Source organism: Nostoc parmelioides FACHB-3921, from assembly GCF_014696625.1.
Taxonomy (GTDB): domain Bacteria; phylum Cyanobacteriota; class Cyanobacteriia; order Cyanobacteriales; family Nostocaceae; genus Trichormus; species Trichormus parmelioides.
Genome location: NZ_JACJQL010000025.1, coordinates 57672 through 99198 on the forward strand (window position 1 = coordinate 57672; position 41527 = coordinate 99198).

Here is a 41527-nt window from a genome sequence, read left to right on the forward strand (position 1 = left end):
GGTTTCTACATCCATATCTGCTTTGTCTGACTCGACAACCACCACTGTTTCGCCTTTTTCCACTTTATCGCCTGGCGATTTCACCCAGGAGACAATTTTGCCTTCGGTCATGGTGGAACTCAGCGCCGGCATGAAGATTTCGTGAATGCTCATAGGGTGGTTTCAGAATCAATGGGTTTAAGGAATTTAACAGCTTTTGCCAGATCGAATTGTATCTTGGTACGAGGGTTTTTGAGTAATTGGGAATTGGTAATTGGTAATTGGAATAATTATCTGGTAGTCTCTATTACCCATTACCCATTACCTATTACCTGGAACTTCAAAACCAACTTCAGGTCTATCCAAGATATGTATATTTGTGTTGCTGATAACTCATCAGCATGATACAGATGCTATCTCAAGGTAGATGATAGGGTGTGGAAGTTTAACTTCAATTTAGAACCCTAAATTCAGAATTACTGTTGTTGAAATACTTGTTTAATTCTATGTCGGGAAAATTGAAATTGTTTTTGATTTTGCTGCTTAGTATTTTTGCTACTGCTGGTGCTGGTGTTTATCTTCATCAGTACCAAGATCATACATTGATTGTAGATAATAGCAGTAGCACACCACAGCAATTATCAGTTGTGAAAAATTCTCAGGAAGTTTTACATGATCCAGAACGTATTCAATATAAAAATATACCATTATCGGGGATCAATTCTCCACTACAAGGTAGTGACCCTAAAACTTTAGCTCTCAATTTTTTAGATGACTTGACCGTAGCCAGTGGTAAGCGAAAGGTAGAGGTAGCTTATCCTCAACATAATCAAGCTTTAGTCACGGTTACACAAGTCTCAAAAAGCAAAGATACATCTGGAGAAATCAAATATCGGTTAGAGATGAACACTTTCGGGCGATCGCTATTTGCCAGTTCACCTCCGGTATGGCAAATAGTTTGGGTTGGTTCCCAAATATCATGTGGAAATGGTAACCAACCCTTAGGTAACTTAACTCAACGTTGTGATTGAACGAGTTAATAGTGTGGTGTGAGGAATTTCTAGTTAAAACTCAGAATCCGCAACGTTTAAATGTCGCCACGAATATCTTCTACAACACCATCGCGGATGACTATTTCTACCTGCATTTTGCTAATCAAGTTGTCTCCCCGTTCCACACGGAAGAAACCTTCCATTTGGAATTGATTGACTTCTTGGTCTAACTCAAGCAATTGTACTTGCTGGAGGTTTTGCAGCATTTGATTTTTTTGTTCTAGAAGTTCGCTTTTCTTTTGATTGACTTGGAGTTGAATATTGTCAATTTGTTGCAGGGTTTGGGGCCCTGGTGGCTGGAGACTTTGCTTTTGAATAGCAGCGATCGCTCTTTGTCCTTCTAAATCCAATTGTTGTAGTTGCTGGTCAATTTGGTTAATTTGTGCTTGCAATTGCTGTTGCACTTCCTCTTTCCAGAGGGGGGTGACAATAACTTTTACATTAACAACGCGCTTCAAAAGCAATTGAGGATTGGAGACATCTGTCATAAAATTTCCCGTTCACTCTAAGTAGTTTGTAGTGTGGAATTATCAGGCAAACATGGCGTTGATAATATCGCGGTAGCGTTCTGTGACAACGTGTCGCCGGATTTTCAGCGTTTGTGTCATCAAGCCGTTTTCGATGGAAAATGGCTCCAGAATCAGTTTAAACGGCCCCACACGGTCATCTGGGCGATAACCAGGACGGTTCTGCACTTCCCGATTCAATTCTTGCCGGAATAAACCCTGGATTATTTTACTCTCCAGGTTAATTTTTTGACTGGATGAGGAGGTTAAATTATCATCCTCTACACTCAAAACAAGACTCTGGCTTTCTGCCCACTTTGCCAAAGCTTCCACGTTGGGGACAATTAAAGCACCGATGCTACGCTGGTCTTGTCCAACAAGCATAATTTGGTCGATATAGGGCGATCGCAAACACGCATCCTCGATGGGTTGCGGTTCGATATTTTCCCCATTGGACAAAACAATCGTATCTTTTGCCCTGCCAGTTAACACAAGTTCGTTATCTGGCGTTACCCAACCCAAGTCACCGCTATCAAACCAACCTTGAGGATCAATGGCTTTTGCTGTCGCTTCTGGGTTTTGGTAATAGCCTTGCATGACTTGTGGCCCTTTCAATAACACCAAGCCTCGTTTTCCAACAGGTAAAGGCTGGCGAGTCTCAGGGTCTACGATTTTAACTTCTGTGCCGGGAATTGGTTGTCCGGATGTCCCGATAAAATTACGCCAGGGACGGCGCACATTAGTAACTGGGGATGTTTCGGTTAAACCATAACCTTGCAAAATCTGCACGCCGATAATTTCAAAAAAGGTATCGATGTGTTTTGGTAAAGCACCGCCACCGCTAATTACTTGTTTAAATCTTCCTCCTGTTGCTTCCTTGACTTTGCCATACACTAACTTTTGTCCTAAAACATGGAAGGGTAGAAAAGCAAGTTCTAGTACCCTAGCGATTAATCGTTCCAACGATGAAGCATGGAGATGATCTAAACTTGTACCTTGAGCAATTCTTTGGGCTTTGATATATTTTTCACTCATGCCCAATAAAAACTTAATCAGCCGTTGTTTGTTTGCTGGTTGTTCGCGGAACTGTTTCTGCACTCCTTCATAAATCGATTCCCACAGGCGCGGGACAGCAACCATGTAGTTGGGTTTATATTGCTTCAAGTCGGTTTTGACTGAGCGTAAATTGGTATAGATTTGTGTGCAACCTTGAGATAATAAATAATATTCCACAGTCCGTTCATAGCTGTGCCAACTGGGTAAAATGCTGAGAGCAGTATCACTTACTTTGGGTTGCACTACAACTCGGAACGTTGTGACTTGATGTAAAAGATTGCTATAACTGAGCATTACGCCCTTGGGTTTTCCCGTGGTTCCAGAAGTATAAATTAATGTCGCCAGTTCGTCGCGTTTCCGTTTGACTGGAACAAAAGCATGGTTTGTGCCAACTTCGATTAACTGAGGAAAATTCAATACCTTAAGGCGTTGTTCTGTCGGTGGTGTTTCGTCGGTAAGTATGACTACCACTTGAATTGGTAAGTCGTGGAGTCTATCTTGCAGTTTATTGAAGGTCTTTAAATCTTCGACTACTAAAGCTGTGCTGCCACTATGAGCGACAATATAAAGTAATTCTTCCTTTTCGGCTTGGGAACTACGCACCGCATCCACTGCACCGGCTGTCATAATTCCTTGATCGGCAATGAACCACCGAGGACTATTATCGGCTATCAAGGAGATGCGATCGCCTGCTTGAACTCCCAATGCTTGTAATCCCGACGCAAATAGCTGGATTTTTTCTGCTAGTTGTTGATAAGTAATCTTTACTTCCGGTTTCGCATGGGGATTGTAAAGAGCTAAAGTCTCACCAAATTTCTTCGCAGCTATCGGCCAAATTTCCGGTAACGAATCTACATTTGTATAATCTACTAAGCGTTGTATTTCTTTGCTTTGTTCCTTTGTAATATCGGATAGTAATGAATATCCTGGTTGACTGTTCGTCATAAAGCACACCTCAAATGGAATAAATTGTTTTTTCTTAATTAATTCTGTTACTACGTTAGAATATCTCTTTTCCATATCTACACCACCTTGGGTGTATGCAGTTTCGTGACCTTCACGGTTGTATTGATAAAAGTTTATGTTAAAGTTATTTTATATAACTTAGAACTGATGGTTCTGAGAGTACGAGCTGGTGCATGAAATTGACAGCCAATAACAGAAGCCACCTGATTATCCAATGGGGGTGATTACCTATAGAGTTACTAGATGCTTTCTTACTAACGCTGATCAATATCTTCGCTTGTTTGGGATTACCTAAACTTCTTTCCTTGATTCTCTCTGCTCCTAAAAACAAACACACTCAACGATTATCCAAGGGTGCAAGATTACTTCCCACCAGTATGGGAATCACAAGTTTTCCTTACTGTACGGCTTATGCCAAAACAGGGAGCCAATTCTGTAAGTTTAGCCCTCATTTCTGTGCCAAATGTTCTCCGAATTAACTAATTTTCTCAGCTTGTAATCTCTGCACAAGTCAAGCTAAATTATTTTCCACCTCGGTTATGAATTTAATGTGAGTCTCCAACAGAGACGCACGTTAAATTCATAACTGGTAATTGGTAAGAATTTCTGCTCAATTACCCATTACCAAATAACTAGCAAATTGCGTTACCTAGTTTTGAATCTGTGGTGAAGGTAACTCATTTAACACCCGCCAAAGTATAGTATAACTACCATCAGAACGCTTACGGACTGGTCGAAAAGCAAGAATCATATCGCTGCTGCGAATTTGTTTTAATTGGTCTACGTATCTGCTCTTGTCTAAATTTGCCAATTGACCATTGAGAATAATCTCTGGCAGTTGGAATTGTAGCGATCGCACTAAATAAGTATGATTCAATTTAGCGGTGGCATGGGTGAGAATTACCTGATTTTGCTGCCAATTTTGGTCTTTACCAGTCACAAACCTTCTTCTATCTACTTGTAAAGCTTCTAACTGTTTGGGGGGTTGGTAGTTTAAGAAAAAATCTTTTTTTGATGAGGGTAAGACTTTCAGGCTATTGTCCAATTTCTCTAATGGCACATCACCCACATCTACCATAAAACTATAGTCTATGCCCTGATGCTGAAATTGAAATTTCTCTTCTACAACCTGGAGTGTTAAACTAGGATTAAGACCTCCCTGAGTATTACCCAAACTTGGAAAAAAATAGCGCTCACTCACCTTGGGCTGTAATCTATTCCACAAAGTATTTAGTGGACGCTGGTAAGCTGAAGCAGGTAAAACCCGAAAAATCCCACTACGCGGCAATCTTAAAAACTTAGCGTACGTTTCCGGTTCTTGGGGGTCAAGTCCGTAAGCAAAACGGTCAAGTACCCTCGCTGTTTCCTGAGCATCTCTAAACTTTGTTTCTGGGGGAAATTCTATCTGTGCTGCTGTCAACCACTGCTTGGCATTTGCCAGTATATGCAGTGCCATATCAGGTGGTGCGATCGCAGGTTGTATCGGCGGTGCATAATTAGCTATGGCTGTTTTCGCAACTCTACCAATAATCGGTAGTGCAGATGGCAAAGTTACGTTGGTAGTCTGTTGATTAGTCGGTGCTAGATTTGGTTCTCTGGTTGATAAAGGCGCTGCTGGCTTTCCCAGGTCTGGCTGTTGTATTGGTGCAATAGTCAGTACCGGATCGAACTTACGTTCACCACTCACCAAGGGTAAGCGTCTAACTAAACCTAATTCACCTCGGCGAGATAAGAGATTATCCATCACAGGTGCAAGCTTTAATAATTCCTGGCTAGAAGCAGACAGCGCGCAATCAATTTTTGATTGTGATTCGCTTAACTCGTCGGGGGAATCGTTGGCAAGATTACAAAAATTATCGCCCTTGTGACGCTGGAGAAAACTTTCTACCGTTTTAACTTGAAAAATTAACTGTCCCCGTACAGCACGCATCCGATTAGCATCTGGAGAAACTAAAGCTTGTTCAATGCGTACAATCAAATCCAATTGCTGCTGAAGCAGGTAACTAGCCTTAGTATAAAAATTTCCATCAGTTGACTCAACCGCCAGAGTATGATTATGAGACGGAGACTGATATTCTAGGGCAAGAGCATTTCTCTCCCAGCTAGCAACATAAAAAGGTAATAAAAGGCCAAGAAATATGTATCTCATCTCAAAAACCCTGTGTGGATAGGTGTAGTAAAAACCTAAAATAGATATTAAATTGAAAAAAGAACGACCATCGACACCTGTCAGTCTATTCTAATTTCCGCAAAGCGTCGCCGGGTTGTTACCAGTGCTGAAACACGATTCCATGCAAGTTTCCCAGGATCAGCCTATTTATTCTGAGGCTCCACTCCAGCTGTTATTGTTCGTCGATGGACGACCCAAGTCCAAACAGCAGGTGCAGCGTATCCGTGCTTACTTAAAAGACTTGCAGGCCGAGTATAACTTTGAACTTCAAATCATTGATGTCGGGCAACAACCATACTTGGCAGAACATTTTAAGTTAGTAGCAACACCAGCTCTAATTAAAATTCATCCAGAACCCAGACAGATTTTAGCCGGTAGTAACATCATCACCCAACTGAAAAATTTGTGGCCGCGTTGGCAAGCAGCCGCAGATACCTATGCAAAGTTGCAAGAGGACTTGCAAGAACGTGTAGATGATAATGGCCGGGTAGCACAACCTCAATCAACTATCAATTCTGTCGCTGTTTCGGCAGAACTGTTAAGGCTTTCAGACGAAATATTCAATCTCAAACAAGAGAAAGAAAAACTAATAGAGCAGTTACAGTTTAAAGACCGGGTAATTGCTATGTTAGTTCATGACCTCCGTAATCCCCTCACAGCAGCAGCGATCGCTATTGAAACCCTACAATCTAACTACAACCCAGATATCGGCCAATTTCAACGCTTAAAACCAGCGTTAGTAGTCAACCTATTAAAACAAGCCCGCACTCAAGCTAAAACAATTGATAAAATGATTGCGGATCTTTTGCAGGTGGGTCGCGGTACTGATACCGAACTAATCATTGTACCACAAAAAACAGAAATAGGTCTACTCTGTTTAGAAGTACTAGAAGAATTGCGCGATCGTTACACCACCAAAGTGCAGAAAGTAGAAACAGATATTCCCCAAGATTTGCCCTCTGTCTACGCCGACCCCGAACGCATCCGCCAAGTACTGATAAATCTGCTCGATAATGCAATCAAATATACTCCAGAAGGCGGCACAATTAGCATTGCCGGATTACACCGTACTACCCAAAAAGTTCAATTTAGTATTGGTGATACTGGCCCCGGTATTCCCAATGACAATCGAGAGCGTATATTTGAAAACCACTATCGCTTAGAGCGAGATGAAGCCAAAGAAGGATACGGCATTGGTCTTTCCCTCTGCCAACGTATAATACGCGCCCACTACGGTCAAATTTGGGTGGACTCCAATCCCCACGGTGGAGCGTGGTTCCACTTCACCCTACCCGTTTATCCATCTTAAAGATTGGGGATTGGGGACTGGGGTATTGCCAGGAAGCAAGGGGAAAAGAAAACTATTGATAACTGACAACGGCTCGACTTAGCTTCCCTCCGGGACGCGATGCGTAGCTTGCTTCTTTGGAGGAGTACGCCGAACGTCTGACAACTGACCATTACAGTTTCGGCAGTTGCTTTAAGTCAGGGAACCCGCCCAACGCCCTGCCTCACAACTGACAACTGACTATTGACTATTGACTATCTTTCCATTGACAAATACGGTTTCGTCCTGATTCCTTAGCTTTATAAAGTGCCTTATCTGCCGCCGCAATCAAATCAGAAGGTGAAGATTCCCAGGTAGGGGTTATGGTGGCAACACCCATACTGAGAGTAATATGTTGACTCACATCAGATTTATCGTGGGTAATTTGCAAATCTCTGACACTGGTTTGTATGGCATGGGCAACATAAATCGCTCCTTTTGCATGAGTATATGGCATAATCACGGCAAACTCTTCGCCACCATAACGGGCAACTAAATCCTGATGTTTCTGAGCTTTGTAGCTTAAAACCGCACCTACTCTTTGTAAACAAATATCCCCAGCCGGATGTCCGTACTGGTCATTATAAAATTTAAAATAATCAATATCACACAAAATCAAAGACAAGGGAGCGTCTTTCTGCACCAAATTAATCCACTGCGTATTTAAATAATTATCAAAGCGACGGCGATTAGCTAATCCAGTCAAACCATCCACGTTGGCTAAGTGCTGTAAGGCCATATTCGCAGCTTCTAACTGTTTATACACTTGTGCTTGCTGTAGTAATCTTCGTAAGCGTTGACGCAACACAGCCCAGTGAATTGGCTTAGTAATATAGTCAGTTGCGCCGGCTTCAAAAGCACGATCTACAGATTCTGCATCATTTAAACTAGTGATCATAAGGATGGGCGTACGTTCCCACAATCTGGAGATCACGGTACTTCCTAAGCCAGAATCAGTATCTAAATTTGCCAACGCAGTAATTAGATTATTTCTAGCAATTTGCAGTAACTGTTTACAGCACGTGAAACCGTCCATTACAGGCATCATAGCATCTAGCAAGACTATATCGGGTTTAACAGCCTCATAAGCGTCTAGACACTGTTTACCATCTGTGACCTCTACTACTCGATAGCCTTCTTTTTCCATAGCTTCACGCAACAGCATTCGGATGGTCTTGTCATCATCAGCCACCAAAATTACGGGAGGTTTTTTAGAAAGAGAATATGGGCTTATGCCTGACATGAGATGCGTTCCGTAGAAAATCAGAGTTCTGAGGACTGAAAAACAGAGAAAAGCTTCACCTCCATAGTTAAACTACCTGTAGTCATAATTTCAGCAAAATCTTCGTGAGTGTATAGAAAACAGTTGGTAGCTATATACTTCTCGATAATTTGTAACCCAGAATCTGGAGTAATACTAGGTTGGGTATACATTTAATAGGCAGAACCAAGGTAGTTGTTTATTACATTGATTATTTACAGGCATGATAAGAAATATTACTGTTATAGTTCCCGTCTGATAAAGCGTAATTGCTCTATTCAGCAAAACTTTAAATGTGAACCTTAATTTTTCACTTCAGGAGTTCTTTTGTATATAAACTTAAAAAAATAAAACAATATATAAATCGCCAAATTACAAGGCAAAGATTTACCAAACCCAGGCCTGCTCTCAATTCAGTTGCAGCGATTGAAAACATCCTGTAAGCTTGACAATAATGGATATTCAAGAAAATTACTGAGATTGTATAAGTTTATTATCAAGCTATTAACATAATATTTTCTACTGTTATTAATTTGCTACTTAATTAAGTAAGATTCCCGTTGACAAGCTAATGTGAAAATATATTTTTAAATTTAAAGCGTCAGTAAATATGAAGTTAAAGTCAGGAAACTGACATTCATATTCGCTCAAGATATGTGGATTTGAAAGACCCATTACATATTACAAAAGTTATTTTTTCCTAAAAATGCAAATTTTTTTTACATATGCTTAGATGAATTACAGCATTGTAATAGATTTTTATAAAAATCTCATTTATCTTAGTAGAATCCATCAGCCTAACTTAGAACAGTCTGACAATGCCAGATCCATTAATGTATCAACAGGATAACTTTGTTGTCCTAGAAACCAACCAACCGGAACAGTTTCTCACCACAATAGAATTATTAGAAAAACTCAAGGGAGAATTACAAAAAATCAATTTTTTGGATTTACCCCTTGAGTTACAGAAATTAGATTCTTTGACAGCCCAAGCCCAACACTTGATCGATACCAGTTGTGAGTTAGATGTAGGCGCGGGAAAATATTTACAATGGTACGCAGTGCGGCTAGAAAAGTAAGTTTTTAATTATTGAGTTATTAGCGATTGCTTTGGGCTATTGCCTCTTGACTAAGAGTAATCAATGCTAATTCGATGTTATCTTCACCCACTTGAGTAATTTTTATCTCAACTCCTGGCCCAAAGTACTTGGTCATTTTTTCTTGCTTTTGTTGCCAATCACTGAATGGTATTTCAGGCGAATCAAATTCTAAAATTAGAGTATAAGCACCATTAGTATCTGTTTCCCGTAGACCTGTAACTATGGGTCTTTCTTCATCTGAAGGACTTAAACCCAAGTAAGACAGCGCTCCGTCTAAGTGAGCATTCTGACCGTAACAGTACCGAGTGATATCTTTACGGATTTTATTTTGGGTCACAGTCGCTTGCTGTTCGCGCAAAAGTAACACTGACGCTGTTGTCGTCTGGCTAAAAGATATAGGCTTGAGTTCGTTAGCCTTGAGTGCTAGTCCTCCTAGAAGTAAAGGAAACCCATAAAAGAATCCAACCAGGTTTAGTGTGGCATTATTTGCAGCATAGGCAACAAACCCGACGATAGTTAATATGCTGCCGATACTTAGACCAATTGTTCCCAAAGAGATTTGGCGTAACATGAGATAGTATAAATTCTTAACACTTTAGTTTTATTATCATCTGTTATGAGTGACAACATAGGGAAGAGTCCTAGCTCAAACCCAGAATTTTCTCTCTCATGCCAGCTACATGATGAGCCTTTTTTGGGTTAACTTTAGATTTGAAGCCGCTTTTAGGATACAAAAATAATGGATTTGCCAACTCTCAAAGAAAGAATTACAGCAGTTCAAAGTAAACGTGAGTATTTACTCAGCCTTCTAGAGCAACCGAATCTAGGCATTTTAAGAGTTGATGTTAATCAAGCGTTGGAAGAACTGGACGAATTGATAGAAGAATATAGACGCACTATTCCCGAAACGGGTAACAATTAAATTAAAGAAGCGTCGGTCTTAACGTCAAATAACGATTTTACCGACGCTTCTGAATGATAATATTTCCTCAAGTCCCCATTTTCGACTGTACCGATTTAGTTAAGCGGCGTAGCGAAAGTATTGATTACACTGTGTGTAGGTTGCTAGTTGTGAGTATTTTTGGATCTTGTTTCATACCCTATCTTAAGAGTGGCTTTTTTATGTGTCTTCTTGAAAAGTTGCTCCTCTTGGGTAGAACCCAAGACCGCACTTTTCGCTTTGCCACTGACTATTGACTACTGACCACTGACAAAAGTCCACCCATAAAGGGGTGGACTTTTTATTTGGAAATAGAACTATTCCCTCCACGTCTTCCCAGTTGTCTTACCAAAGCAATAAGTTCCTTGGTAGGCACATCTTTTTTACAAACATCATCAAAGTTAGAAGTTATCTTTGTGTCAGGAAGATTTGTATCCTCTACTGACGAATAAGCTAGTATTTGCGTGTCAGGGGAAATAGCTTTAATATGACCAGAAGCGCTCCAACCATCCATGACTGGCATTTGTAAATCTAGAACAATAACATCAGGATGACTGTCTCTTACCATTTCTATAGCTTCTTGACCATTACTGGCTAGACCGACAACTTGGATATTTTCCTGACTAGAAAAGGCTAATTGTAAGGTTAAACGAGTCAGTTCATGATCGTCAACCACTAAAACCTTTAAGGTAGAGGACTCACAAGAGAACATTAACATTCCCAAGAATAACTAAATACGATATTTTTCATAGTTTATGGGAACAAGTACCAATGATTACTCTATCCTATGGTTGAATAATTTGTGTGTAACCATAAAGATTAATTAGAGTAATTGTAAAAAATTAATGTTTACAGGGAAATTTGGTTGATTTAATTGTCTTTATATGCAGAACTTTTTGGTGAATCGATCAGATTTGTAGCAATTCCCGTTGAACGTAACGCCATACTCATGAGAGTCTTCTGTGAGTTAGTTTCTGGACAATCTTCTCCCGGAAGGCGCTGAATATAACTACCATCAGCTTGTAAATCCCAAGCTTGACGATTATCGGCTAGCAGAATCCCTAAGATTTCTTGCAAATCTTTAGCAATATCTGGGTCTTTTATAGGGGTAATTACTTCTACTCGCCGATCTAAGTTACGGCTCATCCAATCTGCACTACCAATAAAAATTTCTTCTTGCCCATTATTATGGAAGTAATAGATGCGGGAGTGTTCTAAAAAGCGACCGATAATGCTGATAATGCGAATATTTTCACTGATATCTTTAATCCCTGGACGCAAACAGCAAATCCCCCGAATAATTAAATCAATTTGTACGCCAGCACGGGAAGCTTCATACAAAGCTGCAATAATTTGTGGATCGACAAGAGAGTTCATTTTGGCAACAATACGACCGGAAAATCCATGCTGTACGTTGGTGATTTCCCGACGGATTAACTCCAGAAAGCGATCGCGCATATTGACAGGTGCAACTAGCAATTCACGATAAGACTTTTGCCGTGAATAACCAGTCAAGAAATTAAACAAATCTGTAATATCCGCGCCCAATTCTTCCCGACAACTAAACAATCCTAAATCTGTATATAGTCTTGCTGTTTTTGGGTTGTAATTGCCAGTTCCAATATGTACATAACGGCGCATCCGGTCTTTTTCTCGTCGCACTACCATAACAGTTTTGCAATGAGTTTTCAGGCCTACTAAGCCATAAACAACGTGAACACCAACTCTTTCTAATCGTCTTGCCCAATAAATATTATTTTCCTCATCAAATCGGGCTTTAAGTTCTACTAAAACTGATACCTGTTTACCATTTTCTGCCGCCGCGATTAAAGCATTAACGATGGGTGAATCGCCGGAAGTACGATACAAGGTCATTTTGATTGCTAAAACATTCGGGTCGTGGGCTGCATGGGTAATAAAGCGCACGACTGTAGCAGAAAAAGATTGATAGGGATGGTGTACAAACAAATCTTTTTCTCGAATGACTGAGAAAAAGTCCTTACCTTCCTCTAACTCCAAAACATCAGGGTTTAAGTTTGGTTCTCGCAACCGTTGTAGACGCATCGGTACTACAGATTGGCGTGGTGGATCTTTGAGTTCTGGCAGTGGTAAAGCCATAAAGGACATCAAATCACGCAGACCTAACAGACCATCTACTTCGTAAACATCCTGTTCTGTCAGGTCTAGGTCTTGCAGTAACCTGGTGCGGATGAGTTCTGGCGTTTGGGATTGAATTTCGATTCTGACGGGAGAACCACCCATGCGGCGTTTTCGCAGTTCTTGTTCTATTGCTAATAACAAGTCATCAGCTTCATCTTCTTCCAGAGTTAGGTCAGCATCGCGGGTAATGCGGAAGGGGTGATATTCTTGGATATTCATCCCTGGAAAGAGGGAATCCAGATTATGAGCGATCGCCTGTTCTAATGGTACACCTATCCAGTTAGCTGCTTGTCCGTCCTCTTGAAAAGCTAGCTCTGGCGGTAGGGGCAAAAATCGAGGGAGGACGCTGGGAACTTTGACTCTGGCAAAAAATTCTTCTTCTGTCTCTGGGTTCTTGACCACTACAGCCAAATTCAAGCTGAGATTAGAAATGTAGGGAAAGGGATGGCTGGGGTCAACGGCTAGAGGTGTCAGAACCGGGAAAATTTGATCTTCAAAATAGTTATCTAGATAACTGCGTTGTTTTTGAGTCAAGTTAATGTAATCCAAAATATGGATACCATGACTAGCTAACAACGGGCGAATTATTTGTTCAAAATGTTGATGCTGTTTTGTAACTTGGGGTATCAGGTTGAGCCGAATATCATTTAGCTGTTGTTGAGGTGTCCGTCCATCAGGAGTTAACTGGCTGACCTTTGCTTCTACCTGTTGTTTGAGAGCTGCCACCCGCACCATGAAAAACTCATCTAAGTTAGAACTAAAAATTGCCAAAAATTTGAGTCTTTCTAATAGTTTTGTGCGTGAGTCGCACGCTTCATGTAAAACTCGGTTATTGAATTCTAACCAGCTTAACTCTCGGTTAAGATAGTATTGAGGATCGTTTAAATTAATAGAATTAGAGCTTTTTTTTGATTTAGGCATGGCGATCGCAGATTAACCTAATGCAGCCCATTGAAGGGGAGAACAATTCATATCGTAGATGAAATGGGGCATCAAGGTGAAGTATCTGGCTAATAAATATAATTGCCACACTTAAATATTTAAAATTGGGCGTTGTTGCCGAAATAAAATTAAATTTTCCCAAAAAGTAAAGATTTTTATCTTTGCTTTTCTTTATTCATACATCAATTCAACAACACGCAAATTTAAGGATTAGGTAACTTTGGTGCTTCCTGTGCATCTTTAGTGGCTGCGGAAATGGGTAATTGCAGATTTTGGTCGTAGGCAAAATCGTTCTCAATAGTTATAGCTCGTTTGGGCAGGCTATTGCTACGATCGATGTTGCTTTGATTGGGAACCTGCAATGTGTATTGACCAGCAGGAAGACCATCTACACGATACAGACCAAATTCGTCGGTTGCGCCTGTTCCAACTTTTTTACCTTCAGCATTAACAAGTTCTACCGCTAAACCAGGTACGGGCAAACCTGCACTATCTGTAATGCGTCCAGCAATACCATATTCAACCCTCATGGGGAAACTCAACTTAGTTACCGCCGCACCCGCAACCTCTGCAATTGTGGTAGTTTTGAGGGGGGTAAGTTCTATAGGTAAGTCTTTGGGAATGACCTCAACTATGTAGACACCTTCCGGCAAATTACCGACAAAGAAGCTACCTTGAGCATCTGTTTTTGCACCACCGATAATCTTACCGTATTTGTCTGTAACTCGGACACTAGACTCCCCTAAATCAAAGCTTTCTTTACTTCCTTCGACAAAAATGCGTCCAGAAATAGCTCCCTTATCTTTACCAAAAGAGTTAAAGTTACCTGGGGAGATTCTACCATCAGAGAATGATAAATCGGATACTAAGGAAATTGTGAGGCGATCATCTCCCCATCCACCAAAATTACTTCTAGCCCTGGAAGGTATAGCTTGATATTCAACTCTAGCAAATAGACCCGGTATCAATTGGGTGCTAGCACCAACAATTGGCCCCACATCACCATCCCGATAAGCAAGCCCTAACCTCCAACTAAATCCTCTAATATTTCTGGGATAATAATTTACTGTAGCAAGGTAGCGAGCTGGTAGATTACCACCGAAATCATTACCTAAAGATAATTGGTAATTATTACTTAATTTATAACTAAAATCTGTAGCATAGTTATCACCAAAGCTACTAAATGATAACCGAGTTAAAACACTAGGTTGATAAGCCGAATAAAAGAGATATTGCCCTTCAGTATCAGGCCTGCCACTGAAATATAAACTATTGGAAGGACGGAAATAGAAAGTAGGTGCAATATACTCAGTTGAATTTGAATCAGCTTTGCGACTACGTGCTAAAACGCCCAACTTCAAATTACTATTAAAGCGATAACCGACTTCTAAGCTATGGTTATATCTTTCTGTTGAGCCATTATCACTTCTATAACCTTCGGGGAATAGTTGGGAGTTAGCATTGATATCTAACCCACCTAATTGAATATCTAAATCTGCATTATAGGCAAGCTTACTAAAAGACGTACCCACGCTACCCGATAAAATCACAGGATTGGCTATACGCCAAATTGCACCTACTTGAGTTTGGAAAGTATTCGGAATTGCTTGTAGTCCGGCTTCAACAGTAAAGTTATCTGACAGACCTTGCCTAAATTGATAAAAGCCTACAAAACTACCAGAATCAGAAGTATTATAATCGTCAAAAAAAGCATTTTGAGCTAAGTTACCACTAAAACCCAAACCTAATAACTGTACGTTACCACCTGGAGGTAATAGCAAATCTGAGGTGTTGAGTCTCACAGAGCGAATTTCAATAGGTACACTGAAATTGTTGCGATCGTAAACCAAAACTTCAATTAAATTATTTTGACCCGCAGGCAAATTCACATCAAAAAATTCGTATCTTCCATCAAATCCTACCTGCTGTTGGGCAATTATTCTACTACCAACTCGCAGTTGCACAAAACTGGCTGGAGGAACTTCACCACGAAATGTTTGTACAGAACGAGAACTTCTTGGTATTAAATGATTAGCACTATAACTTTGTCTATAGCGATCTGCTGGCAAATTAGTGTAACCAAATTGTGCGCCCGTTAAAATTTGCCCATTTAATAGGGGATGTACACTTATTTGTTGACGACCTAATTGATAAAGAAATCTCCCATTACGTTTATAGAAAAAATATTCAGATAAGTTAGGAGAGTTTTCAAAATTATTATTTAAACGTATACGCCAAGTCCCACCAGCGAGTCTCCCACCCAACAAACTATAACTCTGGAACCGAGTACCACCAGAATCATTAACAACATTAAGTTCCTGTCTAAAACTAGACAATCCACTTAGCGGTGCTTTAACTTCTGGTTCTAGATCAATTGCTGCGTTTCGCGCTTCTCTACTACCTGATAACCAAGGTAACCCAACAATCAAAGCTGCTTCTAAAGACCTCAATTCGATTGTGGTATTGAGTTTTTCTTGTAATAAAGAATCGCTAATATGGGTAATTCCCTGAATTATCTCTAGTTCACTAGACGCTAGTTTCACAGCACCTAGAGGTGTTTTGATTTCTGTAGTGTCATCAGTTGTTGTAACGGTTAAGCCTGTAAGTTGAGCAAAGTTTTCTAAAGGTACTAGTAAGGTATTTCCTCGACGTATAACATCTAAACTACCAACTTCTCTACGGTTAATAATTACCCCTAGTAATAAAGTTTCTATACCAGAACTAGAAGTTTCAGTAAAAGTAATTGTATCTGTTGTATTTGCTGGTGCTATGACACCATTATCTTTTTCCGGTTTACCCAAATTTTGTGGAGAAGATTCAGTTTTAGGAGCTTGTTTAATATTGTCAACGGTAGATATTCCTGGGATATTGGTGACATTATTGTTACTCGTATTACCAACGGATAGTTCGCTAACTATATGTTGAGTAATGAGTTTCTCACTAAAATGTTCTGTTGTAAAAAGCTGCGGTGAAACACCTGTAGAGAACTCATTGGGAAATGTTTCTAGTTCACTAGGAGTAGCGATCGCATACTTAAATGTATCAGCCGTTTGGCTATAATCATTATCTTGGGACGTAGGGAGAGAACTTATTAACGAATGTGGCGTGATTGGTGGGGGGGAAATTGGGGGGCGATCGTAAAACATAGTTAATTAAACACAAATGTTCCTATAAGCAGTCGAGAAATTTCTTGACTGCAAAGTAGTTGGGGAAGAAAGTCGTTAAATCAATTAAAAAATCGCAGTTGATGTACCAACAAATGCTATCTTGTGCGTCTGGGAATGATGTTACGACGAGACGAATCAGCAGGACTGGTTAATAGCTTTTGAGGAGTACTCGCTAAAACTGACACACTGAAAGGGATACCTTGATCAATTTTGATGCCATTCAATTCACCGTTAATGTCTAAAACATATTGACCAGGTGTTAGTTTTTGTGGTATTCGGAGAGGGATTTGACGACGAGTATCTGGTAATATGGGACTTCTAGGTAAGAAACCAGCACTCAAGACATTTTCTGGTAGTTTTGTAGTTTTCTTTTCTAAATTGGCAATTTGTTTAGTAGCATTAGCACCTGGATATTTAGCAGCCGGCCAAATCGCATATTGACCAGCCATCCGCACATAGCCATTACCTTGACTAGAAATATCAAAATTTGCTTGTACCGGGCCAGTTTTAGTATCTACAGTAATTTTATTGAGTGAAGCAACTCTCTTGATTTCACCAACATAACCATAGACAGCAACCCCAAAACGTCCAACAACTCTCACATCAGCTACACTTTTAGGACTTGCGTCCCTATCTTCAGAAGGAACTTCTTCTATAAATATAAAAGCTCGATGTTCTCCGGATTTAGGCTGTACACGGGGACGCACGGAAAATCTGACACTTTGAGCTTTTCCTGGGGGAATAGTAAACCTAACTGGGTTAACTACAATTGATGAAGACAGCGACTGTTCAGAAGTTGGTACGGCTTTAATATTATTTTTTTCGTCGAGTGTCCAATCTTGAGTATAAATTCTAAAAGTCGATGGTTTCTTCCCGTTATTTACTACTTGAAAAGATTGAGTACTAGACCTTCTTTGGTCAAGTTTTAACTCAAAGCGTGGAGGGCTAACACCAATAGAAATGGCTGAAGTAGAATTACAAGCTAAAGCAACTGCGCTCGCTGTTGCTAAGATACTCAGCCCAACATTTCTTAGTGTTTTAGTTAGCTTTATCTGCTTGTTCATCATTAATAATAAATAGATTAATTGTTTAAAATTCTGTAATTGTTAACTGCAAACTACCAGAATGAATACCGGATCTTGTTACTTGTGATAAGTCTAAAGTAAAAGTTGCTCCTCCTTGGACTATCACCCTATCCGGTGTTGCACCTTGTCCGATAACAATGGGTGCTAGAGGGTCAATATCTACTATAATTATGGAGCTTCCTTGTGTAAGTGAAAAATTACCAGAAGGGGTGTATTGTACCTGTAAACTATTAAGGTTATTACTATCTATTTGGAACTGCCAGAGATTATTAATTGTCTTGCTAATTTGTGTATTAACTAAGAACGGGTTAGATGTATTTAAGGAAGTTTCACCTATCACTCCATGACCACTTAAATTCACAGTGCGACCATCTGGCAAGATATCTTCTTGGCTAATTTCTAGTACTTCATTTTCAATGACAATACATCCGTCATTAGTACTTGTACAAGTTGGATTAGCAGATGCTATACCCGCAGTACAGATTTGATAGAGAGCCAGAACAATCGTTGTGATGCTGAGAAAATATTGGCGCTGCATCAAGTTCTTCATTCAGCAATTATTTAAATCAGAGAACTAAAAAATATGGCAATTGATTACGGACAGAGCAGAAGTAATCAAACTTTATAACTCATGGCTTAGATTCAGAGTCACTAAGTCTGAGTACGTGAATCGACAAGTGTCTTAGATGGACTGCGCTTGTTTATTTGTGCGGACTGTCAGCTCTATGGGTTAGGGCGTAGATACACATGAAGACTATTTACCTAACACAAAAATTTTGCTCTGAGCCGATATCAATTACCATTACCGACTCTATTCTGGGAAATTAAATGCAGATATCTTAGTTAGCTGTAGCTGTGACAGTAATAGTCCCGCCTGTGTGCAAACCAGATTCGGTGGTGGCAGAAAAGTCGAACACAAAGTTTACGTCTCCTTGGAGAGCGTTACCATAATCTAAACCAGGGGCAAGATCAGTAGAGGGAGCTAAAGTAGGTGTAAAGGAAACTGTACTGTTGCCGCTAGTTGAATCCAAGGGAACAGCAGTGCCACTATTGGCAATCCCATGTACGATATTACCAGTGCTAGTAATACCCCAAGTCTTGTACAGGGTAATAGGGTCAGTAATTGTTACAATGCCGCCAGCAACGGTGGCACTTGCACCACCGTTGAGGGGATTGTTAACTGTGCCTGCGGCATCAAAAGTGCCATTTACAGTCTGGATAACTCCATTAGTATAGCCAGGTGCTAAATCTGTAGGTTGTACATCATAGGTGAGAGTATCATAGGTTTCCAAAAAGATAATTTCTGGAACGTTGGCTTGGATGTCTACATCGGCGGTGGCTGCCTTAACAGGTGCGGAAAATAAATTGCTAACTAAAGCTACTGTACCCAATGTTAAAGATGCTAAAGAATATATCTTTTTCATGGTCGTGTAGGTATAACTTGTGTGGTTTTTTGCTACGCCTGAACAAGCGCAAAAACAATTTAGCCCGTTGTATATTTAAGCAACATCAGAAATTTTACTGAAAGTATTTAAATTTACTATATTTATCGTAAGTAGCATTACGCTTTCTTTTTATAATACCCAGTCTATTTACGGTTAAAACATCACGGGTTGAGATAGGAAATTTTTCGTCGTTAAATGTAGGACAGATACAAGTAATACCAATTCAAAATTCAAAATTCAAAATTAAGAATCAAGAGAGGACAAGCGTTTGGGGTTCTACATCTGTCACATTCTTTTTTCAAATTGGTATAAGTCGGTGAGAGAAATTCAATGAATAATCTAAAAAAAAGGGCTTTAGCCCTTACTACGAATTAGGTTACAAAAGTTCTATGTTGAGAAGCAAAATCTCCGACTTTGAGAAGTTGAGGTTATTAATCTTTCAATTCCCATAAATTTAGGTAAAGGCAGTAATATCACTGCTAGTAATATTACTGCTGACAACTCCATTCAAGATACCTATTAATTCACTTGTACTAGTGATTGTAATTAGAGTGTCGTTAATATTTGCACCCGTACCTTGAGTGATGGTTAATTGTCCAAAGGTCAAACTACCTGCTAAACCAATCAAGTCTTGACCGTCTACAAAGTCTTTGATTATATCTGTTCCACCCTTTGCTTGTAGAACAAATAGGTCATTACCACTACCACCAACTAAAATATCATTACCCAATCCACCGACAAGGATATCGTTACCATCTCCACCCCGGAGGATGTCATTACCACTTAAACCATAAATTGTGTCGTTACCACCTTGACCATTAATAACATCGTTAGAACCATTGAGACCGACGTAGTAGTTATCAAGGTCATTCAGGAAAGTGACAGCATTATTTTTAAAGTTAGTTCTGTCGGTTTGGGTAGCAGTGTAAACATCATAGACATCTTGAATAATGTTACCGTCTCCCTCAAATAGAATGTTGCCTATTTTCGGCTGACTGAGGAGCGGTTCCCGAAAGTTATTTAGGTTTTGCATCTGAAAATTCTGCAAAATGACTTTGGTATTAGCCATACCCTCGAAGGTAATTTCTAAGTCAGCACCATTTTGAGTGAGGAGCATATTTTGAGCAGTCATACCAGCGCCTTGAAATTTCAAGAGATCCATTTCTGCTCGGATACTGGAAGATGGATTAAATCTGGTACCTGCACCACCAAAATCAGTGATGGTATCTGTTCCATCTCCTGCATTGAGGATGAACTGATCATTACCACCGCCACCGATGAGAATGTCATCTCCCTTTAATCCTGTGATGATGTCGTTACCGGCTAAACCATCTATATAGTCTTCAAAGTCATCGCCTTGTAGAGTATCGTTGCCGTTTGTACCAAAAGTACCAAATGATAGAGAAAAGTCATCAATAGCTAGACCGTGATCGTTACCTGTATGGTTGATGTCGCTCCAACGTAGCCAGATTTCTTGCCCTGGTGCTAGATTCAGACCACTGATTTTACCGGATATGGAAGTACGGTTAGCGGCTGCATTACCATCTAGAGCCGTTGCAGCACCACCAGTTACAGGACTGGTAAAGTCAAGGTTATTAGCATCTATCCAAGTACCGCCATTGATACTAGTAGCACCGACTTGATACTGAAAATCTACTGTTTGAGCGCCTGCACCGCTATTACGCCATTGTTCACCTACATAGTTGACGTTCAGAAAGTCGAGGGTGATGTTTGTATTATTAACTAAGCGGATACCCCAGAAAACAGTTCCTGTACCGGCTGAACCAATGGAACCTAAAGCGCGATCGCTATTACTTGTAGCACCAAAACTGTATAAGTTGCCAGTACTAGTGCTGCCATTAGTTATAGAAATTTGGGTTCCAGAACCAGTACGAGCTGTGTACCATCCATTAATAGTGCTGTCATTAACCCAAGTGGCATTACCTGAAGTACGTAAGGTATTAAAGTTCTCAGTATAAACATTATTATTGAGGATGCTAGAAAGTTGAATTGCTGGCATAATAAAACCTGGGATATGGTTGTTTTCGGTTGGTCAATTTATTTACAGAAACTCTCGTTGATTGTGTATTTAAATTCATAGATAGATTAATTTACTGTAAGTATGCCTTCAATAAATTTTGAGTTATCAAAACTTCTTGAGGAAAATTCACAGCTATTATCTAAATATTGGAGCTAACAAGATTAACTTACCCATTAATAAGGGCTAAACTCATCCTTTAAATAATTAGTTGATAAAATTTGAATGAATAAACAGTAAAATGATAGAAAATAAAGTTAGATATAAATTTTAATTGGCAGTTCCGATGGTGAAGTATTACAAGTTATTGAATAATAAAAAATAGCCTAATTTGATATTTAGCTCATTTACTATATTCTTACCTACTAGTCTCTGTCTTCAGCGTATTTACTTAAGTGATAGTGAGGAAAAACCTAGTTTAAATATTATTTGCATCAGTTAATATTCGTTACTGCATTGCTTTAACAAGCATTTAGCACTTAACAAAGATTTAGTTTTTTTACATTAGGCAAATGTTTCAAGCTACTCGTCGCCGTCTGGCTATTTGGTACACTGCGGTAACTGCGGTATTATTGCTGTTGTTTGCTAGTGGTGTGTATTTATATGTCCGCAGTACATTGGTGGAGCGCATTGACGATACTCTTAGTCATGTGGTGGAGATTGTGGAGCGATCGCTCGTCATTGAGCCAGTAAACGGTGAGCCTGAGAAGCTACGCATTAACGTAGAAGCAAGTTTTCGCAACAATGCCAATACTGTAGAAGACGACCACATTGATCTAGAGTGGTTTAGCCCTACTGGTGACTTAATCTGGTCAACTTTTTCTGAACCACTCAATATTCCTATTCACAGTAACCGCACGGGTGAGACTGTTCATGTTTTTAAACAAGACAGATGGATAAATCCAGAAACGCAAAAGTCTCTACTCCCCAATCAAGATTCAGGATTATTGTTACGCCAAGTTACACAACGAGTAGAAGTTGGACGGCAAGTTTTGGGATATCTGCGTGTGAGTCATCCTTGGTTTGAAGTGACTAAACCGAGTCGCCAGTTAATTTTTGATTTGGCGCTGGGTACTGGGTTAATGGTGATTTCTGTCGCCGCCAGTGGATGGTTTCTTTCAGGTAAAGCAATGGAACCAGTTGGTGAATCTTACCAACGTCTCAAGCAATTTACGGCGGATGCTTCTCATGAACTCAGAAGTCCTATCACTTTGATTCAAACTAATGTTCAAGTTGCTTTAGCTGATTTAGAGTTGACTGAGACTGAAGCCGCTACATCTTCCAACTATCGTCAACAATTAAAGGTAGTAGAACGACTGACGCAACGCTTGGGTAAGTTAGTTAATGACTTACTATTTCTAGCACGTCAGGACGGTGGTGTGAGCAGAGATGGTTTTTCATCTTGTCCCCTTGATGCTGTGCTTATGGATGTGGTAGAAGAACAACAACTTGTAGCTACAGAAAAAGCAATTACTCTGAATCTGCACTTAATTGATCCTGCGGATTCTGAAACTAATCCTGAATTATTAGAACATTGGTTCACACTGGTGGGAAATTGGGATCAACTGGTGCGATTATTCACTAATTTAATCGGTAATGCTTTGCACTATACACCCCCAGGTGGTGCGGTAAATGTGGAACTGATGCGTATAGATAGAGTTCGCTATAATACATCGCAGTTACAAGTTAAGGTGAGTGATACGGGAATTGGTATTCCGACTGAAGCATTACCGCGATTATTTGATCGTTTTTATCGAGTTGATCCTGCACGTACTCATAAGAGTGGGAATGTAGGTAAAGATAATGCTACAGGTTCAGGATTGGGACTGGCGATCGCTCAAGCTATTGTAGAACATCATCAAGGTAACATTCAAGTCGAAAGCACTGTAGGTAACGGTACTACTTTTATTGTTACTTTACCCATAACTCTAGAGTCTTAATTTGATAATAGATATTTGTTTCCTGTGGCAGATGAATTTTACTAAATTTACATACTAATTTATTTACTAAAGCCTGCATTTTTTAGCCATAAATATTGAAGCAAGCAGTTGAATGAACAACAATTTGTCATTTAGTCTGCTAGTTTTTTGCTGGCGAAAATGCAGGTATAAGAAAACTTTTGGAGGGCTTGATGACAACTTCCATCCCAGAAAAAAATCTACCTTTTTTAGAAAAAGTAAAAACAGAAAGTGGCTTAGGCGATATTTATGATGCCAGAGACATAACCGAAGTGGTTTTTCGGGTCATGCGTGATTTGATGACTACAGAAGCTGCGGACAGAGTAGAAGCAGAATTACATGAACCTGCGGAAGACAGTGATGATAAATCTCTGCAAATGGAAATTGCCGATTTGTGGCATGATACTAACCCTCTTGTCGGCTTCTTGAGTCGGGTACGTCCACCTTGGCAAGGCCCTGGCATCTTTAAAATCGATAGCGATCGCTTTTTATTCCGGGTAGCTAATGAGGGCGGAATGCAGCCAAATGTAGATAGAGAACAAGTAGTTAAAGCTGTGTTTTCTGCTACAAAAGATGAATTATCACCAGAGCGAATTGAAGAAATTGCTAGTTGGTTGCCTGGTAAAGTTCGTCAAATTTGGGAAGAAGCTTAACTGAATTCTATCCTCTTCTTAATAACTATGTGGTGGGCAATGCCCACCCTACGGCTACTTGAATTTTCGATAAAATTAATCTGATTTATCTATAAATGTTTTTATTATTTGTGATGTAATTGATGATTATTCATCATCCTAAAGATATAGATTAATATATATAATTTTTGTCTATATTTTCAATCCCAAAGTTAGAGCAAGACGAAAAGAATAGCTGGTAGATTGAGAATGCTGCTTTTGTAGTAGAGATTTATTTAATTGATTTAAATAAAAAATCGTCCTATTTGCTAAAACTCAAATTTTTAGGAGTAAATCATGAGCATAAACTTTTCCGACCTTCGTAAGTCTGCTGATTTATTGAGTGCAATTTGTGTAGGGTTGCTGATGGGTATATCAGCAACTCCTCAGCCAGGAATAGCACAACAGCCAGTGACTCAGCAATCTCCTATTCAGCCCAATTCTAAAGTTAATCCTTGTCCAAGAATTTTTTACGAGCAACCACATAATGAACGAGTTGCAGTCCCTCAGGGTTGCCCTCCCAATGCTTTCACTCAAAGACTCATAGATCAGGGATTGCTTCCACAAAGCAGCGTTCCAGCTACGCCAAACGCTGACCAAATAAGAATGGGGGTTGGTGGTGACACAAGTTCAGTACTGAATCCTAACCCCAGGATTTTTAGTGAAGCTCCCTATGGTCGTTCTCAACGGGGGTTACAAACTGAAGGCGAAAACACACAGCTAGGCGTTCCAGGATCACAGCAAACCCCTGCACCAGGTGCAGGACAATCTACTGTGCCAGTCAGTCCCCTACCCTCACCAGGCCAACAACAAAGCCCTAGCACTCGTATTTCTCTGGCGAGTGGTAGAGTAAACGTGAGATTAGTTAATGATAGCGGTGCTAATGTGACTTATCAGGTAATTGGAGACACAGCACCGCGATCGCTACAAGGTAAATCTGATGTCACACTCCAAGGTTTAACAGTACCAGTCACCGTCACATTCCAACGGGAAGACGGCGGATTACTACAAGCAACCCCCCAACCTTCCCCACAATCAGGTGTTTTGGAGGTGAGATTGAGAGAGACTACCGATGTTGGTCAAGATAGAAGCGCGTTGAGAATTGAAAATAACGGTTCAGTGTTTTTGAATTAGTCAAAGGTCAAAGGTCAAAGGTCAACAGTCAACAGTCAACAGTCAACAGTTACAAATTTTTTGACTATGGACTATGGACTATAGACTTTTGACTCCTCAACATTTGCGTCAGGCGATCGCGTAAAAACACTTCTTGTTTGTTGTCTTCCAGGGTTTGCGAAAGTATGATTGCTCTTTCGTAGAAATTACGGGCGGTTGGGTAGTTACCTAGCTGCTCGTATAATTTTGCGTAGGATTCAAAGGATTTTAATTCTTCGCGCAGATTTTGTAATTCTTGAGCGATGGTTAAACGCTGTTGTAGTAAGTCAAAGGCGCGTTTATAGCGTCCAACGGCGCTGTGGGCTGTGACTAAACCATCAATGGCGCGGATTTGGTTAGAGTGATCGCCTAGAGTTTTGGCAATCCTCATAGCTGCGCCATAAGTACCAATCGTATCTGGATAATTGCCCGCCGCTAGGTAAGCATCGCCTAAGTTATTTAAAGTATTCATTTCCCCTGGTGCGTCCCCAGTCCGACGGCGGAAAATCAAAGCTGTTTCATAAAGTTTGATCGCCTTGTTGTAATCTCCCAGCCTAGCCGACACAAGACCTAAGTTACTCAAGGATAGTCCTTCACCATCAATATTTTTCACATTGTCAGCGATGGTGTAGGCTTCCTGAATTGTTTGTCCGGCGGCTGTGGCTTCACCTGCTTGTAGTAGCAAAGTGCCAAGATTATTCAGGGCGAAAATTTGTGATTGAAAATCTTTAGTATCGCGGGCGATCGCTAACCTGCGCCGTAATGCGTCTTCACCTTCTTTAAAACGTCCCAGTTCAATATAAGCTTTCGCTAACAAATCATAAGTTAAACCTTTTGCTCTCAGGTCGCCAATCAAGTGATAAATATCCAAGGCTTGCAAACCAGAATCAATTGCTTTGTCTGCATATCCAGCAGCATACTGTTGTTCAGCCACCCGTAATAATGAGTCTGCGTCATCTCTAGATTGCCGTCCAACGGAACTATTGAAAGGACGATGGAGTTGTTGAGTAATATCAGCCGCACTTGCGGCTACAGGATGCAATAGGGAAGTCAAAATTAATAGGTAAAAACCAAACAACTGGTAGCTTTTGGCTTGAGTGCTAGGGAATAAATGCTGTTGTGTCATAAAACTTACCCAAGAAATTGCGGTTTTAAGTAAAAGCTGGCAGAAAAGTTTTATTATGTCAGCATGAAGACTAGCAGTTTGCGCGTATATACTTAACCTATGACTTAACCAAATCTTCGCCCAAGTAGATAGTGCGGATGTCTGCGGGTAATTTGTCCTCTAGCATACGATAGCCTTCTTGGAGAAAATTGGCTACTTCAGCAGGTGTCACCTTTTCCCCTTCGGCTTGTAGATAAGCAGCAATGCGAGTTTCGCTCCAATGAAAGGTTTGCGCCATCAAAACCATTAATCGTAACATGGGGGGCAGTTGGTCTAGTGCTTGTTCCACATAGCACCAAAGTGGTGGAGAAGTTGCTTGCAGAGAATAGTGAATGGCTTCAGTTGGGGGTAATTGAATTTCATTGATACAATAAGCTGTGATATTAATCAGCCAATTTTGCAAAGTCAACCCTTCTTGACCTGGAAGGGGATTTTTTAAATCCAGTCCACCGAGTTCGTAATAGATATGTCGCCAAGTCAGAGCAAAAAGATAATCTGCTTGTACAGGCGATCGCGCAGAATGTTGGATCAAAGTGTAGACTATTGGGCTGTAACGGCAAAAAATCACTGTAAAGTACTTACCAGCATCGGGATTATATTGAAACAGATCCAGCAATTCTTGGTCACTGTGATGAAACAGGGACTTTACCAGTGGGTGATTAGCTTCAGAAAAATGAGGAATTTGCATAAGTTTGACCATTGATACTGATTAAAATAAAGTTGCCAATAAGATTTTTGAGTCAGCCGTATAATATCTTGATGTAGGTCTGTTGAGAACAAAGACTCAGATTAGTTTAGTCTTGTACACTAGAACAAAGACCTCTTAACTGAAGTCTTTATAGACAAAAATAAAAGCGACTCCCTTATATAATTTTTAATTTGTTCATGGTTATAGCAGCTAGTGTGATATCGTTCCGGCTTACCCCTGTTTTAGGCTCTTTTTTGCCCTCCTTGCCTCTAGATAGCCTGTTTTCGACCCAAGGCATCATGGTGATGCTCCTAGCAGCCTACGCTGGCGCTATGTGGCTATTCCTCACCAGTGCGCCCAAAGTGCATACTGTGATGGTGTCCGATCTAGAGATTGCCCGACAATTATATGAGGGGCTACTAGATTTACCAGCCGCAGAAGTACCACTGCACTACTACTACAACTACGAACAAACTATAGGCGCAACGGGCATAGATCCGCTATATATGTCCACCAGTCCTAGCTGGTCTGGCAAGTCAATGAATAATGCCAGTGATGGGCTGTGGTATCAATTAAAGAAAAATACTCAACTGCACGTAATTACAGGTGCAAGTTTGGGTGTAAAAAATCAGCAACGTCACGTTTGCTTTGACCGTGACTGTTTAGAAATGGTTTTAATGCGGGTAGAAACACGCGGTTTAAAATTTAAGATTCGTAACCAGAAGCCTCTAAATTTTCTAGTTAAGGATTATGAAGGGCGGGTGATTGAAATAGCTGAAGTAGCCAATTAGTCATTGTCTGTTGGTCATTTGTGAGAATAAGGTGCGTTGTGGTTTTGCCAAACGCACCTTATTTTGTTTTTGTAGGTAGTTATTTATCTGATGCAAAAACACTAGGATGGCGATCGCCTGACAAAATTAATAAAAATAGGGTGATTTAGTTAAAATCCTAAATCACCCTATTTTTATTTTCTACTTATTCCATCAACTCAATTGTTCATACTTGAATTTCCCTTTAATAAACTTATGGAAATATTGACCCTTAGACGGTACATTGTCTAATTCTTCCTTGACAGTAAGCGGTACTTTGAAATATTCGTAAACACTTCCACTATCAAATTCAAGAGTTAGTGTTTGAGTTGTTGACTCATAGCGATATTCCTTAATAAAGCTGCCTTCGGGTTTGAGTAAGGGGAAAGCAATTACATCCCGAATACTGGCAGAATCAGTTAATAACATGACTAACCGATCAATCCCAATACCTAAACCTCCTGTAGGTGGCATCCCATATTCCAAAGCAGTCAAGAAGTCTTCATCTACGCCTTGGGCTTCTAAGTCACCGGCGGCTTTTTTGGCTGCTTGGGCTTCTAGGCGTTCTCTTTGGTCGATGGGATCTGTCAATTCTGAGAAACTATTCGCAGTCTCCCGCCCGACTATGAATAATTCAAATCTTTCTACTAACCCAGGTTGAGAACGGTGAGGTTTAGCTAAGGGTGAAATTTCTACAGGATAATCAATGACAAAGGTAGGCTGAATTAACTTTGTTTCTACTTTTTCTTCAAAGGCTAAATTCAGGATTTTTCCTATAGTTTGGGCTTCATCTACACCAGGAATTCCAGCATTCTTACCTGCTGACTTCGCTTCTTCTAGTGTTGGGAAAGAATGGAAATCCAAGCCCGTATATTCTTTCACTAAATCGTGCATTGTCACCCGTCGCCAAGGTGGTGTTAAATCTACCGTTTCGCCTTGGTAAGTAATTTGCAGCGTACCGAGTACATCTTGGGCAACAGTGGTGATAATACCTTCTGTTAGCGCCATCATATCGTTGTAGTCGGCGTAGGCTTGATAAACTTCAATTGAGGTAAATTCAGGGTTGTGTCTGGTGGAAATCCCCTCATTGCGGAAAATGCGCCCCAACTCAAATACTTTTTCAAAACCACCGACAATCAACCGCTTGAGGTGGAGTTCTGTTGCTATTCGCAGATACAACTCCATTTCTAAGGTGTTGTGGTAAGTGACGAAGGGACGCGCATCTGCACCGCCTGCTTCACTTTGTAAAACAGGGGTTTCAATCTCTAGAAAATCCCTTTGTTCCAGATAGCGGCGAATCCCGGCCGTAATTTGGGCGCGACGGCGGAAAGTTTGCCGGACTTCGGGGTTAACAATCAAATCAACGTAGCGTTGACGGTAGCGCTTGGCAACATCCGTTAACCCATGCCACTTGTCGGGTAGCGGCAGTAGGGATTTGGTGAGGATGGTATATTCTTTGACGTAAATTGATAACTCGCCCTTTTCAGTCCGTTTTATTGTTCCCTTCGCTCCCAGAATATCCCCTACATCTGTGAGTTGTTTGAGATGATTAAAAGCATTGGCATCAATTTCTGCCATGCTTTCTTGGATACGATTTTTCTCTAAATAAAGCTGAATAGTGCCTGTTTCATCTTCCAAGGTGAAGAAAGCCAATTTACCGAAAACGCGACGCGCCATAATGCGTCCGGCAATGGCAACTTCTGTATCGACTTCTTCACCACTGGTTAAATCAGCAAATTTTTCTTGCAATTGGGCGGCGTGATGGGTAGACTCCCAACGGTAAGCATAGGGGTTAGTCCCTAGCTGCTTGAGTTGTTCTACTTTCTCCAGCCTAGCGGCACGGATATCTTCTTCCGACATGGTAACGAACTATTCAGAGGGCAAGATTAATTATAAATAGGGATTAGGGAGTAGGGATTGGAAATTGGGAATTGGGGAAGAACTTTTATGATTTGTTGATGTTTGGATGCTAAATAAGCGATCGCCCCATCATATCCCCAGAGGCGATCGCTATTTTCTCAAAAGAGGCAGACAGACTTCAATTACTAACGCTTGGTACGGAATATTTAACTAAAAGCGCTTTCAATTTCAGGCTTGTCAATTGTTCTATGGCTTTAATCAGGTGTTGCTGTTCTGGTTGCAGTTCCAGGGAAAGCAAGGCTTGATTAAAGCTATGACCAGAGTGTATTTGATGCCTCAGGGTATCACGTTGTGATATGTCCAACACTGCCTGGATTTCTTTATTTCTGCGTTGCAGCACAGATTGCAGTCGTTGGCGCTGCAAAGGAGTTAAATCCAAATCAGAAAAAGAAGGGTAGGTGGTAACTAAACTAGCAGCAGAGGCATAAATTGCTTGAGAGGGAGTATGAAATCCAAATGTTGCTGCCGAGGTAGTTACGGGTATGAGTAGAAGCAGGGCAAGAATAGTGGCTAATACAGCCAGCCACTTTGGAAAGTTAATTGCCATAGTCAGCAGTTTCCAGAAGGAATTAGGTTATTGGTGGCCTGTTGAGCAGGTGTCAAGGTTCACATTTGAGATTCTCCCACTCTCCAAGGGATGATTTATCTAAAATGATCGCTCTCATGCTGAGGCTACACCTAACTGGGAAACAACGGAGTCTCTTAGATGACTGTTTTATGAAATCAGGAACTGGGAACTGGGGACTGGGGACTAGGATATAAGCTAATGCGCGCCTAAATTGCATAACTACTAATAAGGGCTGTTGACTGTTGACTGTTAACGATCAACGGTCAACAGCCTTCACGATGGATTATGCAACTTAAAAGCAGAATAGCTTATATCCAATTACCCATTACCATTATTCAGAACGTTTCATTTTGTTAATTTCTTGTTGTAATTCTTCAATTTGGCGGCGTAATCTTTCTGCTTCGGCTGCGGAGGTAGAGGCTTTCACGTCTACAGAACCAGAGGCAGGCGATCGCTGGTAATTACCTTGGCGAATTTGTTGATATTCTGAGGATACTGCCCATTTTTGTAGGTATTGGACTCTTTCTACAGCGAAAGGATGGCTCAACATCATGCCTTGAGCGCCGTTGTACATTAAGAATTTATATACTTGATTTAGTCCATCCTCGTCTAATGCCTGATAATTTTCGGACTGCTTAATAAATTCCTGCAAACTGCATTCATTGGCATATTTGCTGCTACCGCCAGAAATCTTCATCATTGACGATAAAACAGTATTTAGGTCATCAACCACCAACAGCGCTGCTCTATCTGCTGTTAACTCAGCTTTGCGCCGCCACTCAAAAAACGCATAAATTAAGGCTTGAGAGACAAAATTACCAATGCCAAAGGTTAATTCTCCCAAGGCAGAAGCCGCACTCATCGCCCACATCGCCATTTGAATTAGAATAGTATGACCACATTTAATATGCCCCAGTTCGTGGGCTAACACCGCCCGAATTTCGGCTTCGTTGAGTAAGTCTAGTATCCCTGTGTTTATGACTATGTAAGGATTCTCTTGACCTAATGCGTAGCTATTTGCCTGAGGATTTTGTGAAACAAACAGTGTAGGTTCTGGATAAATATCCAAATCCCGCACACACTCCCGAAACATCTGGTAAATAGTGGAATATTGCCGAGGCCCTACTTGGATGGTGTTGCCCATTAGATAGACTAGCTGAGGGCGTTCGTAGACAAATTCCACAAATTTACGAGCAATCAAATCAAATCCTGGTAAATTTCGCAAAGCTTGCTCGGCTTGGCGATCCAGTGGATGTCTGAAGGCTTCGCTGGAAATTCCTGTGTAAGTTGGCATAATTCAGGGTTATGGTTCAGTGGTCAAATGTCAACTGTTAACTGTCAACTGTTAACTGTCAACTGACAAAAGAGATAATAGAAATGGGGCTATTGGCAATTAAAGTCATTTTGTATGGGATGGAAAGCGTGTGATTGAGGCAGAAGTTCATTTGTCATTACATAACTTTTTGCGATCGCAGGCGGGTTTCCCTTCCTGGCCCCATCATTTAACGATGGCAAGGTTGGTAGCACGCGCCTTGCGTCTGGGACGTAGCGCCTTAATTCAAGTAGGGGCTGTTTGTGGCTATCAAGGACGGTATCGCACAAGTTTTATTGCCTCCGCTCTGATGTGGCATGGCCCTGTAATTATTGTTGCCACAGAAACAGTGCAACAACTGCTCCTGCGAGTAGAAATTCCTCGTTTACAGCAGTGGCTACAAGTCAATAAACCTATCAGAACAGGTGACGCTTGGCCTAACCCTGAGTTCCAAGGAATACTTCTGACTTCCCCAGAAGCTTGGCTAAAAGGACAGCTTACATCTGCTGATAATTTCCCCCAAGGTATACCCACAATTATCGATGGAGTCGATGATTTAGAAGATTGGGTACGTGATCAGCTGACTAAAGACATTCAATCCCAAGACTGGGATCAACTTATACTAGCCTGCCCGGAACAAGCTGAAACAATCCGATCTGCAAGGATTGAATTGACAAGTGAACTGTTCAAACATCCAGCAAATCCCTACGAGTGCTATTTAATTTCCCCATCAGAGACTGATATTTTAACCAAACTCCACACAGCTTTAAAATCAGCATCAGGTGTGCCAGAAGTATGGCAGCAATTCTGGCAGCAATTACCCAGCGAGCAAAATCATCCCCCCTCATCCTCCCCACCCCTCTTCTGGGCAACGATCGCCCGTCGGCAAGGTTTATTTTCATTGCATTACGCACCAATCGAATTAGGAGAAATTCTTGCACCCATTTGGCAACGACAGCCAGTAGTCCTCATTGGCAGCGCTTTAGAGCCAGAAACCGAGGCTCCTTTGTTTCAAGAGCGTCTGGGTTTAGATGATTTAACCTGCTTAAAATTCGCTTCTGATAGCCAATCAGAGGCGATTCAACTCTACATACCTTACAAGTTACCTCTACCTAATACGCCAGAATTTCAAGCCGCATTCATTCACAAGGTGCGGACTTTAGTCTGTCTCAGTGCTACTGCACCAGGATTGACAGTGTTGCTTGTGGGAGATGTGCCACTAAAGGCTCAGGTGGGGGCGATTTTAGCCTCAGAGTTTGGTTCGAGGGTGCAGGTAGAAAAAACCTGTTTGGATGAAAATGGCATTTTGGTTAGCGGTTGGGAATTTTGGCGAGAACACCAGGCTGTCTTACCCGCGCCTCAACTGTTAGTGATTGCGACTTTACCCTTACCATCTTTAGAACACCCCCTAGTAGCTGGTAGAGTAGCTCACTATAAGCGATCGCATCAAGATTGGTTTCGTTTATTTTTATTACCAACTGCTTTAAATGAACTACAAAGAGCCGTAGCCCCCGTGCGTGAAAACCAAGGCATTGTCGCTTTACTTGATAGTCGTGTCGTCAACCGTAGTTATGGTTCTCAAATCCTCAATGTCCTCAGCCCTCTAGCACGCCTGAACTATCTCGATCCCAGTCTGTTTGCCCCCAGTGGCGAAGAAAATTCAGCCTAGCGTGAGTCTACTGAAATTTGACTGCTGACTGATGTAGATATGTTGCAGTGCAACCTCTCTGATAACTAATGACCATAAGTATTAAAGTAAATTTATAGCCTAGACTAAATCGTGAATCTTAATTATGGGTGAAGCAAAACGTCGTAAAACAACTATGGGAGAAAAATACGGGCAAGACACCCGTATTTTATCGTGGGTTCCCATTACTAAATCTCAAGCTGAACTATTCGTTAGCTGGACTACTCGCGGGGCTTGGATAGGAATCGGTGTAATGGTTGTTGCTTGGGTTACTATCCGTTTTATCGGGCCAGCTTTTGGTTGGTGGCAAGTAGCAGCTTAAAATTTCTGTTAAAAGATCGGGAAAGGGTGTATGTGTCCAAAATCCTTACACCCCACACACCTGAACCCTTACCCCCTCTCACAGTGAATAATCCTGTTCCACTAGAGATCAACTGATCAGGCACACTTTAGCCAGTTCTATTGCTTTTTAAGTTCTGTATCTATAACTCTCGCTAGAGTGACTTACTGTTAGTCTTAAATATGATTGGCTACAGAGTTTTAGGAGGATCGGCATTCTTAAACGAAATCCGTTCTATCTGCATAGGGGATATTGGTCATCTACTTAACTTTTTTTAACGTTTAGAGCCTAAAAAAATACTGCCGAAATGGCAACATACTTATCTTTAGTTTAGTTATGCTCGGTTCTATGCCTATAGGTATTAGGGCTGTAGTTATCTTTTCCTGAAGTGTAATCAACCCCCCTACTATATTCGGCCATTACGCCTACATTTTCACTCTAAAGCTTGCACCCTCATCTATTTAACTCTATAAACCCAGGAGAGGTTGAATTGGGTAAAGCAAAATCTAGTAACAATCCGCAGGAAAAAAATCTGTAGTTTTACTGTATAACAACACTGTAGAGAACATTAACTCGGCTGAAAAACTGTAATAATCACGAAATAAAACACATTTAGTATAAAAATACAATCCGTGATTTTTCTATGGTTGACTAAGGTTAAATCTGAGTTAATCTTGATGCCATCACTGCTAACAATCACAAAATCAGACAAAAGTTTGTAAATTTATTATTAAATTTTTTTAACTCTGTCTGATCTGCTGATTTTGCAAACTGAATTGTTTGATACGGCAGGATGTGCAGTTTCCTCTTACCCTGAGCAAGGTAGTCAATTAACGACTTCAACAAATGTCTAGTAATTGTAATGGATAGTTTACAATACCAATGGGTGAGAGAATCTAAAGAAAATATAAAAGAGACTAAAATGACTGTGGTGTCTGGAGGACAAAAGTGTTTCTAAGACTAGCTCATCAACATCGGCAGTTTGTTCAAGACTTGGTAATGAACCTCCAAGCCTTGGCAATTGTACTCGAACGGCGTGGATATCCTGCCTCTTGTTATACCTGCGGCGACCAAATGAACAGTGCTTCGTTTATGGTCAGTTTGGGTAATAATCATTTGATACGATTCCTAGTATCTGACTATGGGATCACCTGGACAGAAATGCGAGACGATCGCGAATTGATGAAATTAGAAGGTGCAGAGGCAATTAACCAGTTACAAGAACTAGCGAATCTTGTGAAGCAACCTACGCCAGTTAGTTCTGGGAACAAGGCGTTGGCAAAACGAGGTTAAAAATTTCTGTACATATAGTTTTAATAGTCAATTTTCAATGGAAAATTGATTAAATCTCACCCAAAAACTTAGTGATTAAGACTTGGTTAGCAATTCTTAGCTATCTATATTTGCCTTGGCGTAATTAATTTAGCTAATTGCCGCACTCTTCTAAGCTGTGTGCTGAAGCCAGAATAATTCGTAATTGCACTACCCTCCATACAGGGACGATGGAGCATAAATTCTATGCCTTAAATTAAATTTACGAATTACGAATTATTCTACAAGCCATTCCCAATCAAAATAAAGGATGCCCAGTAATAAGGGTGATGAAAGTTACCATTGTTGGCTACAGGCATTATGTGATTGGTTGACTCTATATCTTTGATTAAAGCTATTTGAGCTTGCCGTAAAGCTACGGTTTTCGTTAATTTATCTGTAGATAATTTGTGATAAAACACACTCATTAATGCTTGAGTGCCACCATCATCCACAGCCCAAAGTGAGGCAATAGCAGCCTTTGCACCAGTTTTCTGCATTTGATAACCAAAGCCTAAAATTTCTTGACCATCCCCCAACTTCCCACCTAAACCAGTTTCACAGGCACTCAAAACTACCAAATCTACATGAGGTAGTGACCATGTGGCAATATCTGACAGGTTCACGCGATCGCCATTACCAAATAAAATGAATGAATCTTGTGGTTTACCGACCACAAAGGCTGCATGAGTCGCTAGATGGACAATTGTATAATCATCCATCTGTGGTACTGTAATTTGCGGACTAAAGCTTTTACCTAACAATTTTTTAGTTTGAGGAATGGTAGCGGCTAGATTTTCTACTTCCAGCGCCGCAAACGGTAAGCTAGAAAAAGCCAGTCGTCGATTACCAACTGTTACTTGATAACTACCTTGAGTAAAAGCACCAGCTAAAACCCGCAAGGTCTGATCCCGTGAAGTGTTCAAGTTAGTCAGGCTAGCGGCGGTAATGTGATTAATACTAAAACGCTCAACTAGCCATTGTTTGCCATCATATAAAGCAGATAAAGGAATGTAACGTAACTGGCCATCTGGTGCGTAAAGTAGGGTTTGTGTGCCTGATTGTTTTAATTCAGCTTCTATAGGTTTGATCAGCCATTCGTATAACTGACGCGCAGGTGTTTTAATATCCTTGCTGGGATTGGTTAACGCCTGACGAAAGCTAGCTATGGTTTGATGGAGTTTTGCCTGGGGAACAGCCACCGTGTGGTGAATTGGCGGAGATTCTGGGGTAACTACTACTAATTCCAGGCTATCTTTGAGAACTAGCGGATAAATAATTGCGGATTTTTGGGGTAAGCGAGCTAAATTATCCCGAATTTCGTTGATACTTTCTAAATCTAGATTTTGTCGTCTAGCAGTAAGGCTAATTTGTTCTAACTGTGATGTAACAGTTGGACTAGTAATAAATTTGTTAAATTTGTCTAGTAATTGCTGTTGCTGTGTCACCAATTGCCTAACGCGTTGATTTTGTTGTGGCGATCGCTCTTGTGGTGGAATTTTTCTGAGTTTCGTCAGTTCTTTACCTAAAGCTACGGCATTATTTACAGTCTGATCTAGTTTTTCTTTAACTGGTTTTTCTGTGGCGACAATTGCAATACCTTTGGCAGTATGTTGATTACCAGGGACATTATGCAGGTACTCCTGTAGTTCTTCCACTTTGAGTAAATCCATAGTCCTTTGTGCTTCGGCTACACGCCCTTTTGTGAGCAATTTTTCACTCAAAATTCGGTACGTTTGACCTACCGTTAGATTATACGCATTTGGTTGCAATTCAGATAAATTGGCTGTTTGCAAACGTGCTAATTCACGATTAATCACGCAATGTTTATAAAAGAAGATGGCTAAATCTGGTTTATTTTGAACTTGAAATAGGTATCCGATATTACTATAAGTTTTGCCTAATTGGATGCGATCGCCAATTTGTCTATAAATAATTGCTGCTTGTTGAAAAGATAACAAAGCTAACGAATAATTACCTTGCTTTTGATAAACTCTACCAAGATTATTCAAGGTAACACCTTCCCAGAAGCTTTCTCCTCCTTCTCGACTGATAGCTAAAGCCTGTTGCAACTTTTGTAATGCGGCTTGCGGCTGGTCTTTTTGGGAATCGAGGATTGCTTGTCTATTTAATGCTTCAATTTGCGATGGGTTTTTGCCTAGCGTCTCGGAGAGAAGCCCCGCCTTTCCTACGGAACTTTCCAGCGCAGGCGATCGCTGATCTTTCTGAACTAATATCTGATGTTTTTCTCCGTAATTAAATTTTAAATTTACCTCTTGAATTAGTGGTTCTACTAATCCAGAATTAAAGAAAAAAATTACAGGTGAAACCAAAGTACTGAAATAAGGCAGATGAAGCTGCATAACCACGCACTCCTTTTATTTAGGAGTTTAAACCTTATTAATTGAATAAATTCTACAATGCGATGCTTTTTTATGTTATTCCATACTTGGAAAAACTTAAGTTGCTCAAAAACAAGAAGATGTCTGACGAACAATCAAACCAATCTCAATTACCACCAACCAACGCCATCCAAGTTTCATCATTACGTCAGTTCGATAGTTGGTTTGAGTATCCGGTGAGAGTTCATCCCCACCATACTGACTATGCAGGTATTGTTTGGCATGGTACTTATCTAACTTGGATGGAAGAAGCCAGAGTAGAATGTTTGCGTTCTATTGGCATTGAGTTTGCTGATTTAGTTGCCTTAGGCTGTGACTTACCAGTAGTAGAACTTTCTATCCGCTATCATCGTTCAGTTCAGTTAGGTATGGCGGTGGTGGTAAAAGCGCGGATGATAGATGTGACTGGTGTCCGGATCAACTGGGATTATGCTATTGTCTCCACTGATGGACAGCAATTATTTGTTACTGCCAAAGTGACATTAGTGGCTTTAGATAGAGATAGGGGCAAGATCATGCGTCAGTTACCCAGCAACGTCAAGGATGCTTTGGCAAAAGTTTCTGCTTTACACAATAACTAATCGGGAATTGGGGATTGAGAATCCAAGAGGTTGTACACTCTTGATATTTATGGAGTCAAACAATCCTATCTCATACCCTCCCTGGCAATAAAAAAAGGGCTACTCAATTAAAATGGTGTTTTTATGTGTAAGTTAATTGTTTTTCTTGAGTGTGGATGCAGAAAGCAGAGTTCTCTAGCGTGCAAGTGTAATCGATTTGTTTGAGCAGTGCAACCATAAAAGCGATCGCCTAAAATTACCACCCCCAGTCCTTGCACATCCGACGCATGAACTCTTAATTGATGGGTGCGCCCTGTGAGTGGTACAAATTCTATGCGGGTGTAATTTCCTTCCCTGGCGATCGCACGAAAGTTTGTCACGCTAGGTTTACCACGTTGCCAATCAACTTGCTGATAAGGTCGATTCGCTGGGTCTCCCCACAATGGTAAATCAATTATCCCTGCGTCTGTGCTGACAACGCCTGCAAGTATGGCCTCATAAACCTTATGAATTTGTCGCTGTTGAAACTGCTGGCTAACTTGACGATAGGTTTGCCTGTCTCGTGCCAGTAAGAGAATACCAGAAGTATCTTGGTCTAAGCGATGCACCGCAGCAAGCATCGTTTCCTCAGGTAACATATGACGCAAACGGCTAACAACACTATCTTGGGTATCAAGATAACGACCAGGAACGGATAACAACCCCGCAGGTTTGTTTACTACAATCAGCCATTCGTCCTCATAAATAAAATTAATTTCTTCTTGTCCAAAGTTTGGTGCAGGTTTCAAACCAGACAACAAAAACCCCATTAACGGCTGACAACGTTCCACACAAGCGCCATAAAACTCACCCTGAATTCTATCTTGCGAGGATGAACCCCACCAAAATTCAGCCATTGCTAGGGGTTTAAGTCCATGCGTTGCTGCATAGTGTAGTAGTTTTGGCGCACAACAGTCTCCCGTTCCTGTAGGTAAGCCATTCGGCATCAATTGCTGTAATGATACAGATTGCCCTAAAAAATTCATCAGGGAGTAAGCAGCGTGCATTTGCGACTGTAATTGCCGAGATAATGCTTTCCGTTTTTGTTTGAGGTGTTGTATCTTAATATTTGCTGAGGCGATCGCTTCCTCTAATGGTTGCAAAACTGTGTCCCGTTCTTGCTTTAGTCGCCGTCGTTCAATTCCATCCTGACGACTTTCTTCGTTAAGCTGTTCCAGGGCAATAGTGAGTGCTGTTGACAAGAGAGATTCGCTCAATAACTGGCGTTTTTGTTTTCGTTGATGTTTGCGATAGCGATGGCGATCGCTCATTGCTTGCAACATCTCCTCAAACTCTCGAAAAAGAGTTTCGTACTCTTGTCTTTCTGGCAGTTGTTTGAGGGTAATCAATTCCTGCTTAATAGCATCTAAATCAGCTAAGGTACGCCCCTCTTGTATGGCAACTTGTTCTCTTCCCGGAATTGGTGGAACCCAGCCATCAAATACACTTTGACCATTTAGCAACCCAGAGAAAGCTTTAAGTAATCGTCTTTCACCAGTGGGCAGTTCAACTAGCAAGATGCCATACATTTTGCCTTCACGGGAATACCGTTCATCCATAGCAAGGTATTGCATTAAACTATGAGCGATCGCCTCTACTAAAGCAGTACGAGGCAACCTCAATAAATCACCAGATTGCAGACAATACCCTTCATACCAATAGTTACCTGATAAGTCATCATCGGTCAAATCATATTCAATAAAATCTGATAACGGGTGTAAAACCTCGGTAAAAGGCATGATGGAAAATCTAGCTGACTCTTGGCAGATGATGATTTTATATTTTATGGAGTGCTGAGGCGATCGGCTCTTCCTTACCTATCCATAACATCAACCTCATCTAAGCTAATACTCAAGCGATTTCCTAATAGTTTTAATCTTCCCCTAACAATCTTATTCAATTCTTGCACGGAGTGCAGAATTAGGGAAAAGAGCTTGGAATCCCGCTTGGCGCTCATCTAAATCTGCCTGACTATAATCCCAAAGGCTACGGTAGTAGAAAAAAGCTACCCCCAAACCGCGTTCTCGCGTAGTCCGTACTTGAGACTTAATCTGTGACATAGGAACAGCATTATTGCGCAATCCTGTCATAATCCCAATACCAGTTGGTATTAGCCTTTGTGCTTCTTGAATTTCTGGACGAGAAATAGTAGAGATGAAACTTTGCAGGTTAGGACGATATACTTGCACAATTAGTTCATCCACAATCTTGAGCCGTATCCAAGCAAGCCAGTCTTGTAGCTGAAACTTGTAGGCAAAGTCGTAGTAGTTGGGAGCTACCGAGAAAATTATCTTAGGTTTTCTCGCCTTTACAGCTTGGTTTAGCTTTACCATAAACGCCGTAATTTTATCAGAACGCCAGCGCACCCATGCTGGATCTTGATGATTAGTTGGGGGTGGATTTTTAGTCTCTTTAGTGTATAAAGAAACCGTATATTTATCGTAACCAAACTCATGAGGCAAACTCATGTGATCATCGAACTGTATACCATCAACATCATAATTAGTAACAATTTCCAACACGAGGTCAGTAATCAAACGTTGTACCTGCGGGTGGAAAGGATTAAGCCACACCACCTCACCAGCAGCACTGATTGAAGTCTGTCCACCATTACGCTTTTTTGTTAACCACTCTGGATGGTTCATAGCTAATTCTGAAGTTGGAGGAGCCATAAAACCAAACTCAAACCAAGGAATAGCTAACAAACCCCGACTATGCGCTTGGTTAATGACATCTGCAACAATATCATGTCCATCCGAACCACGAAATACAAAAGGTTGAATACCATATCTTTTTGCTACGGCGCTAGGATACATTACATAGCCAGAGTTCCACACCACAGGGTAGACAGTGTTGAAATTCAACTGCCGCAGTTTACCCATAGCATCCTGCACTTTGCGACGATCCTTGAGAATGCCAAAATCATTATTAGTCATCCAAACCCCGCGAATTTCTTGTCGGGGTAGTTGAGCAACAGCAGGAATAAAACTATTCACCAGTAAAACTGCGAGGAAGGATATCAAAACCAGAATAGGGAAAACACTTTTCAGCAGAATTCGACGATAAGTATTTGACTGTCTAGATCGCCACTCATTATTAAGTAAATTTAATTTCATCGATTTCAACGATGCGTTAGCTACCCACACGCGCCATCCTATGAATTTGCAATGGAACTTACTAGCCATAGCACCTACTCGCTTTATTGCTTACTAAAGATATTGGTATTGTTTCATTAGTAGTTATTCAATGCGGTGCATCGAAATTTCTGCCTCAATCAAAATTGAAACATACTTAGTAGCACAAGTATAGTTGACGCAGCTATTTTTCATCAGTGCCTCATAAAACTCTACGTTTACAGATACTTTATTTTAGATAACTTGAGATGATTTAATACTTACATAGCAACAGAATAATTACTTAATTGTCTTGTAATATTATTAACTTGTAACGAATAAAAAACAGGCGTTGCTGATTAGTGGGATGATTTTTGTCTCACGCATTCGCCCTTGGCGTTCCCGCAGGGTAGGCGCAAAGAATCAATATTCTGCTTTGTACAAAAGTCCCAATTCATCCCGCATTTATGCAACGCCATAAAAAACAAAAACCCCCTTCAAGTAGATTAGAAGGGGGTTTTTGATGAAGAATAGAACCTGGCACCGAGCGATTGTGGCATAGGGCAACCCCTAGACTATCGTAGCCATAGCAGCGTTTCACAACTGAGTTCGGGATGGAGTCAGAGTGGGACCACTGC

33 protein-coding genes and 1 rRNA gene (1 of these 34 running past the window's edge) are annotated in these 41527 nt (G+C 40.7%); 12 read left to right on the forward strand and 22 right to left on the reverse strand.

The window, feature by feature from the left end:
* On the reverse strand, positions 1-153 hold the start of the coding sequence (locus H6G14_RS17205; protein ID WP_190568563.1) for a dihydrolipoamide acetyltransferase family protein. The gene continues 1140 nt to the left of window position 1, outside the view; only the first 153 of its 1293 coding nucleotides appear in the window; it begins with the start codon at positions 151-153; its stop codon lies beyond the left edge, outside the window.
* A 332-nt stretch (positions 154-485) separates the two neighbouring features.
* Between H6G14_RS17205 and H6G14_RS17210 the strand changes: the two genes are divergently transcribed.
* Positions 486-1010, forward strand: coding sequence for a hypothetical protein (locus H6G14_RS17210; protein ID WP_190568564.1), 525 nt, complete (start codon positions 486-488; stop codon positions 1008-1010).
* Between the two features lie 56 nt (positions 1011-1066).
* Here the strand turns inward: H6G14_RS17210 and H6G14_RS17215 are convergent, their stop codons facing one another.
* The 3 genes from H6G14_RS17215 to H6G14_RS17225 all read right to left on the reverse strand — a co-directional run bounded on the left by H6G14_RS17215 (position 1067) and on the right by H6G14_RS17225 (position 5708).
* The gene (locus H6G14_RS17215) at positions 1067-1519 is read right to left on the reverse strand and encodes a YlqD family protein (protein WP_011319907.1); all 453 of its coding nucleotides are present in this window, start codon (positions 1517-1519) and stop codon (positions 1067-1069) included.
* Positions 1520-1561: 42 nt separating this feature from the next.
* Positions 1562-3538, reverse strand: coding sequence for an AMP-dependent synthetase/ligase (locus H6G14_RS17220; RefSeq protein WP_190568565.1), 1977 nt, complete (start codon positions 3536-3538; stop codon positions 1562-1564).
* Between the two features lie 670 nt (positions 3539-4208).
* Positions 4209-5708 carry a hypothetical protein gene (locus tag H6G14_RS17225; protein ID WP_190568566.1) on the reverse strand — a complete coding sequence of 500 codons (1500 nt, stop codon included), beginning with the start codon at positions 5706-5708 and terminating at the stop codon, positions 4209-4211.
* A gap of 124 nt (positions 5709-5832) precedes the next feature.
* Here H6G14_RS17225 and H6G14_RS17230 point away from each other — a divergent pair, with 124 nt between their 5' ends.
* Positions 5833-7038 carry a histidine kinase gene (locus tag H6G14_RS17230; protein WP_190568567.1) on the forward strand — a complete coding sequence of 402 codons (1206 nt, stop codon included), beginning with the start codon at positions 5833-5835 and terminating at the stop codon, positions 7036-7038.
* A gap of 226 nt (positions 7039-7264) precedes the next feature.
* Here the strand turns inward: H6G14_RS17230 and H6G14_RS17235 are convergent, their stop codons facing one another.
* A complete protein-coding gene (locus H6G14_RS17235) occupies positions 7265-8299 on the reverse strand; it encodes a response regulator (RefSeq protein WP_190568568.1) in 1035 nt (344 codons plus the stop codon).
* Positions 8300-9135: 836 nt separating this feature from the next.
* Between H6G14_RS17235 and H6G14_RS17240 the strand changes: the two genes are divergently transcribed.
* Positions 9136-9396 carry a CRR7 family NDH-1 assembly protein gene (locus H6G14_RS17240; RefSeq protein WP_190568569.1) on the forward strand — a complete coding sequence of 87 codons (261 nt, stop codon included), beginning with the start codon at positions 9136-9138 and terminating at the stop codon, positions 9394-9396.
* Between the two features lie 19 nt (positions 9397-9415).
* Here the strand turns inward: H6G14_RS17240 and H6G14_RS17245 are convergent, their stop codons facing one another.
* A complete protein-coding gene (locus H6G14_RS17245) occupies positions 9416-9988 on the reverse strand; it encodes a DUF2854 domain-containing protein (RefSeq protein ID WP_190568570.1) in 573 nt (190 codons plus the stop codon).
* A gap of 168 nt (positions 9989-10156) precedes the next feature.
* On the opposite strand from H6G14_RS17245, the gene H6G14_RS33640 reads away from it, so the two are divergent.
* On the forward strand, positions 10157-10339 hold the full coding sequence (locus tag H6G14_RS33640) for a hypothetical protein (protein WP_010997744.1): 183 nt from the start codon (positions 10157-10159) through the stop codon (positions 10337-10339).
* A gap of 319 nt (positions 10340-10658) precedes the next feature.
* Here H6G14_RS33640 and H6G14_RS17255 read toward each other — a convergent pair whose 3' ends face one another.
* The 7 genes from H6G14_RS17255 to H6G14_RS17285 all read right to left on the reverse strand — a co-directional run bounded on the left by H6G14_RS17255 (position 10659) and on the right by H6G14_RS17285 (position 21176).
* Positions 10659-11075, reverse strand: coding sequence for a response regulator (locus H6G14_RS17255; RefSeq protein ID WP_190568571.1), 417 nt, complete (start codon positions 11073-11075; stop codon positions 10659-10661).
* A gap of 152 nt (positions 11076-11227) precedes the next feature.
* Positions 11228-13438: a polyphosphate kinase 1 gene (gene ppk1 / locus H6G14_RS17260; protein WP_190568572.1), complete on the reverse strand. Its 2211-nt coding sequence runs from the start codon at positions 13436-13438 to the stop codon at positions 11228-11230.
* 224 nt (positions 13439-13662) lie between these two features.
* Positions 13663-16605, reverse strand: coding sequence for a carboxypeptidase-like regulatory domain-containing protein (locus H6G14_RS17265; protein WP_190568573.1), 2943 nt, complete (start codon positions 16603-16605; stop codon positions 13663-13665).
* 116 nt (positions 16606-16721) lie between these two features.
* A complete protein-coding gene (locus H6G14_RS17270) occupies positions 16722-17693 on the reverse strand; it encodes a fimbrial biogenesis chaperone (RefSeq protein WP_190568574.1) in 972 nt (323 codons plus the stop codon).
* A 22-nt stretch (positions 17694-17715) separates the two neighbouring features.
* A complete protein-coding gene (locus H6G14_RS17275; protein ID WP_190568575.1) occupies positions 17716-18249 on the reverse strand; it encodes a hypothetical protein in 534 nt (177 codons plus the stop codon).
* Between the two features lie 301 nt (positions 18250-18550).
* Positions 18551-19135, reverse strand: a complete 585-nt coding sequence (locus tag H6G14_RS17280) for a hypothetical protein (protein WP_190568576.1) — start codon at positions 19133-19135, stop codon at positions 18551-18553.
* A 475-nt stretch (positions 19136-19610) separates the two neighbouring features.
* Entirely contained in the window at positions 19611-21176 is a 1566-nt protein-coding gene (locus tag H6G14_RS17285) for a calcium-binding protein (RefSeq protein WP_190568577.1), read from the reverse strand.
* Positions 21177-21706: 530 nt separating this feature from the next.
* Here H6G14_RS17285 and H6G14_RS17290 point away from each other — a divergent pair.
* The 3 genes from H6G14_RS17290 to H6G14_RS17300 all read left to right on the forward strand — a co-directional run bounded on the left by H6G14_RS17290 (position 21707) and on the right by H6G14_RS17300 (position 24957).
* Positions 21707-23134, forward strand: a complete 1428-nt coding sequence (locus H6G14_RS17290) for a sensor histidine kinase (protein WP_190568578.1) — start codon at positions 21707-21709, stop codon at positions 23132-23134.
* Positions 23135-23325: 191 nt separating this feature from the next.
* Positions 23326-23805: a DUF2267 domain-containing protein gene (locus tag H6G14_RS17295; RefSeq protein ID WP_190568579.1), complete on the forward strand. Its 480-nt coding sequence runs from the start codon at positions 23326-23328 to the stop codon at positions 23803-23805.
* A 315-nt stretch (positions 23806-24120) separates the two neighbouring features.
* Complete coding sequence (locus H6G14_RS17300) at positions 24121-24957, forward strand: hypothetical protein (protein ID WP_190568580.1); 837 nt, start codon at positions 24121-24123, stop codon at positions 24955-24957.
* A gap of 64 nt (positions 24958-25021) precedes the next feature.
* Here H6G14_RS17300 and H6G14_RS17305 read toward each other — a convergent pair whose 3' ends face one another.
* A complete protein-coding gene (locus H6G14_RS17305) occupies positions 25022-26101 on the reverse strand; it encodes a tetratricopeptide repeat protein (RefSeq protein WP_190568581.1) in 1080 nt (359 codons plus the stop codon).
* A gap of 97 nt (positions 26102-26198) precedes the next feature.
* Positions 26199-26828 carry an RNA polymerase sigma factor gene (locus tag H6G14_RS17310; RefSeq protein WP_190568582.1) on the reverse strand — a complete coding sequence of 210 codons (630 nt, stop codon included), beginning with the start codon at positions 26826-26828 and terminating at the stop codon, positions 26199-26201.
* Positions 26829-27025: 197 nt separating this feature from the next.
* On the opposite strand from H6G14_RS17310, the gene H6G14_RS17315 reads away from it, so the two are divergent.
* Positions 27026-27619, forward strand: coding sequence for a glyoxalase-like domain protein (locus tag H6G14_RS17315; RefSeq protein ID WP_190568583.1), 594 nt, complete (start codon positions 27026-27028; stop codon positions 27617-27619).
* Positions 27620-27811: 192 nt separating this feature from the next.
* Here H6G14_RS17315 and lysS read toward each other — a convergent pair whose 3' ends face one another.
* From lysS to H6G14_RS17330, 3 genes are all read right to left on the reverse strand, one after another.
* Positions 27812-29497: a lysine--tRNA ligase gene (gene lysS, locus H6G14_RS17320; protein ID WP_190568584.1), complete on the reverse strand. Its 1686-nt coding sequence runs from the start codon at positions 29495-29497 to the stop codon at positions 27812-27814.
* Positions 29498-29675: 178 nt separating this feature from the next.
* Positions 29676-30104: a hypothetical protein gene (locus tag H6G14_RS17325; RefSeq protein WP_190568585.1), complete on the reverse strand. Its 429-nt coding sequence runs from the start codon at positions 30102-30104 to the stop codon at positions 29676-29678.
* Positions 30105-30456: 352 nt separating this feature from the next.
* Positions 30457-31419 (reverse strand): M48 family metallopeptidase, encoded by a 963-nt coding sequence (locus H6G14_RS17330; RefSeq protein WP_190568586.1) that lies wholly within the window; start codon positions 31417-31419, stop codon positions 30457-30459.
* A 130-nt stretch (positions 31420-31549) separates the two neighbouring features.
* On the opposite strand from H6G14_RS17330, the gene H6G14_RS17335 reads away from it, so the two are divergent.
* The 3 genes from H6G14_RS17335 to H6G14_RS17345 all read left to right on the forward strand — a co-directional run bounded on the left by H6G14_RS17335 (position 31550) and on the right by H6G14_RS17345 (position 34757).
* Positions 31550-33106 (forward strand): ATP-dependent DNA helicase, encoded by a 1557-nt coding sequence (locus H6G14_RS17335; protein ID WP_190568587.1) that lies wholly within the window; start codon positions 31550-31552, stop codon positions 33104-33106.
* Between the two features lie 124 nt (positions 33107-33230).
* Positions 33231-33446, forward strand: a complete 216-nt coding sequence (locus H6G14_RS17340; RefSeq protein WP_190568588.1) for a DUF2839 domain-containing protein — start codon at positions 33231-33233, stop codon at positions 33444-33446.
* 966 nt (positions 33447-34412) lie between these two features.
* Positions 34413-34757 (forward strand): DUF1815 family protein, encoded by a 345-nt coding sequence (locus H6G14_RS17345; RefSeq protein WP_010998217.1) that lies wholly within the window; start codon positions 34413-34415, stop codon positions 34755-34757.
* A gap of 260 nt (positions 34758-35017) precedes the next feature.
* Here H6G14_RS17345 and H6G14_RS17350 read toward each other — a convergent pair whose 3' ends face one another.
* Positions 35018-37138 (reverse strand): CHAT domain-containing protein, encoded by a 2121-nt coding sequence (locus H6G14_RS17350; RefSeq protein WP_190568589.1) that lies wholly within the window; start codon positions 37136-37138, stop codon positions 35018-35020.
* Between the two features lie 119 nt (positions 37139-37257).
* Here H6G14_RS17350 and H6G14_RS17355 point away from each other — a divergent pair, with 119 nt between their 5' ends.
* Positions 37258-37758: an acyl-CoA thioesterase gene (locus H6G14_RS17355; protein WP_190568590.1), complete on the forward strand. Its 501-nt coding sequence runs from the start codon at positions 37258-37260 to the stop codon at positions 37756-37758.
* A 107-nt stretch (positions 37759-37865) separates the two neighbouring features.
* Here the strand turns inward: H6G14_RS17355 and H6G14_RS17360 are convergent, their stop codons facing one another.
* The 3 genes from H6G14_RS17360 to rrf form a co-directional block, all read right to left on the reverse strand.
* Positions 37866-39515 (reverse strand): RluA family pseudouridine synthase, encoded by a 1650-nt coding sequence (locus H6G14_RS17360; RefSeq protein ID WP_190568591.1) that lies wholly within the window; start codon positions 39513-39515, stop codon positions 37866-37868.
* Between the two features lie 153 nt (positions 39516-39668).
* Positions 39669-40961 (reverse strand): glycoside hydrolase family 10-like protein, encoded by a 1293-nt coding sequence (locus H6G14_RS17365; protein WP_190568592.1) that lies wholly within the window; start codon positions 40959-40961, stop codon positions 39669-39671.
* Positions 40962-41424: 463 nt separating this feature from the next.
* Positions 41425-41527, reverse strand: a 5S ribosomal RNA gene (gene rrf / locus H6G14_RS34340); the annotation flags it as partial.

Bases quoted from the DNA above. Each gene is read 5' to 3' on its own strand.
- H6G14_RS17210 (WP_190568564.1), top strand. From the start codon at position 486: ATGTCGGGAAAATTGAAATTGTTTTTGATTTTGCTGCTTAGTATTTTT.
- H6G14_RS17215 (WP_011319907.1), bottom strand. From the start codon at position 1,519: ATGACAGATGTCTCCAATCCTCAATTGCTTTTGAAGCGCGTTGTTAAT.
- H6G14_RS17220 (WP_190568565.1), bottom strand. From the start codon at position 3,538: ATGACGAACAGTCAACCAGGATATTCATTACTATCCGATATTACAAAG.
- H6G14_RS17225 (WP_190568566.1), bottom strand. From the start codon at position 5,708: ATGAGATACATATTTCTTGGCCTTTTATTACCTTTTTATGTTGCTAGC.
- H6G14_RS17235 (WP_190568568.1), bottom strand. From the start codon at position 8,299: ATGTCAGGCATAAGCCCATATTCTCTTTCTAAAAAACCTCCCGTAATT.
- H6G14_RS17240 (WP_190568569.1), top strand. From the start codon at position 9,136: ATGCCAGATCCATTAATGTATCAACAGGATAACTTTGTTGTCCTAGAA.
- H6G14_RS17245 (WP_190568570.1), bottom strand. From the start codon at position 9,988: ATGTTACGCCAAATCTCTTTGGGAACAATTGGTCTAAGTATCGGCAGC.
- H6G14_RS33640 (WP_010997744.1), top strand. From the start codon at position 10,157: ATGGATTTGCCAACTCTCAAAGAAAGAATTACAGCAGTTCAAAGTAAA.
- H6G14_RS17255 (WP_190568571.1), bottom strand. From the start codon at position 11,075: ATGTTAATGTTCTCTTGTGAGTCCTCTACCTTAAAGGTTTTAGTGGTT.
- ppk1 (WP_190568572.1), bottom strand. From the start codon at position 13,438: ATGCCTAAATCAAAAAAAAGCTCTAATTCTATTAATTTAAACGATCCT.
- H6G14_RS17265 (WP_190568573.1), bottom strand. From the start codon at position 16,605: ATGTTTTACGATCGCCCCCCAATTTCCCCCCCACCAATCACGCCACAT.
- H6G14_RS17270 (WP_190568574.1), bottom strand. From the start codon at position 17,693: ATGATGAACAAGCAGATAAAGCTAACTAAAACACTAAGAAATGTTGGG.
- H6G14_RS17275 (WP_190568575.1), bottom strand. From the start codon at position 18,249: ATGCAGCGCCAATATTTTCTCAGCATCACAACGATTGTTCTGGCTCTC.
- H6G14_RS17280 (WP_190568576.1), bottom strand. From the start codon at position 19,135: ATGAAAAAGATATATTCTTTAGCATCTTTAACATTGGGTACAGTAGCT.
- H6G14_RS17285 (WP_190568577.1), bottom strand. From the start codon at position 21,176: ATGCCAGCAATTCAACTTTCTAGCATCCTCAATAATAATGTTTATACT.
- H6G14_RS17290 (WP_190568578.1), top strand. From the start codon at position 21,707: ATGTTTCAAGCTACTCGTCGCCGTCTGGCTATTTGGTACACTGCGGTA.
- H6G14_RS17295 (WP_190568579.1), top strand. From the start codon at position 23,326: ATGACAACTTCCATCCCAGAAAAAAATCTACCTTTTTTAGAAAAAGTA.
- H6G14_RS17300 (WP_190568580.1), top strand. From the start codon at position 24,121: ATGAGCATAAACTTTTCCGACCTTCGTAAGTCTGCTGATTTATTGAGT.
- H6G14_RS17305 (WP_190568581.1), bottom strand. From the start codon at position 26,101: ATGACACAACAGCATTTATTCCCTAGCACTCAAGCCAAAAGCTACCAG.
- H6G14_RS17310 (WP_190568582.1), bottom strand. From the start codon at position 26,828: ATGCAAATTCCTCATTTTTCTGAAGCTAATCACCCACTGGTAAAGTCC.
- H6G14_RS17315 (WP_190568583.1), top strand. From the start codon at position 27,026: ATGGTTATAGCAGCTAGTGTGATATCGTTCCGGCTTACCCCTGTTTTA.
- lysS (WP_190568584.1), bottom strand. From the start codon at position 29,497: ATGTCGGAAGAAGATATCCGTGCCGCTAGGCTGGAGAAAGTAGAACAA.
- H6G14_RS17325 (WP_190568585.1), bottom strand. From the start codon at position 30,104: ATGGCAATTAACTTTCCAAAGTGGCTGGCTGTATTAGCCACTATTCTT.
- H6G14_RS17330 (WP_190568586.1), bottom strand. From the start codon at position 31,419: ATGCCAACTTACACAGGAATTTCCAGCGAAGCCTTCAGACATCCACTG.
- H6G14_RS17340 (WP_190568588.1), top strand. From the start codon at position 33,231: ATGGGTGAAGCAAAACGTCGTAAAACAACTATGGGAGAAAAATACGGG.
- H6G14_RS17350 (WP_190568589.1), bottom strand. From the start codon at position 37,138: ATGCAGCTTCATCTGCCTTATTTCAGTACTTTGGTTTCACCTGTAATT.
- H6G14_RS17355 (WP_190568590.1), top strand. From the start codon at position 37,258: ATGTCTGACGAACAATCAAACCAATCTCAATTACCACCAACCAACGCC.
- H6G14_RS17360 (WP_190568591.1), bottom strand. From the start codon at position 39,515: ATGCCTTTTACCGAGGTTTTACACCCGTTATCAGATTTTATTGAATAT.
- H6G14_RS17365 (WP_190568592.1), bottom strand. From the start codon at position 40,961: ATGGCTAGTAAGTTCCATTGCAAATTCATAGGATGGCGCGTGTGGGTA.